51 protein-coding genes and 3 tRNA genes (2 of these 54 cut by a window edge) are annotated in these 57,043 nt (G+C 67.0%); 41 read left to right on the top strand and 13 right to left on the bottom strand.

Annotation, left to right across the window (positions count from 1 at the left end; all coding sequences use genetic code 11):
* Positions 1-780, top strand: partial view of an IS701 family transposase gene (locus AL072_RS13905; protein ID WP_045582059.1) — the 3' portion only. 567 nt of this gene lie to the left of the window's left edge; 780 of the gene's 1,347 nt are visible here — the last part of the coding sequence; its start codon lies off the left edge, out of view; it ends in the stop codon at positions 778-780.
* 573 nt (positions 781-1,353) lie between these two features.
* Here the strand turns inward: AL072_RS13905 and glnA are convergent.
* Both glnA and AL072_RS33425 read right to left on the bottom strand, forming a co-directional pair.
* The gene (gene glnA, locus AL072_RS13900; RefSeq protein ID WP_045582060.1) at positions 1,354-2,763 is read right to left on the bottom strand and encodes a type I glutamate--ammonia ligase; all 1,410 of its coding nucleotides are present in this window, start codon (positions 2,761-2,763) and stop codon (positions 1,354-1,356) included.
* Between the two features lie 278 nt (positions 2,764-3,041).
* On the bottom strand, positions 3,042-3,506 hold the full coding sequence (locus tag AL072_RS33425) for a P-II family nitrogen regulator (RefSeq protein ID WP_158511065.1): 465 nt from the start codon (positions 3,504-3,506) through the stop codon (positions 3,042-3,044).
* A gap of 243 nt (positions 3,507-3,749) precedes the next feature.
* Here AL072_RS33425 and AL072_RS13890 point away from each other — a divergent pair.
* The 17 genes from AL072_RS13890 (at position 3,750) to AL072_RS13810 (ending at position 21,243) form a co-directional block, all read left to right on the top strand.
* Positions 3,750-3,825 (top strand) — tRNA-His (locus tag AL072_RS13890).
* A 176-nt stretch (positions 3,826-4,001) separates the two neighbouring features.
* A complete protein-coding gene (locus tag AL072_RS13885) occupies positions 4,002-5,465 on the top strand; it encodes an NAD(P)H-hydrate dehydratase (RefSeq protein ID WP_045582061.1) in 1,464 nt (487 codons plus the stop codon).
* Positions 5,466-5,543: 78 nt separating this feature from the next.
* On the top strand, positions 5,544-7,106 hold the full coding sequence (locus AL072_RS13880) for a malonyl-CoA decarboxylase (RefSeq protein ID WP_045582062.1): 1,563 nt from the start codon (positions 5,544-5,546) through the stop codon (positions 7,104-7,106).
* 139 nt (positions 7,107-7,245) lie between these two features.
* A tRNA-Leu gene (locus tag AL072_RS13875) sits at positions 7,246-7,330 on the top strand.
* A gap of 91 nt (positions 7,331-7,421) precedes the next feature.
* Positions 7,422-8,765 (top strand): trigger factor, encoded by a 1,344-nt coding sequence (gene tig, locus AL072_RS13870; RefSeq protein WP_045582063.1) that lies wholly within the window; start codon positions 7,422-7,424, stop codon positions 8,763-8,765.
* Between the two features lie 112 nt (positions 8,766-8,877).
* Positions 8,878-9,504, top strand: coding sequence for an ATP-dependent Clp endopeptidase proteolytic subunit ClpP (gene clpP / locus AL072_RS13865; RefSeq protein ID WP_045582064.1), 627 nt, complete (start codon positions 8,878-8,880; stop codon positions 9,502-9,504).
* A 230-nt stretch (positions 9,505-9,734) separates the two neighbouring features.
* A complete protein-coding gene (gene clpX, locus AL072_RS13860) occupies positions 9,735-10,997 on the top strand; it encodes an ATP-dependent Clp protease ATP-binding subunit ClpX (protein WP_045582065.1) in 1,263 nt (420 codons plus the stop codon).
* Between the two features lie 284 nt (positions 10,998-11,281).
* Positions 11,282-13,354, top strand: a complete 2,073-nt coding sequence (locus tag AL072_RS13855) for a methyl-accepting chemotaxis protein (RefSeq protein ID WP_063840340.1) — start codon at positions 11,282-11,284, stop codon at positions 13,352-13,354.
* Positions 13,355-13,562: 208 nt separating this feature from the next.
* Positions 13,563-15,977 carry an endopeptidase La gene (lon, locus tag AL072_RS13850; RefSeq protein ID WP_045582066.1) on the top strand — a complete coding sequence of 805 codons (2,415 nt, stop codon included), beginning with the start codon at positions 13,563-13,565 and terminating at the stop codon, positions 15,975-15,977.
* 198 nt (positions 15,978-16,175) lie between these two features.
* On the top strand, positions 16,176-16,448 hold the full coding sequence (locus AL072_RS13845; RefSeq protein ID WP_012974523.1) for an HU family DNA-binding protein: 273 nt from the start codon (positions 16,176-16,178) through the stop codon (positions 16,446-16,448).
* An 88-nt stretch (positions 16,449-16,536) separates the two neighbouring features.
* A tRNA-Val gene (locus AL072_RS13840) sits at positions 16,537-16,611 on the top strand.
* Between the two features lie 430 nt (positions 16,612-17,041).
* Positions 17,042-17,386: a ribbon-helix-helix domain-containing protein gene (locus AL072_RS34930; RefSeq protein ID WP_052710001.1), complete on the top strand. Its 345-nt coding sequence runs from the start codon at positions 17,042-17,044 to the stop codon at positions 17,384-17,386.
* A 280-nt stretch (positions 17,387-17,666) separates the two neighbouring features.
* Positions 17,667-18,557, top strand: a complete 891-nt coding sequence (locus AL072_RS13830) for a DMT family transporter (protein WP_158511064.1) — start codon at positions 17,667-17,669, stop codon at positions 18,555-18,557.
* Between the two features lie 184 nt (positions 18,558-18,741).
* Positions 18,742-19,821 carry a helix-turn-helix transcriptional regulator gene (locus AL072_RS13825; protein WP_045582069.1) on the top strand — a complete coding sequence of 360 codons (1,080 nt, stop codon included), beginning with the start codon at positions 18,742-18,744 and terminating at the stop codon, positions 19,819-19,821.
* 28 nt (positions 19,822-19,849) lie between these two features.
* On the top strand, positions 19,850-20,284 hold the full coding sequence (locus AL072_RS13820; protein WP_052710002.1) for a glycine-rich domain-containing protein: 435 nt from the start codon (positions 19,850-19,852) through the stop codon (positions 20,282-20,284).
* A gap of 102 nt (positions 20,285-20,386) precedes the next feature.
* Positions 20,387-20,920, top strand: coding sequence for a hypothetical protein (locus tag AL072_RS13815; protein WP_144428215.1), 534 nt, complete (start codon positions 20,387-20,389; stop codon positions 20,918-20,920).
* The gene (locus AL072_RS13810; RefSeq protein WP_052710003.1) at positions 20,914-21,243 is read left to right on the top strand and encodes a LuxR C-terminal-related transcriptional regulator; all 330 of its coding nucleotides are present in this window, start codon (positions 20,914-20,916) and stop codon (positions 21,241-21,243) included. Before AL072_RS13815 ends, AL072_RS13810 begins: the two co-directional genes overlap by 7 nt.
* Before the next feature lie 114 nt (positions 21,244-21,357).
* On the opposite strand, the gene AL072_RS13805 is transcribed toward AL072_RS13810, so the two are convergent.
* Entirely contained in the window at positions 21,358-23,637 is a 2,280-nt protein-coding gene (locus tag AL072_RS13805; RefSeq protein WP_045582666.1) for a DNA topoisomerase, read from the bottom strand.
* Between the two features lie 93 nt (positions 23,638-23,730).
* On the opposite strand from AL072_RS13805, the gene AL072_RS13800 reads away from it, so the two are divergent.
* The 4 genes from AL072_RS13800 (at position 23,731) to AL072_RS13785 (ending at position 28,119) form a co-directional block, all read left to right on the top strand.
* Positions 23,731-24,462: a trypsin-like serine peptidase gene (locus tag AL072_RS13800; protein ID WP_045582071.1), complete on the top strand. Its 732-nt coding sequence runs from the start codon at positions 23,731-23,733 to the stop codon at positions 24,460-24,462.
* 95 nt (positions 24,463-24,557) lie between these two features.
* Entirely contained in the window at positions 24,558-24,905 is a 348-nt protein-coding gene (locus tag AL072_RS13795) for a RidA family protein (protein WP_045582072.1), read from the top strand.
* Positions 24,906-25,134: 229 nt separating this feature from the next.
* On the top strand, positions 25,135-27,276 hold the full coding sequence (gene fusA / locus AL072_RS13790) for an elongation factor G (RefSeq protein ID WP_045582073.1): 2,142 nt from the start codon (positions 25,135-25,137) through the stop codon (positions 27,274-27,276).
* A 285-nt stretch (positions 27,277-27,561) separates the two neighbouring features.
* Positions 27,562-28,119, top strand: a complete 558-nt coding sequence (locus AL072_RS13785) for a tetratricopeptide repeat protein (protein ID WP_045582074.1) — start codon at positions 27,562-27,564, stop codon at positions 28,117-28,119.
* Between the two features lie 25 nt (positions 28,120-28,144).
* On the opposite strand, the gene pyk is transcribed toward AL072_RS13785, so the two are convergent.
* Complete coding sequence (pyk, locus tag AL072_RS13780; RefSeq protein WP_245636698.1) at positions 28,145-29,608, bottom strand: pyruvate kinase; 1,464 nt, start codon at positions 29,606-29,608, stop codon at positions 28,145-28,147.
* Positions 29,609-30,000: 392 nt separating this feature from the next.
* Between pyk and rpsM the strand changes: the two genes are divergently transcribed.
* The 5 genes from rpsM (at position 30,001) to AL072_RS13755 (ending at position 33,249) form a co-directional block, all read left to right on the top strand.
* A complete protein-coding gene (gene rpsM, locus AL072_RS13775; protein ID WP_045582075.1) occupies positions 30,001-30,369 on the top strand; it encodes a 30S ribosomal protein S13 in 369 nt (122 codons plus the stop codon).
* A 15-nt stretch (positions 30,370-30,384) separates the two neighbouring features.
* Positions 30,385-30,783, top strand: coding sequence for a 30S ribosomal protein S11 (rpsK, locus tag AL072_RS13770; protein WP_012974490.1), 399 nt, complete (start codon positions 30,385-30,387; stop codon positions 30,781-30,783).
* Positions 30,784-30,918: 135 nt separating this feature from the next.
* The gene (locus AL072_RS13765) at positions 30,919-31,935 is read left to right on the top strand and encodes a DNA-directed RNA polymerase subunit alpha (RefSeq protein WP_045582076.1); all 1,017 of its coding nucleotides are present in this window, start codon (positions 30,919-30,921) and stop codon (positions 31,933-31,935) included.
* Positions 31,936-32,091: 156 nt separating this feature from the next.
* Entirely contained in the window at positions 32,092-32,514 is a 423-nt protein-coding gene (gene rplQ, locus AL072_RS13760; protein ID WP_045582077.1) for a 50S ribosomal protein L17, read from the top strand.
* A gap of 156 nt (positions 32,515-32,670) precedes the next feature.
* Entirely contained in the window at positions 32,671-33,249 is a 579-nt protein-coding gene (locus tag AL072_RS13755) for a YqaA family protein (RefSeq protein ID WP_045582078.1), read from the top strand.
* Positions 33,250-33,311: 62 nt separating this feature from the next.
* On the opposite strand, the gene AL072_RS13750 is transcribed toward AL072_RS13755, so the two are convergent.
* The gene (locus AL072_RS13750; protein WP_045582079.1) at positions 33,312-33,572 is read right to left on the bottom strand and encodes a hypothetical protein; all 261 of its coding nucleotides are present in this window, start codon (positions 33,570-33,572) and stop codon (positions 33,312-33,314) included.
* Positions 33,573-33,696: 124 nt separating this feature from the next.
* Here AL072_RS13750 and AL072_RS35305 point away from each other — a divergent pair, with 124 nt between their 5' ends.
* Both AL072_RS35305 and AL072_RS13740 read left to right on the top strand, forming a co-directional pair.
* Positions 33,697-34,068, top strand: coding sequence for a hypothetical protein (locus tag AL072_RS35305; protein WP_045582080.1), 372 nt, complete (start codon positions 33,697-33,699; stop codon positions 34,066-34,068).
* A 9-nt stretch (positions 34,069-34,077) separates the two neighbouring features.
* Positions 34,078-35,397 carry a replication-associated recombination protein A gene (locus AL072_RS13740; RefSeq protein WP_045582081.1) on the top strand — a complete coding sequence of 440 codons (1,320 nt, stop codon included), beginning with the start codon at positions 34,078-34,080 and terminating at the stop codon, positions 35,395-35,397.
* 59 nt (positions 35,398-35,456) lie between these two features.
* Here the strand turns inward: AL072_RS13740 and AL072_RS13735 are convergent, their stop codons facing one another.
* A complete protein-coding gene (locus tag AL072_RS13735) occupies positions 35,457-35,684 on the bottom strand; it encodes a hypothetical protein (protein WP_045582082.1) in 228 nt (75 codons plus the stop codon).
* A gap of 173 nt (positions 35,685-35,857) precedes the next feature.
* Entirely contained in the window at positions 35,858-36,715 is an 858-nt protein-coding gene (locus AL072_RS13730; RefSeq protein WP_144428214.1) for a cell envelope integrity EipB family protein, read from the bottom strand.
* Positions 36,716-36,823: 108 nt separating this feature from the next.
* On the opposite strand from AL072_RS13730, the gene AL072_RS13725 reads away from it, so the two are divergent.
* The 6 genes from AL072_RS13725 to AL072_RS35995 all read left to right on the top strand — a co-directional run bounded on the left by AL072_RS13725 (position 36,824) and on the right by AL072_RS35995 (position 45,273).
* On the top strand, positions 36,824-37,819 hold the full coding sequence (locus tag AL072_RS13725; protein WP_045582084.1) for a 2-hydroxyacid dehydrogenase: 996 nt from the start codon (positions 36,824-36,826) through the stop codon (positions 37,817-37,819).
* A gap of 221 nt (positions 37,820-38,040) precedes the next feature.
* Entirely contained in the window at positions 38,041-38,757 is a 717-nt protein-coding gene (locus tag AL072_RS13720) for a GGDEF domain-containing protein (protein WP_045582085.1), read from the top strand.
* Positions 38,758-39,051: 294 nt separating this feature from the next.
* A complete protein-coding gene (locus AL072_RS13715) occupies positions 39,052-39,459 on the top strand; it encodes a response regulator (RefSeq protein WP_082108935.1) in 408 nt (135 codons plus the stop codon).
* A 42-nt stretch (positions 39,460-39,501) separates the two neighbouring features.
* Complete coding sequence (locus tag AL072_RS13710) at positions 39,502-40,896, top strand: PleD family two-component system response regulator (protein WP_045582086.1); 1,395 nt, start codon at positions 39,502-39,504, stop codon at positions 40,894-40,896.
* 112 nt (positions 40,897-41,008) lie between these two features.
* On the top strand, positions 41,009-41,674 hold the full coding sequence (locus AL072_RS13705) for a phosphatase PAP2 family protein (protein ID WP_045582669.1): 666 nt from the start codon (positions 41,009-41,011) through the stop codon (positions 41,672-41,674).
* Between the two features lie 164 nt (positions 41,675-41,838).
* The gene (locus AL072_RS35995; RefSeq protein WP_045582087.1) at positions 41,839-45,273 is read left to right on the top strand and encodes a DEAD/DEAH box helicase; all 3,435 of its coding nucleotides are present in this window, start codon (positions 41,839-41,841) and stop codon (positions 45,271-45,273) included.
* 34 nt (positions 45,274-45,307) lie between these two features.
* Here the strand turns inward: AL072_RS35995 and AL072_RS13695 are convergent, their stop codons facing one another.
* A complete protein-coding gene (locus AL072_RS13695; protein ID WP_045582088.1) occupies positions 45,308-45,862 on the bottom strand; it encodes a DUF4405 domain-containing protein in 555 nt (184 codons plus the stop codon).
* A 191-nt stretch (positions 45,863-46,053) separates the two neighbouring features.
* Here AL072_RS13695 and AL072_RS13690 point away from each other — a divergent pair, with 191 nt between their 5' ends.
* The 6 genes from AL072_RS13690 to AL072_RS13665 all read left to right on the top strand — a co-directional run bounded on the left by AL072_RS13690 (position 46,054) and on the right by AL072_RS13665 (position 50,790).
* Positions 46,054-46,938: an AraC family transcriptional regulator gene (locus AL072_RS13690; protein ID WP_045582089.1), complete on the top strand. Its 885-nt coding sequence runs from the start codon at positions 46,054-46,056 to the stop codon at positions 46,936-46,938.
* Positions 46,939-46,948: 10 nt separating this feature from the next.
* Positions 46,949-47,689, top strand: coding sequence for an AzlC family ABC transporter permease (locus AL072_RS13685; protein ID WP_052710005.1), 741 nt, complete (start codon positions 46,949-46,951; stop codon positions 47,687-47,689).
* Complete coding sequence (locus AL072_RS13680; protein WP_045582090.1) at positions 47,682-47,990, top strand: AzlD family protein; 309 nt, start codon at positions 47,682-47,684, stop codon at positions 47,988-47,990. The genes AL072_RS13685 and AL072_RS13680 overlap by 8 nt, the downstream gene beginning before the upstream one ends.
* Before the next feature lie 57 nt (positions 47,991-48,047).
* On the top strand, positions 48,048-48,953 hold the full coding sequence (gene rsmA / locus AL072_RS13675; protein WP_045582091.1) for a 16S rRNA (adenine(1518)-N(6)/adenine(1519)-N(6))-dimethyltransferase RsmA: 906 nt from the start codon (positions 48,048-48,050) through the stop codon (positions 48,951-48,953).
* Positions 48,953-49,372, top strand: coding sequence for an alternative ribosome rescue aminoacyl-tRNA hydrolase ArfB (gene arfB, locus AL072_RS13670; RefSeq protein WP_082108936.1), 420 nt, complete (start codon positions 48,953-48,955; stop codon positions 49,370-49,372). The genes rsmA and arfB overlap by 1 nt, the downstream gene beginning before the upstream one ends.
* Before the next feature lie 173 nt (positions 49,373-49,545).
* Positions 49,546-50,790, top strand: coding sequence for an MFS transporter (locus tag AL072_RS13665; protein ID WP_045582093.1), 1,245 nt, complete (start codon positions 49,546-49,548; stop codon positions 50,788-50,790).
* 21 nt (positions 50,791-50,811) lie between these two features.
* Here AL072_RS13665 and AL072_RS13660 read toward each other — a convergent pair whose 3' ends face one another.
* From AL072_RS13660 to dprA, 5 genes are all read right to left on the bottom strand, one after another.
* Positions 50,812-52,107 (bottom strand): O-acetylhomoserine aminocarboxypropyltransferase, encoded by a 1,296-nt coding sequence (locus AL072_RS13660; RefSeq protein ID WP_045582094.1) that lies wholly within the window; start codon positions 52,105-52,107, stop codon positions 50,812-50,814.
* 21 nt (positions 52,108-52,128) lie between these two features.
* Positions 52,129-52,683 (bottom strand): CoA-binding protein, encoded by a 555-nt coding sequence (locus AL072_RS13655; protein ID WP_245636697.1) that lies wholly within the window; start codon positions 52,681-52,683, stop codon positions 52,129-52,131.
* Positions 52,680-53,486: an enoyl-CoA hydratase gene (locus tag AL072_RS13650; RefSeq protein ID WP_045582095.1), complete on the bottom strand. Its 807-nt coding sequence runs from the start codon at positions 53,484-53,486 to the stop codon at positions 52,680-52,682. Before AL072_RS13650 ends, AL072_RS13655 begins: the two co-directional genes overlap by 4 nt.
* Before the next feature lie 243 nt (positions 53,487-53,729).
* A complete protein-coding gene (topA, locus tag AL072_RS13645) occupies positions 53,730-56,519 on the bottom strand; it encodes a type I DNA topoisomerase (RefSeq protein WP_045582096.1) in 2,790 nt (929 codons plus the stop codon).
* Between the two features lie 46 nt (positions 56,520-56,565).
* A protein-coding gene (dprA, locus tag AL072_RS13640; protein ID WP_045582097.1) for a DNA-processing protein DprA crosses the window boundary here: on the bottom strand, positions 56,566-57,043 show its end. The gene runs 644 nt beyond the window's last position; only the last 478 of its 1,122 coding nucleotides appear in the window; the start codon falls outside the window, past its right edge; the stop codon is at positions 56,566-56,568.

Raw genomic sequence — 57,043 nt, 5'->3', positions numbered from 1 at the left:
GCGCCTGGTCGCCCGCTGATCGTCGTCGCCGACAGCAGCTACGCAGCCATCGAGTTGCTCAGTGATCTACGAGCCCACCTCACCGTCGTCACGCGCTTGCGCCTGGATGCCCGCTTGTTCGAACCGGCCCCGCCACGCATTCCGGGAACGAAGGGACGCCCTCGGGTGTCGGGCACCCGGTTGCCCTCGCTTGTCCAACGCCTGAAGGATACAGGCACATCCTGGTGCCGCGTTCGGGTGAACGGCTGGTATGGCGGTGGGGAACGCCAACTGGAGATCAGCACCGGCACGGCCATATGGTATCATCCCGGCAAACAGGTCCCGATCCGATGGGTGCTGGTGCGCGATGTGCAGGGCGCCTTCGAGCCGCAGGGCTTTCTGTGCACCGATCTCCAGGCCGATCCGCTCGATGTGCTACGCTGGTTCGTTCGGCGCTGGGCCGTCGAAGTGACTTTCGCCGAAGTTCGTCGACATCTGGGGGTTGAGACCCAACGGCAATGGTCGGACCAAGCTATCGCGCGCACCACTCCGGCCCTGCTCGGGCTGTTCTCGCTGGTCACGCTCTGGGCCAACGACATCTCCGCGGGGGCAGCGATCACACCGAGGGCCGCGCCGTGGTACCGTAAAGACGAGCCAACCTTCAGTGATGCCATCGCCGCCGTACGCCTCCAACTCTGGCGTGAAATGACTTTTCCAGTATCAGCCCATCACGCGGAGATCGCGAAACCCCCGGACCCTATCCTCAACCGACTGATCCAAGCCGTCTGCTTCCCGGCGTAAATGCGCAAAGTCCAGCTAAGGGTGGGTGAATTAATCGCTGCCAATGTTGCGATGACGAGAAGTTGTCAATTAGAAGTATGCAGGGAGCTTTTTGGCTACTAGATACGGTATGCTGGTCGCAAAATCGGACCTGACTAAGCCGACTTTGGGAAGCGGTGTCGGAGAGCGGCGCTTGGGCATCGGTCGGAGGGTAAGACGGCTGAGTAGGAAGGCACCAATATCAACCGCATCGACCTTTACCCCTCATTTGTGAAGCGGGATTTCCAGAGGGGCCGGGGGGCGTTGGTTCCATCTGGAGTCCCACGCATTCCCCGTGCTGATCCGTGCCCCACAGGCAGCGGCGGCAACGCCCGCTGAGTCGTTCGGGCTGGTGTTGGCTGCATCGGTAGCGGTCAGAGCAACCCGCAGCAGGGCGCCCATCTAAAGGCTTCCCAGGGGCACGGGGAGAGGCGCCAGTAACCGCAAAGAAAAAAGGCCCCCCGGTTTCCCAGGGAGCCTCTTGACTGGGTGCACCGGGCCGGTACACCCTCCGTTTCCGAAGTGATGAAAGGCCCAGTGTTTCCAAGGACCAAATCAAACCGAGTAGTACATCTTGTACTCGATCGGGTGCGGCATGGTCTCGAAGGCCATCATCTCTTCCGTGCGGAGGTCGATGTAGCCCTCGATCATGTCGGCCGAGAACACGTCGCCCTTCTTCAGGTACTCGTTGTCCTCGCGCAGCGCGGTGAGCGCCTCGCGCAGCGAGCCGCAAACCGTCGGAACCTTGGCCAGCTCGTCCGGCGGCAGGTCGTACAGGTTCTTGTCCATCGCGTCGCCGGGGTGGATCTTGTTCTGGATGCCGTCCAGGCCGGCCATCAGCATGGCGGCGAAGGCCAGGTACGGGTTGGCCGACGGATCCGGGAAGCGGACCTCGACGCGCTTGCCCTTCGGCGAGGCGACGTACGGGATGCGGCAGGACGCCGAACGGTTGCGGGCCGAGTAGGCCAGCAGGACCGGGGCCTCATAGCCCGGGACCAAGCGCTTGTAGCTGTTGGTCGACGGGTTGGTGAAGGCGTTCAGCGACTTGGCGTGCTTGATGATGCCGCCGATGTAGTACAGCGCCAGCTCCGACAGGTCGGCATACTGGTTGCCGGCGAACAGCGGCTGGCCGTCCTTCCAGATCGACTGGTGGCAGTGCATGCCCGAACCGTTGTCGCCGAACACCGGCTTCGGCATGAAGGTCGCCGACTTGCCGTAGGCGTGGGCGACGTTGTGCACCACGTACTTGTAGTACTGCATGTTGTCGCCGGTGCGGACCAGCGTGTCGAACTTGATGCCCAGCTCGTGCTGGGCGGCAGCCACCTCGTGGTGGTGCTTCTCGACCGGGACGCCCATCTCGGCCAGCACACTCAGCATCTCGGCGCGCAGGTCGTTGGCGCTGTCGATCGGCGCGACCGGGAAATAGCCGCCCTTGGTGCCCGGGCGGTGGCCCAGGTTGCCGTCCTCATAGTCCTTGCCCGACGAGTAGGAACCCTCGTCCGAGGCGAACTCGTAGGAAACCTTGTTCATGTCGACCGAGTACTTGACGTCGTCGAACACGAAGAACTCGGCTTCCGGGCCGAAGAAGACGGTGTCGCCGATGCCGGCCGACGCAGTGTACTTCTCGGCGGCCTTGGCGATGCCGCGCGGGCAGCGGGCGTAGGAGCCGCCGGTGCCCGGATCATAGACGTCGCAGAGGATGTTCAGCGTCGGCTGGGCGGCGAACGGATCCATCACGGCCGTCGTCGGATCCAGCTTCAGGATCATGTCCGACTCTTCGATGCCCTTCCAGCCGGCGATCGAGGAACCGTCGAACATGATGCCGTCCTCGAACACGTCCTCGTCGATGGTCGAGACGTGCTGGGCGGTGTGGTGCAGCTTGCCGCGCGGGTCGGTGAAGCGCAGGTCCACGTACTTGACGTCGTGTTCCTTGATCAGGTCGAAGACCTTGCTGATGTCGGACATGTCTCTTTTTCCACGCTTTAAGAGGGTTGGGTCCCGCTGCGTCAAACCGCGGACGGGGTCCGATGGAGACCCCGGTTGCGGAGGGCGGCGCTTGCGGCGGACGTTATCTCACGCCTTTCTTCCCCGCACAACGCGCCAACCCAAAAAGTCGCACGTCCGCCATAGGCGGCCATCGGCCGTTCGGCGGAGGGTGCGGCCGGGGCCGGCGGGAAGGGGAAGGGAAAACGGCGCATGTTGGCGGGTGCTGGTCGGTTGGAGGGGATCAGGGCCGCACGCGATCAGATCGCGTCGGCACCCTTCTCGCCGGTGCGGATGCGGACCACTTCCTCCACGGGCGTGACGAAGATCTTGCCGTCGCCGATGCGGCCGGTATGAGCGGCCTGCTGGATCGCCTCGATCGCCCGTTCCACCAGGGAATCTTCCATCACCACTTCGATCTTCACCTTCGGCAGGAAATCCACGACATATTCCGCGCCCCGGTAAAGCTCCGTGTGGCCCTTCTGGCGGCCGAAACCCTTGGCTTCGGTGACGGTGATCCCCTTGATCCCGACCTCGTGAAGGGCTTCCTTCACCTCGTCGAGTTTGAACGGCTTGATGATGGCTTCGATCTTCTTCATGGGTCTCTCGTGTACGAGGTGCCAACGCCGGCAGGCACCGTCCACGGCACTGCCGACAACGACGACGGTAAGCATGGAGCGTGCCACATTCGGCCGATCCGGTCCGGCGGCGCCGACGCTGGTCATAAGACGGTTGGATGCCGTCCGATGGGGCAGGGTACTGCCGAAGGATGCGGCGGAGTGAACAATATTTGTGCAAATGGCGCAAGCGATCCGCGCGTTCGCACCGCCGACGAGAGCCCAACGGGCACGGAATTGGGGGCGGAACGGCATCCTGGAACTTTTTTTGATGCCGTGAAAAAAGCCGCTTGACCGGGCGTCCGCTCTTGGAGCATAACGCGGCTCCCGACGGCGGCGACGCTGACGGCGGCGGTGGTAGCTCAGTTGGTAGAGCCCTCGGTTGTGGTCCGAGTGGTCGTGGGTTCGAGTCCCATCCATCGCCCCATTCCCTCTTCAAATCATGCGCAAAACCTGGTTTTTCGACGTCCGCACGGCTGGTCCGCCGTTTTGCGGGCGTTTATGCTTGTCCGCATCGTCCGATCCGGGTGAAGAGGTTGCCAACGGGTAGAGTGGGCGTGCATATGCTCGCCCTCGTGAAGGCCAGGGCCGGGGGAGTGGGGGATGGATGAGCTTCTGTCCGTCGCGGAGATGTATCGGGCCGACCAGCTGGCCATCGCCGCCGGAGTGCCCGGCCCGGCCCTGATGGAGGCCGCCGGCGCCGCGGTGGTCCGCGCGGTGTGCGAGCGCTGGGCGCCGCACCCGACCGCCGTGCTCTGCGGTCCCGGCAACAATGGCGGCGACGGTTTCGTCATCGCCCGCCTGCTGCTGGAGGCCGGCTGGCCGGTGCGGCTGGCGCTGCTCGGCACCCGGTCGGCGCTGAGCGGCGACGCCGCGGTCGCGGCCGAGCGCTGGCCCGGCCCGATCGAGGCCGCCGACCCCTACATCCTCAAGGGCAACCCGCTGGTCATCGACGCCCTGTTCGGCGCAGGGCTGTCGCGTCCGCTCGACGGCCTCGCCCGCGCCGTCGTCGAGGCGATGGAGGGGCGCACGGTGGTCGCGGTCGACGTGCCGAGCGGCCTGCACGGCGACAGCGGCCGCGTGCTCGGCGCCGCGCCCCAGGCGGCGCTGACCGTCACCTTCTTCCGCCGCAAGCCCGGCCATGTTCTGCTGCCCGGCCGCACCCTGTGCGGCGAGGTGGTGGTCGCCGACATCGGCATTCCGGACCGGGTGCTGGACGGCATCGCGCCGCAGACCGCGGTGAACGACCCGTCGCTGTGGCGCCACCGCTTTCCCTGGCCGGCGCTTGACGGCCACAAATATGCGCGCGGCCATGCGGTGGTGCTGGGCGGAGCGCGGATGACCGGTGCGGCGCGGCTGGCGTCGGTCGCGGCGCTGCGGGCCGGGGCCGGGCTGGTCACCGTCGCCTGTCCGGCCGATGCCTTTCCCATCTATGCGGCCGGCTGCCCAAGCGTGATCGTCGAGCCGCTGGAGGATGCCGGTGCCTTCGGCCGGCTGCTGCAGGATACGCGGAAGAATGCCGTGCTGCTCGGGCCGGGAGCCGGCCGCGGCGCCCACACCCGTGCCGCGGTTCTGGAGGCGCTGGAGGCCCACCGGGCCTGCGTGCTCGACGCCGACGCGCTGACCAGTTTCTCCGATTCGACGGAGGAATTGCTCGACCGGCTCGACAAGCGCTGCGTCCTCACCCCCCATGAAGGGGAGTTCGCCCGGCTGTTCGGCGATTCGGTCGGGATGGACGGCGACAAGCTGTCTCGGGTGCGTGCCGCCGCGGCGCGGTCGGGCGCCGTCGTCGTGCTGAAGGGGGCCGACAGCGTGGTCGCGGCACCCGACGGCCGCGCCGTGGTCAACGTCAACGCGCCGCCCGACCTGGCGACCGCCGGCACCGGCGATGTGCTGGCCGGCATCGTGCTGGGGCTGCTGGCGCAGGGGATGGACGGGTTCGAGGCTGCCTGCACCGCGGTCTGGCTGCATGGCGAGGCGGGGTGCATGCTCGGCCCCGGCATGATCTCCGACGATCTGGCCGGCGCTCTGCCGGGCGTGCTGAGGGCGTTGAAGGCGCAGGGGTAGGTCGGGGCGGGGTACTTCCGACGGCTGCGTTCGCGCGCCCACTTGCAGCGCAGCCGCGGCGGGGCCAGACTCAGGGGTATGAGCGACGCACCCGACACCACCGCCACTCATCCTTCTGCCGGCCCGAACCCCGCGCCGCCGGATGCCGTGCCGCCGGCCCAGCCCGGATTCCTCGACCGTGCGCTGGACAATCTGCGCACCCGCTGGCGCGAGGTCGCCGCCTCGGCCCGCGGCGCCGTCGGCGCCCCGCCGCGCACCCACCTGCCAAAGGAGGATGCCGAGCGGCTGAAGGAGCAGATCGAGGCCTGCCTCGAATCGCGCGGCGGCGAGGTCTCTGCCCGCGCCCGCGCCGCGCAGCTGGGTCGTACCTATCTGGCGCTCGATCCCCAGGGCCGGCGCAATTTCCTGCTGATGCTGGCGCGCGACTTCGACGTCGATCGCGACGCGGTGACGGAGGCGATGGCGACCTTCCAGGCGGCGGCCGACCCGGTGGCCCGCGGCCATGCCGAACGGGCGCTGCGCCGCGCGCTGGAGCCGCCGCGCCTCCGGCTGCTGACCCAGTTCAACGCTTTGCCGGAAGGGGTGAAGTTCCTGGTCGACCTGCGGGCCGAGCTGATGAGGATGGCGCGCGGCGAACCGCTGCTGCAGGCGCTGGAAGACGATCTGAAGAACCTGCTGCGCGCCTGGTTCGACGTCGGTTTCCTGGAGATGCACCGCATCACCTGGGACAGCCCGGCGTCGCTGCTGGAGAAGCTGATCAAGTACGAGGCGGTGCACGAGATCAGCGGCTGGCAGGATTTGAAGGACCGGCTCGATTCGGATCGTCGCTGCTTCGCCTTCTTCCATCCGCGCATGCCGCACGAGCCGCTGATCTTCGTCGAGGTGGCGCTGGTCCAGGGCATGTCGGACAACGTCCAGGCGCTGCTCGATCCGTCCGCCCCGGTCTGCGACCCGAAGAGCGCGGACAGCGCCATCTTCTATTCGATCTCCAACGCCCAGGTCGGGCTGGCCGGCATCAGCTTCGGCAATTTCCTGATCAAGCGCGTGGTCGATGGGCTGGCTGCCGAGTTTCCCAACATCAAGTGCCATGCCACCCTGTCGCCGATCCCGGGGTTCCGCCGGTGGTTCGATGCCGCGCTCGACCGTGACGGCGACGCGGTGCTGACCAACGCGGAGGCCGAGCGCATCGCCGAACGGCTGACCGAGTTGGAGCAGGTCGACGACGGTACGGAGGCGCCGGTGGAAGATGGGGATGAGGTCGGGATCGACGGGACGCCGCTGCTTGCGCGCGTGCTGGCCCGTCCGGGATGGGCCGGGGACGAGGAGTTGCAGAGGCACCTGCGCGGCCCGCTGATGCGGATGTGCGTCCATTACCTGACGGCGGTCCAGGAGGCGAGGGGCGGCGGCCGCGCCCGGGCGCTGGATCCGGTGGCGCATTTCCACCTGACCAACGGCGCCCGGATGGAGCGGCTCAACTGGCTGGCCGACCGGTCGCCCAAGGGGCTGGCCCAGTCGCTTGGCCTGATGATCAACTACCGGTACCGGCTGGGCGAGATCGACGCCAACCACGAGGCCTACACCGGCGAGGGGCGCATCATCGCCTCCTCCTCCGTGCGGTCGCTGGGCAAGGCCGGCGGCTGAGGGAATCGGCGGCGCGGGGCGATGAGGCAGGACAGGCCATTTTGCCTGTTTGCTTCCCGCGGGCTGTGCTATAGACCGGACTTCGCCGGCGGTCCGGCGGGTGTCACGGCACCCGTCGCGGCTGCCTTTTGCCATGAACGCGGGCGTGGCGGAATTGGTAGACGCGCTGGATTTAGGTTCCAGTGACTTCGGTCGTATGGGTTCAAGTCCCTTCGCCCGCACCATGGCAACACCTTGGACCGCATGAACAACACGGATTCGGGCCGCCCGGACGGGCGCCGCCGGGCCGGACCAACGAGATAGGCTTTCGTTCCGATGAACATCACCGAGACCAGCACCGACGGCCTCAAGCGCGAATTTCAGGTCGTCATTTCCGCCAAGGACATCGAAGAGAAGGTGAACGGCAAGCTGGAAGAGCTGCGCCGTACGGTGCAGCTGCCGGGCTTCCGTCCGGGCAAGGTGCCGGTCACCGTGATCAAGCAGCGCTATTTCGGCGGCGTGCTGTCCGAGGTGCTGGAGGACGCCATCTCCGACAGCTCGCGCCAGGTGCTGAGCGAGCGCGGCCTGCGCGTCGCGCTCCAGCCGAAGATCGAGGTCGAGAAGTACGAGGAGAACGGCGACCTCTCCTACAAGATGGCCGTCGAGCTGCTGCCGGACGTCGAGCCGGGCGACTTCTCGGGCATCGAGCTGGAGAAGCCGGTCGCCGAGGTCACCGACGAGTCGGTCGAGGAGGCGCTGGCCCGTCTGGCGTCGGCCCAGTCGACCCAGGCTCCGGTCACCGACGACCGCGCCGCCGAGATGGGCGACATCGCGGTCATCGACTTCGCGGGCACCGTCGACGGCGAGGCCCTGCCGGGCATGGACGGCAAGGACTACCCGCTGGAGCTGGGCGCCGGCCGCTTCGTGCCGGGCTTCGAGGAGCAGGTGGTCGGCGCCAAGGCCGGTGAGCACCGCACCGTCACCGTCACCTTCCCGGAAGACTACCCGCACGAGCGCCTGAAGGGTGCGGCGACCGTCTTCGAGGTCGACGTGAAGGAGCTGCGCAAGAACGTCCCGGCCGAGGTCAATGACGAACTCGCCAAGGAGTTCGGCATGGAGAGCCTGGAGAAGATGCGCGAAGCCATCCGCGACCGCATCAAGGGCGAGTATGCCGGCCTGTCGCGCCTGCGCGTGAAGCGCCAGCTGCTCGACAAGCTGGCCGAGGCCCACTCGTTCGAGGTGCCGGCCGGCATGGTCGACATCGAGTTCGAGGGCATCTGGGCCCGCCTGCAGGAAGAGCTGAAGAACGGCACCGCCGGCGAGGATGCCGACAAGTCCGAGGGCGAGCTGAAGGCCGAGTACCGCTCGATCGCCGAGCGCCGTGTCCGCCTGGGGCTGCTGCTGTCGGAAGTCGGCCGTCGCAACAACATCCAGGTCACCCAGGACGAGGTGAACCGCGCCCTGATCAACGAGGCCCGCCGCTTCCCCGGCCAGGAGCGTCAGGTGTTCGAGTTCTTCAAGCAGAACCAGCAGGCGCTGGAAAACCTGCGCGCCCCGATCTTCGAGGACAAGGTGGTCGATCATATCCTGGATCAGGCCAAGGTCACCGAGAAGACCGTCAGCGTCGAAGAGCTGAGCAAGGACGAGGACGAGACCGGCGGCGAGGCCGCCGCGGCCTAAACTCCCAAAAGGAGTGGGGGCGGGCTACCATCCGCCCCCATAGGTTCCTATATGTGGTTCCGTACCGGCAACGATCACCGGTTCAGCCAACTGCGGGGGCAGGGAAGAACACATGTACGACTTCGAGCCGAAGATGAATGCTCTGGTCCCGATGGTCATCGAACAGACCAACCGGGGCGAGCGCGCGTACGACATCTATTCGCGCCTGCTGAAGGAACGGATCATCTTCCTGATCGGCGGAGTGAACGACGCCGTCGCCAGCCTGATCTGCTCGCAGCTGCTGTTCCTTGAGTCGGAGAACCCGAACAAGGACATCGCTCTCTACATCAATTCGCCGGGCGGCTACGTGTCCGCCGGCCTCGCCATCTACGACACCATGCAATACATCCGTCCGCAGGTGTCGACGGTGTGCATGGGGCAGGCGGCGTCGATGGGATCGCTGCTGCTGACCGCCGGCGCGCCGGGCAAGCGCTTCTCGCTGCCGAACAGCCGCATCATGATCCACCAGCCGTCGGGCGGCGCCCAGGGCCAGGCCTCGGACATCGAGATCCAGGCGCAGGAGATCCTGAAGCTGCGCTCGCGCCTGAACGACATCTACGTCAAGCATACCGGGCAGGATCTCGACACCATCGAGACCGCCATGGAACGCGACAAGTTCATGTCGCCGGAAGAGGCGAAGGCCTTCGGTCTGATCGACGAAGTGGTCGAGAAGCGCCCGGGCGTGGACCACCATTCCTGAGCCCTTCCAACAAAGGGTTGATCGGGTCGTGACGCTGTTGTTGAATGGCAGTGACACGATCCGGTCATCAGGGCGAAAGCTGGTGTGCGGATCGTGATGCGTCGCAAAACCGGCGCATGACCTTGTCGCGGGCGTCGTCCGCGATAACCTGAGTAGGACCGGCGTCGGGGGGCGCCGCGAACGGGCATGGTCCTCAAGGATCACGCCTCCCGCGAGATGACGGAGTACCGATGAGCAAGTCCAGCAGCGGCGATTCGAAGAATACGCTCTACTGCTCCTTTTGCGGCAAGAGCCAGCACGAGGTCCGCAAGCTGATTGCCGGTCCGACGGTGTTCATCTGCGATGAATGCGTCGAGCTGTGCATGGATATCATTCGCGAGGAGAACAAGACGACCCTCGTGAAGTCCCGCGACGGGGTCCCGACTCCGCGCGACATTCATGCGGTACTCGACGATTACGTGATCGGACAGTCCTACGCCAAGCGCGTGCTGTCGGTGGCGGTCCACAATCATTACAAGCGCCTCGCCCATGGGACGAAGCACAACGACGTCGAGCTGGCGAAGTCGAACATCCTGCTGATCGGCCCGACCGGCTGCGGCAAGACGCTGCTGGCCCAGACGCTGGCCCGCATCATCGACGTTCCCTTCACCATGGCCGACGCGACGACGCTGACCGAGGCCGGTTATGTCGGTGAGGATGTCGAGAACATCATCCTCAAGCTGCTGCAGGCCGCCGACTACAATGTCGAGCGGGCTCAGCGCGGCATCGTCTACATCGACGAGGTCGACAAGATCAGCCGCAAGTCCGACAACCCGTCGATCACCCGCGACGTGTCGGGAGAGGGCGTGCAGCAGGCGCTGCTGAAGATCATGGAAGGCACCGTCGCCTCCGTGCCGCCGCAGGGCGGGCGTAAGCATCCGCAGCAAGAATTCCTCCAGGTCGACACCAGCAACATCCTGTTCATCTGCGGCGGCGCCTTCGCCGGGCTGGACAAGATAATCGCCCAGCGCGGCAAGGGCACCAGCATCGGCTTCGGCGCCGATGTGCGGTCGGCCGACGAGCGCGCCACCGGCGAGATCCTGCATGAGGTCGAGCCAGAGGATCTGCTGAAGTTCGGCCTGATCCCAGAATTCATCGGCCGTCTGCCGGTGCTGGCCACCCTGTCCGACCTGGACGAAGGCGCGCTGGTCGAGATCCTGAGCAAGCCGAAGAACGCCCTGGTCAAGCAGTACCAACGCCTGTTCGAAATGGAGGACGTCCATCTGGAGTTCTCCGAGGACGCGATGAGGGCCATCGCCCATAAGGCGATCGCCCGCAAGACCGGTGCGCGCGGCCTGCGTTCGATCATGGAAGCCATCCTGCTCGACCCGATGTTCGACCTGCCGGGCCTGACCGGCATCGAAACCATCCTGGTCAACAAGGAAGTGGTGGAAGGGCGGGCCAAGCCGCTCTACGTCCATGCCGAGCGGCGCAGCGAGGCGCCCGGGGCATAAACCGGCTTACAACGGTCCGGATACAACGGAAAGGGGCGCTTAAGCGCCCCTTTTTTTGTTCAGGAAAATAGAAGTGCTTGGAGAAATAATTCAAGAATCCGAAGGCCTTTGCGGCGCTCAACTGCGCCGAAGGTGTTTCACTAAGCGGCAAATTTAAGAAATCTAAAGATTGATGCTGATATGATCAGTGAGTGATTGGACTCGCTGGACCAGCCGCCTTGTTTCTTTGGCTCGTCTTCTGTCGCTTCCGACTATTCGCGTAAAAATGTTTCGGTGGGCGGGCAATGAAAATACGAAATTTCCTTTATGTCTGTCTGGCTTGCGTCGGCGTGGTCGCCGCGGTCCCCGCCACATGGCTGGCGGTCCAGGAAACCGCATCGGCCGGCCGGGCTTCCAGCGCACGGAGCATCGTGGATGCGCTGGGTGCGGCCACCGCACTGAACGAAGCCCTGGCGCTGGAACGCGGAGTCGTCAACCTGCCGCTGACGGCCGGCACGGTCATCGAGACCGCGGGCCGCGAATCCCTGGCGAAGGCGCGGGCGCAGTCGGACCGGGCGCTTGGCAGTTATGTCGCTGCGGCGCGGGCGCTCGGCGACCCGAAGGCCGACGGTGAGGTCGGCGGGCTGGCGGGCAGCCTGTCCGATGTCCGCAGCCAGGCCGACGGCTGGTTGGCCAAGGATCGGGCCGGCCGGCCGGCGGATGCATCGGCGCAGTTCTTCGCCGGCATGGTCAAGGTGACCGGGCAGGTCGGCGTGACGGTGAACCGTCTCGGTCACCGGCTAAACGAGCTCGACGCGGCGGTCGGCGACCGGGCCGACATCGCGATTCGTGCGGCCGGCCTGCGCGAGCAGGGCGGCCAGCAGTCCGTCCTGTATCTTCGCGCCCTGGGTACCGGAAAGCCGATGACCCCGGAGGCGGAGGCCGAGGCCATGACGCTGGAGGGGCGTATCATGGCGACTTGGACATCCGTCGAGGACGATATCGTCGGCGGCGGGATGGAGCCGGCGCTCCGCACCGCCCTGGAAGGCGCGCGCAAGGGCTATATCCAAGGCTTCGGCGCCTACAAGGCCCGTGTTCTGGCCGCCTCGCGTGCGGGCAAGCCCTATGACCTGGACGGCACGGAATGGCGGCGGTCGGCCTCTCCATTGCTGCAGGATCTGCTACTCGTCCGTGACGCCGGTATCGCGGTCGCGCGGGACCTGGCGGACGCCCATCACGCCGCGGCCCTGCGGCACCTGATGCTGGCGATCGGGGTGATCGCCGTCGGATTCGCCGCCCTGCTCGTTGTCGCGGTCGCCATCACCCGGCGGGCATCCCGGCCCGTGGTCGAACTGGCCGGGGTCGTCGGGGCGATTGCCGGCGGGCGGCGCGATGTCGCCGTGCCGCACCGGCAACGGGCCGACGAGATCGGCGAGATGGCCACGGCGATCGACGTGCTGCAGTCCCGGGCCCGCGAGGCCGACGCCGCCGAGTCCCGGCGCCGGTCCGACCAGGAGGAGCGGGACAGCCACCGCCGCGAGATGGAGCAGGCGACGCAGGACTTCGTGGCACAGCTGGAATCGGTGGTCGGTCACCTGTCCACCACCGCGGAATCGGTGCGCGGCAACTCCGAACGGCTGTCGGCGGCTGCGGAAAGCGCCTCATCGCTGTCGTCGTCGGTGGCCTCGGCGTCGGAACTGGCCAACGGCAACATCCAGACGGTGGCGGCGGCAGCCGAACAGCTGCAATCCTCCATCGGCGAGATCAGCCGGCGAATCGACGATGCTTCGCGCATCGCCCAGGACGCGGTGCGCGAAGCCGGCAGCACCGCTGGAATCGTCGCGACGCTGGCCGACCGGGCGGCCGGGATCGGTTCGGTGGTCGATATGATCAGCTCGATCGCGTCGCAGACCAACCTGCTGGCCCTCAACGCCACCATCGAGGCGGCACGGGCCGGCGAAGCCGGCAAGGGCTTTGCCGTGGTCGCCAACGAGGTGAAGAATCTCGCCGGCCAGACGGCGAAGGCGACCGACGACATCCAGCTCCGCGTCGGCGAAATCCGCGACGTCAGTGGCAGCGCGGTCACCGCCATCGGCGCGATCAGCCGCACCGTCACCGCGATCAGCGAGGCTGCGTCCGCCGTCGCCGCGGCGGTGGAGGAACAGAACGCCGCCACCCGTGAGATCGCCCGCAACATCCAGGCGGCCGCCCAGGGCACGGTCGAGGTGTCCGGCAGCATCGGGCAGGTCGCATCCACCGCGGAAAGCACGCGCGCCGCGTCGGGTGAACTGCTGACGGCATCCCGCGGCTTGACGCAGGAGGCCGGAACCCTGCGTACGACCGTCGATGGCTATGTAAGCCGCCTCAAAAGCGCCTGATCCGACGAAAACGGGGAGGGAAGCGGTGGTTTGCCGTCGCGTTGCGGCTTGGAAACCGCTCCTGGGGCGCCTCACCCCCCTTGAAGGGGGCTGGAGCGTGTGCCACGTTAGTCGGGTGCCGTAGGCAATTCCCGCGCTTATCCCGAGGCGGGTGGCCGTGTCAGGCCCATTCCGGGCTGGCGGCGATCCATTCATTGAGGCCCTGCCGATGATCGAACTCTCCCGTGGTGCCCTCTACCCGGTCCTGCCGCTGCGCGACATCGTGGTCTTCCCCCACATGATCGTGCCGCTGTTCGTCGGGCGCGAGAAGTCCGTGCGCGCGCTGGAAGACGTGATGAAGGATGACAAGCAGATCCTGCTGGTCACCCAGAAGAACGCCGCGCAGGACGATCCGACTCCGGCCGACATCTACAGCGTCGGCACCGTCGGCACCGTGTTGCAGTTGCTGAAGCTGCCGGACGGGACCGTCAAGGTGCTGGTGGAAGGCGGCCAGCGTGCTGCCATCACCAAGTTCGCCGACAATGAGGAGTTCTTCCAGGCCCAGGCCGAACTGGTCGAGGAGAAGACCGGCGAGAACCAGGAGCTGGAGGCGCTGAGCCGCGCCGTGGTCTCGCAGTTCGAACAGTACATCAAGCTGAACAAGAAGATTCCGCCCGAGGTTCTGGTCTCGATCAACCAGATCGAGGAATCGGGCAAGCTGGCCGACACCGTCGCCTCGCATCTGGCGCTGAAGATTCCGGAAAAGCAGCAGCTGCTGGAATGCGCCACCGTTTCGGAGCGGCTGGAACGCGTCTATGCCTTCATGGAAGGCGAGATCGGCGTGCTGCAGGTGGAAAAGCGCATCCGCAACCGCGTCAAGCGGCAGATGGAGAAGACTCAGCGCGAATACTATCTGAACGAGCAACTGAAGGCGATCCAGAAGGAGCTCGGCGAGACCGAGGACGGCCGCGACGAATCGGCTGAGCTGGAAGAAAAGATCAACAAGACCCGCTTTTCCAAGGAAGCCCGCGAGAAGGCGCTGGCCGAGCTGAAGAAGCTCCGGTCGATGAGCCCGATGTCGGCTGAAGCGACCGTGGTGCGTAACTACCTGGATTGGATGCTGTCCATTCCGTGGAAGAAGCGCACCAAGGTGAAGCGTGACCTGAAGCTGGCCCAGAAGGTCTTGGACGCCGACCATTACGGTCTGGAGAAGGTCAAGGAGCGTATCCTCGAGTATCTTGCCGTCCAGAACCGGATGAACAAGGTCAAGGGCCCGATCCTCTGTCTCGTCGGCCCGCCCGGCGTCGGCAAGACCTCGCTCGGCAAGTCGATCGCCAAGTCGACGGGACGCAACTTCGTCCGCATGTCGCTGGGCGGCGTCCGTGACGAGGCGGAGGTGCGCGGCCACCGCCGCACCTACATCGGCTCGATGCCCGGCAAGGTCATCCAGGGCATGAAGAAGGCCAAATCCTCCAACCCGCTCTTCCTGCTGGACGAAATCGACAAGCTCGGCGCCGATTGGCGCGGCGATCCGTCGTCCGCCCTGCTGGAGGTTCTGGATCCGGAGCAGAACGGCACCTTCAATGATCATTACCTCGAGGTCGACTATGACCTGTCCGACGTGATGTTCGTCTGCACCGCCAACACGATGCGCATGCCGCAGCCGTTGCTGGACCGCATGGAGATCATCCGCGTCGCCGGTTACACCGAGGACGAGAAGGTCGAGATCTCCAAGCGCCACCTGATCGAGAAGCAGATCGAGGCGAATGGCCTGAAGAAGGGCGAGTTCACCATTTCCGACGACGCGCTGCGCGATCTCGTCCGCTACTACACGCGGGAAGCCGGCGTCCGCTCGCTGGAACGCGAGATCGCGAACCTGTGCCGCAAGGCCGTCAAGGAAATCCTGCTGAAGAGCACCAGCGGTGCCAAGGTTGCGGTCACCCGCCGGAACCTCGACAAATATGCCGGCGTCCGCCGCTTCCATTATGGCGAGGCGGAACTGGAGGATCTGGTCGGCGTGACCACCGGTTTGGCCTGGACGGAAGTCGGCGGCGAACTGCTGTCGATCGAGGCGGTGGGCCTGCCCGGCAAGGGCCGCGTCACCACCACCGGCAAGCTGGGCGATGTGATGAAGGAATCGGTCCAGGCGGCCGAGAGCTACGTCAAGTCGCGCGCCGTCGCCTTCGGCATCAAGCCGACGCTGTTCGAAAAGAAGGACATCCACGTCCATGTTCCCGAAGGCGCCACGCCGAAGGACGGCCCGTCGGCCGGTGTCGCCATGGCCACTTCCATCGTCTCGGTGCTGACCGGCATTCCGGTTCGCAAGGACGTGGCGATGACCGGCGAGATCACGCTGCGCGGCCGGGTGCTGCCGATCGGCGGCCTGAAGGAGAAGCTGCTGGCCGCACTGCGCGGCGGCATCAAGCGGGTGCTGATCCCGAAGGACAACGAGAAGGACCTTGCCGACATCCCGGACAACGTGAAGCGCGGGCTGGACATCATGCCCGTCGCGACGGTGGACGAGGTGCTGCGCAACGCGCTTGTCCGTCCGCTGGAGCCAATCGAATGGACGGAGCAGGAGGTCGATCCGGCCGCTGCCAAGGTCCAGGAGAAGGCGGCCGACGGTGAGGGCCTGCGTCACTGATCCGGGGGCGGTCGGTCCCGGCCGGGCCGGGGCCGCTGCCGGACATGCGGCTCTCTGGATGAAACGAGCTTTGCCGCCCGTCGGGAATTGACGGGCGGCATACGCCGTGCTTATCCTTTGCTTTCAAAAAGTCGTGGACAAAAAGTCCTGGGGCGACTTTTGTCTTTCAGTATTTGCTGAATTCGGAAGGGGGATTGCGTGAACAAGAACGATCTCGTGGCGCATGTTGCCGAAGCGTCCGGTTTGTCCAAGACCGACGCCACGAAGGCCGTCGATGCGGTGTTCGACAGCATCGCCGAATCGCTGAAGAATGGCGATGAGGTCCGTCTGGTGGGCTTCGGCACCTTTGCGGTGGCCGAGCGTCCTGCGACCGAGGGTCGCAACCCGCGTACCGGCGAGAAGATCGACATTCCGGCTTCCAAGCAGCCGAAGTTCAAGGCGGGCAAGACTCTCAAGGACGCCCTGAACTGAGCTTGAAGTCTATCGCCCCTTCGGGGCATAGTGCCGCCGGCCGGGGACCAACCCGGCCGGCTGTCGTTTGACGGCGACGCAATCTTCCGGGCGATTAGCTCAGCGGTAGAGCGCCTCGTTTACACCGAGGATGTCGGGGGTTCGATCCCCTCATCGCCCACCAATCTTTTCAATGACTTAGCGGTAGCGTCACAGCCCGCGAGAGTGCGTTGAACCGAGTTTCAGCTTCGTGCGCTTAGTATGGAACGCATGAAGCATTAGGCTTTTGCTTGGCGATCGGATTCACGCTTCCAGTCGTTTCCGAGTTTACGCGATCTGATGTTGTATGTGGCATGGCCATATACACATGCGTTTCATTGCGGCCCTCATATGGGACGATTCGTCAGAGCGCGCCAATGCGTCAGGCTGACCTGACAAGTGACAACCTCGGCGCGCACCAAAGTTTCCACCATATTGACGGACGCTATCGGTCAATCCGCCATTTGTGGCGGATGCGACAGCCTGTCGCGCCCTCCCCCGTTCAAGGGAGTGAACAACTTCACAGACCCATCCCGATGGCCTGCATACGACCATATGTGTCAAGTGCAGGAGAAATGTCGATGATCTGCCGGAACCTGAAGGTCAATGGACGTCGCACCAGCGTGCGGATGGAACAGAGCTATTGGGATGCGCTGGAGGATGTCGCGCGGAGGCGCGGGGTTTCGGTCGTTGCGTTGGTGGCGGAGGTCGACCTGGCGCGCGGGGGCGGCTCCCTGACCGATGGGTTGCGCTTGACTGCGCTGAGCTATTTTCGCGGTCTGGTCAACCAGCTTGACCAGTACGGCCTGCTACGCGCAGTGGTCGAGGAGAGCAAGCCGCGTCTGAAATTCCGCGGCTCGAAGCGACGGAGCAGCGATCAAGCTCCGCGTGTCATGCCGGAACATGCGACCTTGCAGTAGCCGGTCAGAAGCCGAATTTGCAGCTTCGTCTGGCGATCGGATTCACGCTTCAAATCGGTGCCGATTTTACGCGATCCGATCCAACTGCCGTCGGTTCCTCGCAAACTTCGTGTCTTCCCCTTAAAGCGGCCACGAGAGTGGCCATTGCTGCCGGGCAGGCCGGGACTCCGCAATCGCGGGGCGTTCCCAACTCTGCCCCAGATCCTGGATGAATGGCGGCCTTCGTCGACCGATGCGGCCCGCTGATCGACCGGACAACAAGATCGTAAGGAATACGACCGTGGGAACCGCGACCAAGGGCGCCTTATGGACGTTGGCATCCGCCTTCAACTTCATGGCGGCCAACCTCCTCATCAAGCATCTCTCCACGAAATTGCCCGCCCTGGAGATGGCCCTGTTCCGGTCGGCCGGCGGGATCATCCTGGCTGTGGTGGCATGGCGGGCCTTCCTGCATCTGCGCCAACTCCAGGATCCCAGGGGACATCTGGTCCGGGCCGCGGTGGGTGCGGTGTCGCTGATGGCCCTGGTCCATGCCTACAGTTCGCCAGCCCTCCCGGTCGCCCTGGTGACGGCCTTCATGTACACGCGCGTCCTGCTGGTCATCCCGATGCAGCGCGTGTTCCTGGGCGAGGGTGCGGACAGCCGGGTGTGGGTGGCCGCCGGCATCGGCATCGCCGGCGCCCTGGTGGCGCTCTGGCCCCGCCTGATGTCGATCGGCACCCCGCATTGGGATTGGTCTGTCGCCTCTCTGGTGATCGCGGCCTTCGCCGGGGCCGGCAGTCAGATCGCCATGCGCCGCCTCGCCAGGACGAACCCCGCCTCCGTCGTGGTAGCGGTTTCCGCGATCCTGGTCAGCGCCATCGTCGCGGTGCCGGCCTCCACCGTGATCGTGGAGCCGCCGGTTGGCGATCTGCCCTGGCTGGTTGGGATCGGCCTGCTGTCGGCCTGTGCGCAATGGTCGACTGTCCGCGGCTACAAGCACGCCAGCCCGGCCGTGCTCATGCCCGTCACCCTGATCGATGTGCCGGTGGCGCTGGCGGCCGGCTATCTGTTGTTCGGCGAGGTGCCGGGCCTCAACGCGGCGGTTGGTGCGGCCATCATCATCGCGGCAGCAGTCTATGTCACTTCGACGACGGACAGGCGCCCGAGTCGCGTCCGAGTCGCCGCTTAAAAAAGTTACGCTTCTAAGCGACTGCGCGCGGCTTAGTGTATTGAGCAAGATTGTTATCGGCTGCGACCGCACTGATATACCCGAGTATGACTTCCGCATGGAACGTGTATCGATTGTAGGTCCTGACCCATTTGGGTGATGATAGGGCGAAAATAGATGGATATGATGGCGAAATAGCTCTCATATGGGCGCCATCATGCTCGCAATGGATTTGTCATCTGACACGCCACCCTCTTTGGCAGAAATGGCTGCACTGGCAGTCCGCATAGGCTCTAGCGCGGCCGTGTTCGATGACAGCGATAGATTGAGCTTTGCAAGCGACCATATGCGGCGCGTGTATAGCTTCGTCGATTTCAGCCGGCAACAGACATTCGACGACCTGCTTCTCACCTCGTTGAAGCACGAGGTGGCGGCTGGCGCCATTCTGCAAGAGTCTCCGTCTGATAAGCTCGCACGGACAAAGATGCGGCGTCGGGTTGAACGAATGGAATTCATCCGGACTTTTCCAATTCCGCAGATGTGCTTGCATTGGATGCACCACAGTGGGTGGAGCATTCAGATCAGGGCAGAGCCAAAGCACATTGGACTTAGCAGCTTCTTCGATGATGAGATCCCTGCATTCGGCCTGCTCGAAGCTCTTCGTCGACGGGAGGAAATGGCCCAGCGTGCTGCGGTACTCGACAGCATCGACTTGGCGATTGCGGTCCTAGGACCTGAGGGGCGCGTCCGATATAAGAACGCAGCATTCTCAGTGCTGTTGTCTCATGGCGACGGTTTCGTGATCGACGACGGCGGGCGTCTGCGAGCAGACGATTGTGTCGATGCACAGCACTTGAGCAAGGCCGTTGCCTCGGCCGCACTCGGTTGGCCAGGCCGCCGAAGCGTCACAATGTGCGTCCGTCGCGGGCGCGGCGACCCGCACATTCTGTCGATATCCCAAGGAGTGGGCGCGCTGGCTGGTGCCGCCGTCCTCGTGGTGGCTCCCGTCGCGTTGGAGCCCGAAGCCCTGGCCGATGTGCTGTATAGGGACTTCGGGCTGACCGAGGCCCAGTCCGAGGCCGCCGCCCTGGTGGCGTCCGGCCTTTCGCCGGAAGATGCCGCAAAAAAGCTCGATAAATCGAAAGAGACGATTCGAACCCAACTCAAGGGCGGCATGGGTCGCCTCGACAGTATCATTGGCGGGAGCACCCAGACGCGGCTTTCACGTTTTGCCGCGTTGCTTTCGTCCATTGCCGGGGCCGCCCGGAATTGCGGCAAACGATAGGAGGTGAGTTTTGAGCATTGCGGAAAAGATGGCAGCGACGACCGTGCTGGACCTCGAAGTGCTGGTGTCCGATCTGATTGAGCGAGGCGTGGACGAAGAGCGCGCCCGACGCTCGGTCGCCCAGTATCGGGAGTTCTTCGCAGCCTGCGCGGCCTATCCGGAGAAGCCCCTGGTGCCCACGCATCTGTGCGATCTGGCATGGCACGCGCACATGCTGCGTCCGGCCAAATATGCGCGCGACTGCATCGCCGTCGCCGGGCACATCATGGACCATGACCCCGGAGTCTACCGTACGGGACCGTTTCAGGATGCCTACGACCTGACGCGCGCGCTTGTGCCATACGGGCATCAGATGCCTGTCGACGCCTATGCCGCCAACGACGAGATGGCGGGGGCCGAGTGCTACCGCGCTCCCAGCCAACCTTGGGACCCGGAGGATCCGCTAACGGCCAAAGCCGCGTAAGCCTGCGCACGGCATGCGCCCGCCTGTTGGCCCAGGCGGGCGCCGCCGTCCGATCGGGCAACCTCTGACCGAATCGAACCGATCACGCATCGCCTTGGAGCCATGATGATCAACCACCAGCATACCGCTGTAGTCGGCGGGAGCAAGGGCAAGCGTATGCCCGACGCACAATTACCGTATATCGATCATTTGTCCGTCGATCAGCTTCGGCAGCGGGCGGCTGATGATCGTACCGACGCGCTGGAAATGATCGACCGCGCCTCGGCCGGCCGCATCTCCATGCTGTTGGAGGACGCCGAGCGGTGCGAGACGCGAGCGACCCTGCTTGAACAACGCTGCGGCGACTCCATCGCCGCCGGCCACGACGGCCTGACCATCGAAAACGCCATCGAGCAGCTGGTGCGGGCGGCGCGCGGGCGGGTGGTCGGCGAGCAGCCCGGCCGTCCGGCGTCGCCCATCACAGGCATTCAGGCCGACATCCTGCACGATGCCGACCACGGCGCCGCCTTTGCCTTCGTGGCCCACTGCGCCGACTCCACGCGGTGCCGCCTGCAGTCCGCACCCCAGCCGACGCTGGAGGCCGCCTATGTCGCCGCCGTCCGGTCCCTGACGTCCATGGCGGTGAGGCGATGCTGATGTCCTGCATCGAGCCGACCTTGCCGCCGGCCAGCCCGGTCGGTATGGCGCTGAAGGCGGAGGTCGGTTCGTCCCATTGCCGCGGACGGGACATGGTGGCGCGCCTCACGCAGTTGACGGCGCGCGAGGTCGACGTGCTGGTGCGCCTGGTCGCCGGCAAGAGTTCCAAGACCATCGGCCTCGATCTTGGCATCAGCTTCAAGACCGTGGAATGCCATCGTGCCCACATCATGCAGAAGCTGGGATGTTCCGGCCTCTTCGAACTCGGCCGCGCGTGGGAGGCCGCCGTCTGGAGCAGCCGAGAGAAGAAGGCGATGCGATAGCGGTCGGTCACCGAACTGCAAGCCCACCATGGTCCGAATTCGGCCTGGAAATTTCGTCGGCGCTTCCGCGTCCTGCGAGCGGAGTCCCGGCAGGGAAGGGACCGGCAGACCGTATCAGCGGGCATGCCGGTCAAGGAAGCCGCGGCACTCGTCGAAATCGCTCAGGCAAGCGGCGGGCAGGGCAACGCCCTTGCGTTCCGCCAGACTGCGGGCGAAGGACACCATCCGCTCGGTCGGCTCGCGGCGCCGGCGCGCGTCTTGCGCCGACGGCGTGTCATGCATGGGCATGACAGGCGGCTCGGCGACGGGCGGTGCCTTCGTCTTGCGGGCACGACGGGGCTTTGGTGCCGTTTCCGCCGCCATCGCGTCCGCAGGAGCGGCCGCCTTGCGTGTGCGCCGGCGTGGGGCCGGCTTTTCCCCCGGGCTTGCCGCGGTAGCGGAGCGGGCGGGCGCGCCACGCCGGGCAAAGCGCGCCTTCGGGGCGGGCAGGCCCAAATCGAGGGCGGCGCCGCGCTGACCGACCAGTGCGCCGATCAGCCGGCCGGCCTCGGTTGCGATGGCATCGATCACCGCGCGGAAATCGGCACGGCCGGTCACCACCTCGTCCAGCTTCATCTCCCACAGCGCCGTGGTGCCGGGATCGACCAGGGTCGGGGCGGCGGCGCGCAGGGTTTCGAACAGATGCAGCCCGGCGGGGGTCGGCATCAGCCATTTGCCGTCGGCATCCAGCAGGCTCTGTTTGCGCAGGCCCTTGATGACCTCGGCGCGGGTGGCGGGGGTGCCGATTCCCTTCGCCTCCTTCAGCCGGTCGCGCAGAACCGGATCCTCGACGAACCGCCAGGCGTTCTGCATGGCGTCGACCAGCGTGCCCTCATTGTAGCGCGGCGGGGCCTGGGTGCGCTTGGCCTCCACCTTCGGGTCGGTCAAGGTCGCCGGTTCGCCGTCGGTCAAGGGCGGCAGGGTTTGTTCGGCCTCCTCCTCCGGCTTGCCGCCGGCCCGGTCGTCGCTCTCCGCCGAACCGAAGGCGGCCTTCCAGCCCAACTTCAGCGGGATGCGGCCGACGGCGCGGAAGGCGACCGGCTTTGCCCCACTTGGTGATGGCCCGGGCGATGGCACCGGCGATGGCACCGGCACCGCCATGGTGACGCCCGTCTGCCGATATTCGTAATCCGGCATCACCGCGGCGAGGTAGGAGCGGCAGACCAGCGCGAACAGCCGCTTCTCGTCGTCGGTCAGCCGGGCCAGGCGGGGTTCGAGGTCGTCCAGCACGTTGACGTTGGGAATCACCGCGTGGTGCGACACCCCCTCCAGCGCCTTGTCGCAGAAATGGCCGGACTTGCCCTTGCGGATCACCGGCCGCCGGACATCCATGTGGTCGTGGAGATGGGCGAAGCCGCGCAGCCGGGTCAGCGCCCCGACGATGGCCGGCGCGTCGGCGATCTGGTTCTCCGACAGATAACGGGCCTCGGCGCGCGGATAGGTGATCAGCTTCTTCCCGTCGCCGTCATACAGCTCCTGCGCCACCGACAGGGTGCGGTCGGCGGTCCAGCCCCAGCGCTGGCCGCAGGTCTTCTGCAGCGACGGCAGGTCGTAGAGCTTGGGCGGTGCCTGCCGCTTCTCCTCCACCGTCACGGTCAGCGGGCCGCGGTGGTGGTCGGCGGCGCGGGCGATGGCCTCGGCCGCGGCGCGGTCCTTGATGCGGTCCTTGGGCGCCGGGGCGTGGCGCATCCGGAAGCTGCCGCCGGCGGCGGTGGCGGTCGCCACCACCTCGAAATAATCCTCCGGCTTGAAGTTGCGGATCTCCAGCTCGCGCAGGCAGACGATGGCGAGCGTCGGGGTCTTCACCCGGCCGATGCCGATCACGCCGCGCGTGCCGGGCGCCAGCAGCGTCTTGGTCGCGGTGCGGGTCAGCGAGAGGTTGTAGATCTGGTCGGCCTGCTGGCGCGCCACCGCCGCCTCGTACAACGGCCGCATCTGGTCGTTGGGCCTCAGCGCGGCGAAGGCGTCGCGCAGGGTCTTGGGGTCCTGGGCCGTGAAAAGCGCGCGGCGCACCTTGCCGCGAAAGCCGGTATGCTCCAGGATCTCCTGGCCGATCAACTGCCCTTCACGGTCGCAGTCGGTGGCGAGGATCACCTCGTCGCAGGCGCGCAGCGCCGCGGTGATCGCCTGCAGCTTCGCCGCCTTGTTGCCGCACTGGTCCGGCCGGGTCGGATAGAGCCCGTCCGGTTTCAGCAGGGTCGGCGACCAGCGCTTCCAGGCCGGATCGACCTCGTCCGGTTCGGCAAGCCGCAGCAGATGGCCCTCGGCCGGCAGGATGCGGCCGTAACGGTCGCCCAGCGCGGAACGCAGGTCTTTTGCCTGACTGGATTTCTCGGTGATGATCAGCGTCGTCATGCTCTGGAGGATATGGGATTGAGGGAAACGGAGCAAGAACATGCGCGACCCGGATATCGGCTTCGGCGTGGCCTTGGGGCGTCGCTCGCGCTTGTGCTGCTGTCGGCGTTCCCGGCGGCGACAACCACTGCCGCCGGGGCGGAGCGGCCGCTGCTGCCGGGCGTCGGGCCGGGCGACCGGCGCGCTCCGGTGGACGCCGCGACGGAGCCCTGGAACGGCGTGGTGCGGGTGCAGACCAATCTGGCGGGACGCTGCACCGGTGCGCTGGTGGGGCCGCGCACCGTCGTGACCGCCGGCCATTGCCTGTTCAATCCGCGCACCCGGCGCTTCCTGGCGGCCTCGTCGCTGCATGTGCTGTTCGGCTATGACCGCGGCGCGTTCAGCCGCCATGTGACGGTGGCGCGCGTGGCGACCGATCCCGCCTACGATCCGGCCGCCGCGCGCCCGGACGCCTCGACCGACTGGGCGGTGCTGACCCTGGACGGGCCGGCTCCGGACTCGGCTCCGGCCCTGCCGGTGGCGGCGGCACCCCTGCCGGCCGGGACGGCGGTGATGCTGGGCGGCTACAGCCAGGACCGGGCGCAGATCCTGATGGCCGACCGCGACTGCCATGTGCTGGGAACGGCATCCGGCCTGCTGGTGCATGACTGCGACGCGACGCGCGGAACCAGCGGCGGACCGTTGCTGGTGCGGAGCGGGGTTGGCTGGGCGGTCGCCGGAGTCGGGGTCGCCGCCGGGACCACGCCTGCCGTGCGCAATTTCGCGGTGCCGGCCGCGCGCTTTGCCGCAATTTTGGCGAGGGAAAGTGCCGTAGGGCAGCCTTGAACGGGGGATGCGCATTTTTCGCTTCGCGCGCGGCCCCGAATGGCATAGAGGTACGCGCGTCTTTTTTCAGCCCCGGAACCCGGAGTCTTTCCGTCATGTCGATCCAGCGCTTCCACACCGGACCGCGCATGAGCCAGATGGTCGTCCATAAGGACACGGTCTATCTCGCCGGTCAGGTCGCCGACGAGCCGACGCCCGACGTCGAACGTCAGACCGCCCAAATCCTGGCCCAGATCGACGCCTTGCTGGCGGAAGCGGGCAGCGACAAGAGCAAGCTCCTGTCGGCCACCATCTATCTGGTGGACATGGCCGGCTTCGGCGCGATGAACAAGGCGTGGGAGGCCTGGGTCGACCCGGCCAATCCGCCGGCCCGCGCCACCGTCGAAGCCAAGCTGGCCGCTCCCCAGTATCTCGTTGAAATTCAGGTCACCGCCGCCAAATAAGGCGGTGGAAACGGGGCGACCCGGCAGCCTCGGTTGGGGTGTGCCGGCGTGGCCCGAACGCTGTGAGGGCCGCGCGCTTCAATAACCCGACAAATTCGCTTGTCGGTTTACGGAATGTTAATGACGCCTTAACAGATCGCCCGTAAAACCCCGACCAACCTCTGCCGCCGAAGCGGACGACCATGACGGTCGCGCTTCGGTTGCCGCGTTACTGCAATGGAACCGCAACATGCCGCGCCAAACGCCACTGTCTGATATTCGGAACATCGGCATCATCGCCCACGTCGACGCGGGCAAGACGACGACCACCGAGCGCATCCTGTATTACACCGGTCGCAAGCACACGATCATCGACGTGCACGAGACGAAGGATCTCAAGACGTCGACGACGACCGACTACATGGAGCAGGAGCAGAAGCGCGGCATCACCATTCAGTCGGCCGCCGTTTCGACCTTCTGGCGCGAGAAGAAGATCAACGTCATCGACACCCCGGGCCACGTGGACTTCACCATCGAAGTGAACCGTTCGCTCCGCGTGCTCGACGGCGCGGTCGTGGTGTTCGACGGCGTCGCCGGCGTGGAGCCGCAGTCGGAGACAAACTGGCGTCTGGCCGACAACTACAACGTGCCGCGCATCTGCTACGTCAACAAGATGGACCGTTCGGGCGCGAACTTCCAGCGTTGCGTCAGCATGATCAAGGCCCGCCTGAACGCGCGTCCGGTCTGCATCCAGGTTCCGCTCGGCTCGGAAGACAACTTCCGCGGCATGGTCGACCTCGTCGAGATGAAGGCGTATGTCTGGTTCTCCGACGACAAGGACGCCAAGTGGGAAATCTGGGAGATCACCGACGATCTCGCGGCCAAGCTCAACCTGACCGTCAAGGAAGACCTGGACAACATCGCCAGCATCCCGGCGCTGCGCGCCGAGCTGGTCGACACCGCGCTCGAGCAGGACGACGCGGCGATGGAAGCCTATCTGGAGTCGGGTGAGGATCCGTCGGCCGACGTGCTGCGCGCCTGCCTGCGCAAGGGCACCATCACCAGCGCCTTCACGCCCGTGCTCTGCGGATCGTCCTACAAGAACAAGGGCGTCTGCCAGGTTCTGGACGCGGTCGTCGACCTGCTGCCGGCCCCGACCGATGTCGAGGCGATCAAGACGGTGGACGAGGACGGCAACCCGAACGGCGAGCGTCTCAGCTCCGACGACGCGCCCTTCTCGGCGCTGGCCTTCAAGGTGCTGAACGACACCTACGGCTCGATGACCTTCGTCCGCGTCTATTCGGGCGTGCTGACCAAGGGCATGTCGATCCTGAACTCGACCCGCGGCAAGCGCGAGAAGATCGGCCGCATGGTCGAGATGTACGCGAAGGACGCCAACCCGATCGAGGAAGCCCGCGCCGGCGACATCATCGCGCTCGTCTCCCTGCAGGAGACCGAGACCGGCGACACGCTGTGCGACGCCTCCGCCCCGGTGATCCTGGAGCGCATGCGTTTCCCGGACCCCGTCATCAGCGTCTCGGTCGAGCCGAAGACCAAGGGCGAGCAGGAGAAGTTCTCGATCGCGCTCGGCAAGATGGTCCGCGCCGATCCGTCGCTCCGTCTGGAGACCGACCGTGAAACCGGCCAGACCATCCTGCGCGGCATGGGCGAGCTGCACCTGGAAGTGACGCTCGACCGCATGCGCACGGAGTTCGGCGTGGAAGGCAACATGGGCAAGCCCCAGGTCGCCTACCGCGAGACGATCACCAAGCCGGTCGAATACACCTACACCCACAAGAAGCAGACCGGCGGTTCGGGTCAGTTCGCCGAGGTGAAGATCGTCTTCGCGCCGCGCGAGCGTGGCGAGGGCTTCGAGTTCCTCGACGAGACGGTCGGCGGCACGGTTCCGCGCGAATATGTCCCGTCGGTCAAGAAGGGCTTGGAGATGCAGAAGGAAGACGGCGTGCTCGCCGGCTATCCGACCGTCGACTTCAGCGCCCGCCTGGTGGACGGCAAGTACCACGACGTCGACTCGAACGCCCTGACCTTCGAAATCGCCGCCAAGGCCTGCTTCCGCGAGGCTCTGCCCAAGGCCGGCCCGATCCTGCTGGAGCCGGTGATGAAGGTCGAGGTCGTCACCCCCGACGATTATCTCGGCGACGTGATCGGCGACGTGAACCGCCGCCGCGGCACGGTGCTGGGCCAGCTGGAGCGTGGGTCGAACATCGCCGTCGAGGCCAATGTCCCGCTGAACGAAATGTTCGGCTACATCGGCCAGCTGCGGGGCATGACCTCGGGCCGTGCGTCCTACACGATGGAGTTCAGCCACTACGAGCCGGTGCCGCGCAACGTCACCGACGAAATCGTGGCCGGCCGCAACAAGGCCGCCTGATCGCTTGCCCCGCTCGACTCGGTTGATCGATCGGGGCTTGCAGTCAGGACCAATCCGGTAAAGTCGAAGGCCGGCGGAGCGATCCGCCGGCCTTCGGTCTTTTTGGGACCGGCTTGAGGCGGCTTCAAGTCCGCCCCGTCGAAAGGATGGAGTCTGAACCGACGGCATAACGGTCATAGGCCGGCGGCGTTAAGGCCTCCCGACACGGGCCGCTGTCGAACTTTGTAACGATTTGCAACCAAAAAACAGTTGGCAGCGGGTCGATTGCGTGCCCAAATTTGGTGCATGCTGATTCGCCGCTTCTTTTCCTTGACTGTGCTTTTGCTGATGACCGTCGGCGTACCGGCCGGGGCAGGTCAGGGGAATCTGCGTCTGGACGGTCTTTTCCATGCCCTGCGCAGCGCAACCGATGCGGCCTATGCCGAATCGGTGGAGGAGCATATCTGGGACTTCTGGCTCGAACATCCCGATCCGGCGATGGTTCGCGACATGCGAGCGGGTGTGCTCAGCCTGAACGGCGACGATTATCAGTCGGCGTTGCGTGCCTTCGATTCGGCGGTCGCCCGCGATCCGTCCTATGCCGAAGGGTGGAACAAGCGTGCCGCCACCCACTACATGATCGGCGACTATACCGCGGCGATGATCGACCTGCGCCACGCCCTGTTGCTGGAGCCCCGGCATTTCGGGGCGCTGGTCGAGCTGGGGTTGGTCTATCTGGCACTGGGCGACGAGAAACCCGCGCTACGGGCCTTCGACGCGGCGCTGGCGATCAATCCGCATCTCGACCATGTCCGCGCCCAGGCTGAGTCGATCCGGCGCCGGCCGGCCGGCATCGCGCTTTAGGCAGCGGTCGTCCTCCCGGCCGCCGTCACTCCGCCCCGACCCAGGCGATCCGCAGGATGTTGGTGTTGCCGGGGGTGCCGAAGGGCACGCCGGCGGTGATGACCAGCCGCTGGCCTTCGGCGGCGATGCCGTCCGCATGCGCGGCGCGTGCAGCCGTCTGCACCATCTCGGAAAAATTGGCGACATCTTCGGTGTGGACGGCATGGACGCCGAACACGAGTTGAAGCCTCCGCGCCGTGTCCAGCGCCGAGGTCAGGCAGAGGATCGGCACCTCCGGTCGTTCGCGTGCGGCCCTCAGCGTGGTCGAGCCGCTGGTGGTGTAGGTGACGATGGCCGCCGCCTGGATGGTGTGGGCGACCTGGCGGGCCGCGGCGGTGATGGCGTCGGCCGAGGTCTTCTGCGGGTCGGGATGCTGGGCGTCCATGATGGTGCGGTAGAGCGGGTCATGCTCCACCCGCCGGGCAATGCGGTCCATGATCGACACGGCCTCCACCGGATAGGCGCCGGCAGCCGTCTCCGCCGACAGCATCACCGCATCGGCGCCGTCATAGACCGCGGTGGCGACATCCGACGCCTCGGCACGGGTCGGGGCAGGGGCGGAGACCATCGATTCCAGCATCTGGGTGGCGACGATTACCGGCTTTCCGGCCCGCCGCGATTCGCGGATGATGCGCTTCTGCAGGGTCGGCACATCCTCCGCCGGCAATTCGACGCCCAGGTCGCCGCGCGCCACCATGATGGCATCCGACATCTCGATGATATCGGCCAGATGGGCGATGGCCTGCGGCTTCTCCAGCTTCGACAGCAGGGCGGCACGGCCGCCGATCAGCCGGCGCGCCTCGGCCACGTCCTCCGGCCGCTGGACGAAGCTGAGCGCCACCCAGTCGACGCCCTGGTCGAGCGCGAAGGCCAGATCCTCGCGGTCCTTCGGCGTGAGGGGGGAGAGCGGCAGCACGACTCCGGGAACGTTGACACCCTTGCGGTCGGACAGCCGCGTTCCGGAGACGACGACCGTCTCGGCGAAATCGGCACCGCAGGCGGCCACCCGCAGCCGCACCCGGCCATCGTCGAGCAGCAGGTCGGTCTCCGGCGTCAATGCTGCGAAGATCTCCGGATGGGGCAGGCCGACGCGGGTCGTGTCCCCCGGCTCCATCGACAGGTCGAGGCGGAACCGCTGTCCGGGCGCCAGGGCGACCGGCCCGGCGGCGAAGGTGGCGATCCGCAGCTTCGGCCCCTGGAGGTCGGCCATCACCGCGATGGGACGGCCGGTGCGGGCCTCCAGATCGCGCAGCACCGCCAGCCGGGCGCCGTGGTCGGCATGGCTGCCGTGGCTGAAGTTCAGGCGGAAGACGTCGACTCCGGTCTCGAACAGCCGGGCGATCACCTCGGGCGAGGCGGAGGACGGGCCGAGCGTGGCGACGATCTTGGTCAGGCGGGACCGCCGGATTCGGATGCCGCCGGATGGGCCGGAAGTGCCAGTCATGGTCATGGACGCGAACCTTTCCCATCGGAGGGGTGGCGGTTGAACGAAGACTGGTGCGCCGGCGTCGCCCGTTCAGCCGGGCAGTCGTGGTGCGGCGGTTGTTGCCCATCCCGCTGCGTCGATCAAGCCCTTGCGTTGCCGCATCCGGTGGTGGGTCGTGCTTGCGTTCCGCGACAGGGTGGCTTACCGCTCTTGTCCGTGACGGGGAACCCGGCCGGGCCGGTATTCGGCCTTGACAAGTTCCGGGGTTTTCCTATAGTCGCACCCTCTCGCCGCCCCACACAGGTGGCGGGAAGCATTGTGCGTCCCTCATTCCGGCGTGGTGCCGGACGGGATTTGCTCGGTGTGTAGGCGGCCCGACGGGCTGCCGTTGAGATATCGAGATCGAGGAGAGCAGCGTGGCGCGTATCGCTGGCGTCAACATCCCCGCGCAGAAGCGTGTGGAGATCGGGTTGACCTACATCCATGGCATCGGCCCCTTCAAGGCCAAGGAAATCTGCACGAAGCTGGCTATCCCGGCCGAGCGTCGCGTGAACGAGCTGACGGACGACGAAGTCCTGAAGATCCGCGAAACCATCGACGCCGATTACCGCGTCGAGGGCGATCTTCGCCGCGAAGTCGCGATGAACATCAAGCGTCTGATGGATCTGGGCTGCTACCGTGGCCTGCGTCACCGCAAGGGCCTGCCGGTCCGCGGCCAGCGCACCCACACGAACGCCCGCACCCGCAAGGGCCCGGCCAAGCCGATCGCCGGCAAGAAGAAGTAAGAGGACGAACGCATCATGGCAAAGCCCTCCGCCGCTTCTCAGCGCCTGCGTCGTCGCGAGCGCAAGAACATCACCGCCGGCGTCGCTCATGTGAACGCCTCGTTCAACAACACGATGATCACCATCACCGACGCGCAGGGCAACACCATTGCCTGGTCGTCGTCGGGCACCATGGGCTTCAAGGGTTCGCGCAAGTCGACCCCCTACGCCGCCCAGGTGGCTGCCGAGGACGCCGGCCGCAAGGCCCAGGAACACGGCATGAAGACGCTGGAAGTCGAAGTGAAGGGTCCGGGTTCGGGGCGTGAGTCCGCCCTGCGCGCCCTGCAGTCGATCGGCTTCCAGATCACCTCGATCCGCGACGTCACGCCGATCCCGCACAACGGCGTTCGCCCGCCGAAGAAGCGTCGCGTCTGATCCAGCATTGTTTCCGCACCCGCGGGGACCGACCGTTCCGGGGCAGGGGGCCGCAGCCATCGCGGCCCCCTCAGTATGGGAACGATTCGGGCCCCGCGGGTTCGTGTTCACCCGATGGCATCTTGAGGTCGATCCGTGCTTCAGAAGAACTGGCAGGAACTGATTAAGCCGAGCAAGCTGGACATCCAGCCCGGCGACGATGCCGACCGCTTCGCGACCGTGGTCGCCGAGCCGCTGGAACGCGGCTTCGGTCTGACCCTCGGCAACGCCCTGCGCCGCATCCTGCTCTCCTCGCTGCAGGGCGCCGCGGTCACGGCGATCCACGTCGACGGCGTGCTGCACGAGTTCTCGTCCATCCCCGGCGTCCGCGAGGACGTGACCGACATCGTCCTGAACATCAAGACGATGGGTCTGCGCATGGGCGGCGACGGCCCGAAGCGCATGCGCCTGCGCGCCGAAGGCCCGGGCGAGGTCAAGGCCGGCATGATCGAGACCGGTCCCGACATCCAGGTCATGGATCCGGAACTGGTCATCTGCACGCTGGACAACGGCGCGCGGCTGAACATGGAACTGACGGTCGAGACCGGCAAGGGCTATGTCCCGGCCAGCCAGAACCGCCCGGAAGACGCGCCGATCGGCCTGATTCCGATCGACGCCCTGTTCTCGCCGGTGCGCAAGGTGTCCTACAAGGTCGACAATGCCCGCGTCGGGCAGGTCACCGACTATGACCGCCTGTCGATGACGGTGGAGACCAACGGCTCGGTCAAGCCGGACGACGCGGTGGCGCTCGCCGCCCGCATCCTGCAGGACCAGCTGCAGCTGTTCATCAACTTCGAGGAGCCGACGCACGCCGTCTCCGAGGAGAAGCACGAGGAGGTTCCGTTCAACAAGAACCTGCTCCGCAAGGTGGACGAGCTGGAACTGTCGGTCCGGTCGGCCAACTGCCTCAAGAACGACAACATCGTCTATATCGGCGATCTGGTGCAGAAGACGGAGGCGGAAATGCTCCGCACCCCGAACTTCGGCCGCAAGTCGCTGAACGAGATCAAGGAAGTGCTGTCCCAGATGGGGCTGCACCTCGGTATGGAAATCCCGAACTGGCCGCCCGAGAACATCGAGGAACTGGCCAAGCGTCTGGAAGAGCCGTACTAAGCATCTCGCCTTTTGCGCCCTTTCCGCCGACTTGCGGAAAGGGCGCTGTTTCCAGGGCCGAACCGGCCCGACCCGCAGCCGTACCAGCGTTTTGACTGGGCGGCGGGGTTCACGATCGGCTCCCCGAGGGGGGCCAAGCCATGAAGGAGGACCGCCATGCGTCACGGCGTTTCGGGACGTAAGTTCAGCAAGACCAGCAGCCACCGCAAGGCCATGTTCTCGAACATGGCGAACGCGGTGATCAAGCACGAGCAGATCACCACCACCCTGCCGAAGGCGAAGGACCTGCGTCCGATCGTCGAGAAGCTGATCACGCTCGGCAAGAAGGGTGGCCTGGCCAACCGTCGTCTGGCGTTCGCCCAGCTGCGCGACAACGACACGGTGACCAAGCTGTTCACCGTGCTGGCCGACCGCTACAAGGACCGCCAGGGTGGCTACAGCCGCGTCCTGAAGGCCGGCTTCCGCTATGGCGACGCCGCCGACATGGCGGTGTTCGAGCTGGTCGACCGCGACGTCGCCGCCAAGGGTCAGGATTCGGGCCCGTCGCAGGACGTCGCCGATGCCGAGACCGCCGAGTGACATGACCGGCAGTCGCGCCGGTCTTCCCGACTGTGCGGCATCGGGTCTCAGGATCCCTTGCCGGGCAGGACGGAACCGCCGATATCGGTGATATGTTAGACCCTTCCTTCGGGGCCATCCCCCGGAGGAGGGGTTTTCTCTTATGTGGCCGATCGAATGTTGCGTTCTCTTTACACGCGCCTCCAGCGCCTGTCCGCCCGCGACGATGCCGTCTGGTGGATGTCGGCGATCTCCTTTGCCGAAAGCTCCTTCTTTCCATTGCCGCCAGACGTGATGCTGGTGCCGATGTGCCTGGCGAAGCCCAAGCGGCTGTGGTTCTACACCAACATCTGCGCCTTCGCGTCGCTGGTGGGTGGGCTGCTGGGATATGCGCTGGGATTCTATCTGTTCGAGAGCGTCGGGCGGATGATCATCGACTTCTACAATGCCCAGGAGTCGTTCCAGCATTTCCAGGAGATGTTCTCGGAATTCGGCCCCTGGTTCCTGATCCTGAAGGGGATCACGCCGATCCCCTACAAGCTGTTGACCATCACCGCCGGATTCGCCCATCTCGACCTGACGGTCTTCATCCTCTGTTCGATCGTCGCACGCTTCTCGCGATTCTACATGATCGCCATCCTGCTGCACTTCTATGGGCCGCAGGTGCAGCACATCATCGAGAAGCGCCTGATGCTGGTGGCCACCGTCCTGCTGGTGGTGGTGGTCGGCGGCCTGCTCAGCTTCAAGTTCGTCTAGGACCGGTGTCCAGGCCCAGCGTTCAAGCCCGCCGGGGTCCAGGCCTGGGGTTCAGTCCGGCTTCAGTCCGGCATGCCCTGGTCCTGGCCGTCGCGCTTTGACGGGGGCAGGGCGCTGCGGTCGGCACGGTCGCGGCGCACGATGACGACGATGGCGACCGCCACCAGCAGCCCGCCGATCAGCGGCAGGATCATCTCGGCCATGCCGATGTTGGGCAGCGCCAGCGCACGCGAGGCCAGCATCACCAATCCCAGGACGAGCAGCCCGAGCAACAGCGGCCAGGACCTGCGGCGCGGGTGGCCGCCGCCCGATTTCGGTGTCATTTCAGTCATTCCCTTCTTACTGCTGATATCGGCATAGTGGGGGCCGAACGGGGGATGGTCCAGAGGGGTGTGGCATTCCGCCATGCCCATGCCCGTCTCCACAACAAGAAGAATAGGAGCCGTCGTGGCTAAGTTCCGTCCGGTCCGTCTCATCGCCCCGCTTCTGGCCGTGGCTCTGCTCGGCCTGTCGGCCTGCGCCGACCATCCTGCCGGGCGTCCCGCCGCATCGGGCCCGGCGCCCACTGTCACCGTGGTTCCAGGGCCGTCGACCCCGCGTGCCGGCGCCGATGACCAGTCGCTGCGGCTCGATGGCGACGTCGGTCCCGGCGGGTCCTGCCAGGCCCAGTGCGAGCGCAGCCACAATTCCTGCATGGATTCGGTCGCGGCGCGCAACCAGGGCGGCATCGACCGCACCGACTCGACGCCCTTCAGCCCGACCGACAATTGCAGCTATCAGCTGCGGCAGTGCTACCAGCGCTGCACCTCGGTGCGCTGAGGAAACGTCATGGCGAAACGCGGCGAGTCGAGCGGGGATGCCGGGCTGTTCTCGGCGGCGGCCCCCCGTCCGCTCGCCGACCGGCTGCGCCCGCGTACGCTGGACGAGGTGGTCGGGCAGGACCATCTGCTGAAGCCCGACGGGCCGCTGGGCCGCATGGTGGCGGCGCGGCGGCTGGCCTCCATGGTGCTGTGGGGGCCGCCGGGCTGCGGCAAGACCACCATCGCCCGCCTGCTGGCCCACAGCACCGACCTGCATTTCGAGCCGTTGTCGGCGGTGTTCTCCGGGGTCGCCGACCTGCGGAAAATCTTCGATGCCGCCCGCGCCCGCCGGGTGGCAGGGCAGGGCACCCTGCTGTTCATCGACGAGATCCATCGCTTCAACCGCTCCCAGCAGGACGGTTTCCTGCCTTACGTCGAGGACGGCACCGTCACGCTGGTGGGCGCCACCACCGAGAATCCGTCCTTCGAACTGAACGCCGCCTTGCTGTCGCGGGCGCAGGTGTTCGTGCTGAACCGTCTGGACGACGCGGCGCTCGAAAGGCTGCTGGCGCGGGCCGAGGCGGAGATGGGGCGGCCGCTGCCGCTCGATGCCGACGCACGGGCGGCGGTGAAGGCGATGGCGGACGGCGATGGCCGCTTCTGCCTGAATTTGTGCGAGGAACTGTTCGCGCTGCCCGCCGACACGCTGCTGGACACCAATGCGCTCGCCGCGACCATCCAGCGCCGCGCCCCGCTGTACGACAAGGCGCAGGAGGGGCACTACAACCTGATCAGCGCGCTGCACAAGTCGCTGCGCGGGTCGGACACCGATGCAGCGCTCTACTGGTACAGCCGGATGCTGGATGGCGGCGAGGATCCGCGCTACATCGCGCGCCGCCTGACCCGCTTCGCGGTGGAGGACATCGGGCTTGCCGACCCCAACGCCCTGACCCAGGCCATCGCCGCGTGGGAGGCCTATGAGCGGCTCGGCAGCCCGGAGGGCGAACTGGCCCTGGCGCAGTTGGTCATCTATCTGGGGACCGCGCCCAAGTCGAATGCCGGCTACACCGCCTACAAGTCGGCCGTGCGCGCGGCGAAGGAGACCGGCTCGCTGATGCCGCCCAAGCATATCCTGAACGCGCCGACCAAGCTGATGAAGAACATCGGCTACGGCAAGGGCTACGAGTACGACCACGACACTGAGGACGGCTTTTCCGGCCAGAATTATTTTCCGGACGGGATGGCGCGGCGCGAGTTCTACAAGCCGGTGGAGCGGGGATTCGAGCGGGATCTGCGCAAGCGCCTGGATTACTGGGCGAAGCTGCGCGAACGGCGCGGGGAGGAGTAGGCGGAAGGGCCTTTACTGGCCCGCTCCGCGCGCGCGGGGGAATGGCGAAGCCGTAAGCGTCAGGCCGCGATCCCGCCCGCCGGATCGGAGGCGATCAGGCGGTAATGGCTGGTGTCGGCCAGGACCGAACAGCTCAGCGTCTTGGAAACCCCCTCATCCTCGGTGCTGACGACGCGGGCATGCGGAATGCCCAGCAGGTTGACCGTCGCCGTCACCCGCCAACCACGGGCGGCTCCGCCGCCGACCGGTTGGAAAACCTGCCCGATCTGGACATGCTTCTTGCTCATGACGGACACCCTCGGACCGGCGGGCATCCCCAGGGGGAAGCCTAGCCTGTTGCACAAAACCTCAACCCGCAGTTAAGCGCAGCAACGACTCGCGATCAACAGGGAAACCGCTGCTCATCCGCTTGGGAGCCATGATGGCTCCGTCACGGGAAGCGGCGGCCCCGATGGCGGCCTCAGCAGCCTGACTTGGGCAGCGCTTCGATCTTGTCCAGCACGGCCTTGACGGTGAAGTCGCCATAGTCGATCTGCATGGACTCGGCGATGCCGTTTTCCAGCAGGCGCAGGCTCATCTCGTATTCCGGCTGGGCGGCTTCGCTCTGGAGCGGGAAGAAGGCCATGCGGACGGGCCAGGACTTGGCCACCTTCAACAGCGGATCCTTGGCCGATTCCCTGGGTGCGCCCGGCTTGCCGACGACGGTCGACACCTCGGTCGGGCCTTCCGCATCCGATCCGTCGAAGATGGTGCGGGTGAAGAAGGGATCGTTGCGCTGGGCATGGTCGATGATCGCCAGCGTGTGGGCGGTCGGGAACATGGTGCCGGCCGGCAGATCCATCTCCTGCGGTTCCGGCTTGGTGAACTGGGCGGTGCCGGCGCCGTCCGGCTTCAGGTTCGCCTCGCCGCGCACCTCCTCGTCCAGCTCGCCGTTCACCAGCTTGCGGACGTTGAAGCGGTAGCGCAGCCCGTCCTTCGCCTCCCAGGTCGTGTAGTTGGTGTTCATCGCCATGTCGTCGCCTTCGCTGTAGACGAAGCGCAGCTGGAAGCGCTGCTCCGTCGTCCAGCCGTCGCAGGCGTCGGCCCATTCGAACATCATGCGTCCGCGGACGTCGCTGACCTTCGAGCCGTTGCGCGCCGATCCCAGCGACATGGTGTAGATCGCCCGGTGCGGCTGGATCTTGGCACCGACCGCCGCCATCGACGTGGCGGCCGGCTGGGCCAGGGCGGGGGAGGCCACGAGGAGCGCACCGGCGGAGATGGCTGCGACGAGGGCCGCGCCGACGGTCGCCGGCAGGGCAGAGGGACGGTCGAGCAAGACGGGATCCACAGGTGATTGACGGCACTGGGTGAAGTATGGGTGTTTTTGCCGCGGTTCGAAAGAGCCGCCGCCAGAAAGTCCTATCAATGGAAGGGAACTGCCGGAATGACAAGCCCTGCCGAGCTTCCTCCCGCCGGCCGTAAGGTCGTGCTGCTGACCCGCCGTCTGCCCGATGCGGTGGAGGCGCGGGCGGCACGCGACCACCGGATGGTGCCCAACCTGGAGGACCGGGCGCTCAGCGGGCTGGAGATCGCCGCCCGCGCCGCGGAAACGGGTGCCGACGCCGTTCTGTGCTGTGCCGGCGACCGGCTGGACGCCGCGGCCATCGCGGCATTGCCCGACCGGGTGCGGGTGCTGGCGACCTTCTCGGTCGGAACCGACCACATCGACCTGGAGGCGGCGCGTGCCCGCGGCCTGATCGTCACCAACACGCCGGACGTGCTGACCGACGCTACCGCCGACATCGCACTGCTGCTTCTGCTGGGGGCGGCGCGCCGCGCCTCGGAAGGGGAGCGGATGATCCGCGCCGGCGCCTGGACCGGCTGGTCGCCGACCCAGCTGATGGGAACCCATGTCGGGGGCAAGCGGCTGGGCATCGTCGGCATGGGGCGCATCGGCCAGGCGGTCGCCTCCCGCGCGCGGGCCTTCGGCATGGCGATCCATTACAGCAACCGCCGTCGCTTGGCGCCGGAACTGGAGCAGGGCGCCACCTACCATCCCGACCCGGAGGCGATGCTGCCGGTGTGCGATGTCCTGTCGCTTCATTTTCCGGCCACGGCGGAAACCCGGCATTGGCTGAACGCCGAACGGATCGATCGCTTGCCGCTGGCCGCCATCCTGATCAACACCGCGCGCGGCAGCGTGGTCGACGACGCGGCGGTGATCGACGCGCTGACGCGCGGCCGGCTGGCCGCCGCCGGGCTCGACGTGTTCGAGAACGAGCCGGATCTGCACCCCGGCTACCGCGACCTTCCCAACGCCTTTCTGTTGCCGCATCTGGGCAGCGCCACGGTGGAGACGCGCAACGCAATGGGGTTCAAGGCCCTGGACAACATCGATGCGGTGATGGCCGGGCGGCCCGCACCCGACCGGGTGGTGTAGACCGCAGGTCTCCCAACCCGGCCTATCGGCAGGCTTTTCCTGCCCCGTTCGATAGGGTGGGCAGAAGATGCCGGACGGAATGGGCAAGAGGAGCCCGTCCCGTCCGGTGATCCGGCAACGCAATCGATAAAATGCTTTATATCTGCGGGTCGCGGTGTTTGGCACACGGGTTGCTTAGGTAACGGCGAAGTGTTCCGACCTTCATCAGAGGAGCCGACCCCATGAATGCCATCGTCGCCGCCCTGGACCTGAAGCACCATGCTTCCGACCGTTTCGACGCGCCGGGCAACTGGTCGCCGGTCGCGCTGGCTTCGCGTGTCGGGCTTTTGCGGGGAACCGAACGCCAGGCGCTGGACGAGACGATCTCGCTGCTCGCCGAGGCCAAGGATACGATCGCCGAGTTGCAGGAGCGCATCGCCTACCTCGAAAGCCTGACGATGACGGATGAGCTGACCGGCCTGCTGAACCGGCGCGGTTTCTACAGCCATTTCCGGCGCGAACTGGCCTCGGCCCGCCGTCACGGCACGGCGGGCGGCCTGCTGGTCATGATCGACCTGGACGGCTTCAAGGCCATCAACGACACCCATGGCCACATCGCCGGCGACGCCTATCTGCGGCAGGTGGCCCGCATGATCGTGGCCAATGTCCGGCAGGAGGATGTGGTTGCCCGCCTCGGCGGCGACGAGTTCGCGGTGCTGCTGACCAACACCGACACCGCGAACGGTCTCGTCCGCGCCCGCCAGTTGGCCGCCATCGCCGATGCCTCCCACGTGGAATGGGCCGGGCATGCCCTGCCGGTCCGCTTCTCGGTCGGGACGCAGTCCTATGGCGCCGACGACGGCGAGGATGAGGTGATGCGCCGCGCCGACGCCATGATGTATGGCGCCAAGGGCGCCCGCCGGCGCGATGCCAAGCGCAGGACGAAGCGGGTGGCCTGAACAGCCTTCCGGACATCGTTCAGGCTGCGCTGTTCCGGCGATTGCCCGAGTGGATAATTGTGCAAGTGTCAGAGCCGCCCGCGCTGGTCGTGGGCGGTTTTCGCGTGTGCGCAGGAAGCGGATAAAGGCGGTTCGGAGCCAGGGGTAACGACTATTTAACCGTCGCGACCTATTCAGAAAGGGGGTATACCGGAGTCTCGGTTGCGCGCGCGTTGCCGCGATTGGGCTGCCGAGGCGGTCGCATCGGACGGAATGGGCGCTGTGAACGTGGGGACCAGGCCCAGAGGGGGATGCATGTCAGCGGAGCCGGGCGGTCCGATGGTGACCGGTGCGAAGCCGATGAAGACCGTCCTCATCGTCGAGGACAACGAGCTGAACATGAAGCTCTTCCATGACCTGCTCGAAGCGCATGGCTACGACACGTTGCAGACCCGCGACGGCATGGAGGCGATCAAGTTGGCCCGCCAGCACCGCCCCGACCTGATCCTGATGGACATCCAGCTTCCCGAAGTGTCGGGGCTGGAGGTCACACGCTGGATCAAGGACGATCCGGAGTTGCGGAGCATCCCGGTCGTCGCGGTGACAGCGTTCGCCATGAAGGGCGACGAGGAAAAAATTCGCCGGGGTGGCTGTGAGGACTATGTTGCGAAGCCCATATCAGTCGTGAAGTTCCTTGAGACGGTAAAGAAGTTTCTCAACTGAGCCGGTTCGCTTTGTAGAAATTCTGCAGGATTCTGCCCTCCTATGTCTGCGCGTGTCCTTGTCGTCGATGATGTCCTGCCCAATGTGAAGCTGCTCGCGGCAAAGCTGACGCGCGAGTACTTCAATGTGCTGACGGCGTTCAACGGACCCGATGCCTTGGAGATGGTGCGCAAGGAATCGCCCGACATCGTCCTGCTGGATGTCATGATGCCGGGCATGGACGGGTTCGAGGTGTGCGAGAAGATCCGCTCCGATCCCGCGACCATGCACATCCCGATCGTGATGGTCACCGCCCTGTCCGACGTGGCCGACCGTGTCCGCGGGCTGGAGGCCGGGGCCGACGATTTCCTGACCAAGCCGGTGAACGACATTGCGCTGTTCGCGCGCGTGCGCTCGCTGGTACGGCTGAAGATGATGATGGACGAATGGCGCCTGCGCGAAAGCACCTCGGGCCAGTTCGGCGTCATCGAGCGCAGCGGCACCATGCTGAGCGAATCCTTCGAGCGCGCCAATGTGCTGGTGCTGGAGGATTCCGCGCTCGACCTGGAGAAGGTGACGGAGACGCTGCAGCGCGACCACAACGCGGTCGTGGCCGCCGGGACCTGCGCCAAGGCGCTGGAACGCGCGCTGGGCAGCGAACTGGATCTGGTGGTGGTCAGCCTGACCCTGCTGAACGAGGACGGGCTGCGGCTGTGTTCGCAGTTGCGCTCGCACGAGCGCACGCGGCAGGTGCCGATCCTGCTGATGGTGGACGAGGGCGACCTCGGGCAGGTCGCCAAGGGGCTGGAGCTCGGCGCCAACGACTATGTCGTCAAGCCGGTCGACCGCAACGAGCTGCTGGCCCGTGCCCGCACCCAGATCCGGCGCAAGCGCTATCAGGAACGGCTGCGCTCGAACTACGAGCAGAGCCTGTCGATGGCGCTGACCGACAGCCTGACCGGCGTCTTCAACCGCCGCTATGTCAACGCCCATCTGCCCCGCCTGCTGGAGCGTGCCTTCGACAGCCACAAGCCGGTGTCGGTGCTGATGTTCGACATCGACCATTTCAAGGTGGTCAACGACACCTACGGCCACGCCATCGGCGACGAGGTGCTGCGCGAGGTGTCGGCCCGTTCCAGCCGCAACCTGCGCACCTTCGACCTCGTCGCCCGGCTGGGCGGCGAGGAGTTCATCGTCATCCTGCCCGATACCGACGGCGAGGCGGCGCTTATCGTCGCCGAGCGGCTGCGGTCGCGCATCGCCGACACCCCCTTCGCGGTGTCGTCCGGCGGCGGCGAGATCAACGTCACCGTCTCCATCGGCATATCGGTCGGCGGTCGGCTGGGTGATACCGCCGAAGGGCTGATCCGCCGCGCCGACGAGGCGCTGTACGAGGCCAAGCGGTCGGGACGCAACTGCGTCATGGCTGACGCCCGCGCCGACCATCTGGAGGGCTGACGGGCAGGCGGGTGGAGGCGCGGGGCGGAAGCGTCCGGCCCTTGTCTTCTTGTTGCGCCGCACCATCTGCCAAAGCCGTTCCTTCCATTCCACCGGCATCCATGGGGGCCAGATGTTCGCCACCGCCAGCGGCGCCATCACCCATCTCGGCAGCAGCAGCCTTCTCGTCCCGCTCTCCGCCCTCTACGCCACCGCCCTGTGGCGGCATCATTCCGCACCGCTGGCCTTGCGCTGGCTTCTGGCGCTGGTGCTTTGCCTGGGCGTCATGGTGGTGCTGAAGCTGGTCGGCCATGGCTGCGGACTGCCGGAGTTCCCCCTGTTCCCGTCGCTGTTCGCCGGCGACCGTTTCCTGAGCCCGAGCGGCCATGCCGCCTTCTCGGCCGTCTTCTACGGCTCGGTGGCGGCGCTGGCCGCGCGCAACGCCTCCTCCCGCTGGCTGCGGGTCGGGCTGCCGGTGGCGGCGGCGGCGCTGGTGCTCGCCATCGGCGCCTCGCGCGTCGCCGTGTCGGCCCATTCGGGAGCCGAGGTGGCGGCCGGGCTGCTGGTCGGCGGGCTGTCGGTCCTGCTGTTCCTGTGGAGCAGCAGGAAGGACGGGGCGCCGCGGCTGCGCACCTCGCCGTGGGTGTTGGCGGCGATGGCGCTGGGGTTGGCCCTGCTGGTCCATGCCGGGGATCCGTCCTTCATCGAGGCGACGATCCGCCGGGTGGCCCATCATCTCGGCAGCGGAGCCGGGCTGTGCGACCTCGCCGGACAGGCTTTTACGGGCCGGTCCGGATAAAGGCGCATCCGGGGTGAAGCCGGCGGCATCCTGTGCTATGACGGACGGCCGTTCATCGTCCGTCGGGCATGGCCGCGTTTGAGCCGATGCTTGCATCGCATGGCGCAAGAGCCTATACCGACGCCCCGTTTTCGTTTCGTTCTGTCCTGGTCCGTCCACACCGCATGTCGCTTTTCGATGCCCTGCCGCGTGGCCCTTCGGGGGGCGCCGCCGTCCCCTTCGGTCAGGAGGACCTGACGCGCGTCTTCGATGCCAAGACGCTGCAGCGCGGCCGCACGCTGATGATGACCGGCGCGGTGACGCTTGGTCCGCCCGGCGGCGACCGCATCGAGGCCGAGGTCAGCGATCTGGGCCGCCGCCTGGCGGTGACGGTGATCCCCGTGCAGGGCAAGCGCAGCGTCGTGTTGGAGCGCAGCTGCGGCTGTGGCCGCAACGCCTGCGCCCACATGGCCGCCGCGGCGATGCTGGCGCTGGAAAGCCGTCCGGAATGGCGCCGCGCCTCGCTGTTCGACGTCGCGGACGTCAAGGCTCCCATCGCCCCGCCGCCGGCCGCTCCGCCCGCTGCCGTACCGCCTATTGTCGTCCCGCCTGCTGGCCCGGTGGCCAAATCGCCGCCGCTGTCGCTGGTCCGCCCGCCTGCTGCTCCTCCTCCGCCGCCTAAAGCCGATCCGGTGCGCAGCCTGCGCTGGACGCTGGAGCCGGGACAGGGCGACATCGCCTGCTACATCCTGGTCGATTTCGTGACCGAGGGGTCGGCCGACGCCAGCCCGGCCAGCCCGCGCGACGTGCTGGCCAAGGCGCCGCGCAGCGTGGACGGCGACGCCGACCGCGCCATCGCCCGGCTGCTGGGCGGCGGCGGGACCGAACGGACGCCCGTCGCCAAGAGCCGGGGGGAAGCGGTGGACCGGCTGCTGCGCCGCCTGCTCGGCACCGGGCGGCTGCGCTGGCGCGACGGCACCCCGCTGGCCGAAGGGCCGGGCCGCACCGTGCGCACCTTCCGCGACCCGGCGACCCGCAAGCTGCGCCCCACCGGCCTGCCCGAGCGCAGCGTGCTGATGAAGGGCCAGTCCTATTGGTGCGTCGACAGTGCGTCCGGCACCGTCTTCCCGGTCGATCTCCAGGTGGTCGAGGTGCCGAAGGCGAAGCCGGTTCCCTCTCCCGCCCCGGTGCCGCCGGTGCCGTCGAAGGTGACGCCGTCGCGCCTGTTCGGCCCGTCGCGCGGCGCTGGCGCTGCAGCGATTGCGCGCACCGCTCCGCCGCCGCCCTCCAGCTTCCGCGACAACGCCATTCCCGGCGTGCGCGGCGGGGCGGGCGATGCGGCGGCCATCGTCGAGCGGTCGCCGCGCATCGTCGCCCGGCTCGGCCGGGTGGTGACGCCGGCCGACGGGCTGGTCGACGTGCTGCGCCTGTCCTTCGACTATGGCGAGCCCGGCCGCCCGATGGAGATCGAACCGGACGACCAGCGCCAGTTCGCCCGCGCCGAGGACGAGTTCGGCGACGTCACCTTCGTCCGCCGCGACAAGGCCGACGAGCAGGCGGCGCTCGACCGTCTCTCCGGTCTCGGCTTCGCCCAGGCGAGGATCGAGCCGCCGAGGGGCGTACTGAACGCCCGTGGCACGCGTGTCCATTGGCTGACCGGCCGCGATGTGGAGGAGCGTTGGCAGCATTTCCTCGCCAACGAGGTGCCGTCCCTGACCAAGGCCGGCTGGACGGTCGAGGTCGGCGCCGATTTCGGCACCCGGGTGATCGAGCCGGGGGCCGAGGTGGAGGTCGCCGTCCGCGATGCCGGCGACGGCTGGTTCGACCTGGATGTCGGCGTCGAGATCGATGGCGAGCGCCGGCCGCTGCTGCCGATCCTGGCTCGGCTGGTCGAGAAGGGCGGGCTGTCGTCCACCCGCGTCATCGACGGTCGTGCCCATATCGTGCTGGACGACGGCAATGTCCTGGCCCTGCCGGCCGCGCGGATCGAGCGGCTGCTCAGCGTGCTGGAAGCAATGCTGGACAGTGGCCGCAGCAGCGGCGACCGGTTGAAGGTGCCGCTGGCCGAGGCCGATTCGCTGCTGGACATCGACGATCTGATCGCCCGGCGCGGCGACGAGACGGCACAGATCGACGGCTATCTCCAGCGCCTGCGTGCCGACGAGATGCCGGGCGACATGACCCCGCCGCCGGGCTTCCGGGGCGAGTTGCGCGACTACCAGCGCGCCGGGCTGGCCTGGATGCAGAGCCTGCGCGCCAACAGCGTCGCCGGCATCCTCGCCGACGACATGGGGCTGGGCAAGACCGCCCAGACGCTGGCCCACATCGCGATGGAAGAACATGAGGGCCGGCTGACCGACCCCTGCATGGTGGTGGTGCCGACCAGCCTTGTGCCCAACTGGGTCGCCGAGGCGGGGCGCTTCACCCCCCATCTGCGGGTGGTGGTGCTGCACGGCATCGACCGCCACGGCAGGCTGTCCGAGATCGACCGCGCCCATATCGTGGTGACGACCTACGGCGTGGTGGCGCGCGACATCGACCTGCTGAAGCGGCTGAACTGGCACATGATCGTGCTGGACGAGGCGCAGGCGATCAAGAATCCCGATGGCAAGGCGACCCGCGCCGTCGCGGCGCTGCCGGCGCGGCACCGGCTCTGCCTGTCAGGCACGCCGGTCGAGAACAATCTGGGCGAGCTGTGGAGCCAGTTCGCCTTCCTGATGCCGGGCCTGCTGGGCGACCGCAAGGATTTCGGCAAGCGCTACCGCGTGCCGATCGAGAAGCGTGGCGACAACACCCGCGCCAACCTGCTGATGCGCCGCATCCGACCCTTCCTGCTCCGCCGCACCAAGGAGGCGGTGGCCAAGGAACTGCCGCCCAAGACCGAGGTGGTGGTGCGCATCGACCTCGACCGCGACCAGCGCGATCTCTACGAGACGATCCGCCTGTCGGTGAACGAGACGGTGCGGGCGGCGCTGGCCGCCAGCGGCAAGGGGCTGGGCCAGAACGCCATCGCGGTGATCGACGCGCTGCTGAAGCTGCGTCAGGTCTGCTGCGACCCGCGCCTGCTGAAATCCATCGCTGCGCTGGGCGGCAAGGCGCGGTCGAGCGCCAAGCTGGACGCCCTGACCGAGATGGTGAAGGAGATGGTGCCGGAAGGCCGGCGCATCCTGATCTTCTCGCAGTTCACCACCATGCTCGACCTGATCAAGCTGGAGCTGGAGAAGGCCGCGGTTCCCTATGTCGAGCTGACCGGCCGCACGCTGGACCGCGCCGAACCGGTGAACCGCTTCCAGAACCGCGAGGTTCCGGTCTTCCTGATCAGCCTGAAGGCCGGCGGGCGCGGCCTGAACCTGACCGCCGCCGACACGGTGATCCATTACGACCCGTGGTGGAACCCGGCGGCGGAGGACCAGGCGACCGACCGCGCCTATCGCATCGGCCAGGACAAGCCGGTCTTCGTCTACAAGCTGATCGCGGCGAATACGGTGGAGGAACGCATCCTCGACCTGCAACGCCGCAAGGGCAGCCTGTCGGACGCCACCATCGAGGGCAAGGGGCTGGTCAGCGCGCTCGACGGCGGCGACATCGACTATCTGCTGGGCGACGACGAGGAGGAATAGGCCGGGACGGGGCCGGGTGGTTCGGATCGGCCTGTCAGCGGGGCCGCTTGCTCGCCAGCAGGCTGGCGACCGCGGCGCCGTTCCTGCCGGCGCGGCTGCCGATCGCGGTCAGGGTCTCGCCCGGCGCCGCCTCGATGCCGGCAGCCTTCAGCACATCGACCGCCTTGTCGGGCGTCAGTCCCAGCGCCGGGGCGGCGGCCTCCAGGCTGGCGGCGGACAGCGCACCGAACACGGCACCCGGATTGGCGCCACTGCCGCCGGTGGTGCCGGTCATGCCGGTGAAGACGATGGAAACGATCAGGCTGGTGGCGAAGGCGGCCTGCGCGGCGTGGCGCTTCAGATAGCCCGTGAAGGCGCGCCAGTTCTTCACCAGGTGCCAGATCGCGATGGCGGAGAACACGACGCTCAGCCATTCGTGCGAGAAGCGCACCAGCCCGGCATTCCAGTGCAGCAGCAGCATGATGCCGGTGACGGTGGACACGACGAAGGTCACGATGGTGACGGGCGTGACCACGTCGCGGGTCATCAGTCTGGAAAAGGAGAATGCGGCCTTGCCGGCGGCGGGGGGAGGGGTGTCGATGACGGTCATGGCGGGTGTCTTTCCGGTTTGATGTCTCGTTTTTTCCGGAAGGATCGCACCCGATTGTAACTGCCTGATAACCGGCAGTAGGGCTGTTTGTATCCGTTTGTAACCGTTGGTATGCAAACGCAATGCCGATCAGGATGTTACCCCGCAATCCTGTCCAAGACGGATGCTCCACCCGCCTGTTAGACTGTGGCATGGACCAGCAATCAGCACTTCTCGAGAGACCGGCCGGCGGCGGCGATTTCGCGCGGCTGTGGCGCGAAGCGCGGTTCGACGGCATGGAGTGCCTGAACGCACGCTTCCAACGCCACAGCTATGCCCCGCACATGCACGACACCTACGTCGTCGGCGTCATCACTGCCGGGACGGAGCTGTTCCGGTGCGCCGGGGTCGATCTGGCGGCCCATGCCGGGCAGGTCGTCGCCCTCAATCCCGGGATCCTGCATGATGGCCGGCCGGCGGACGACGGCTTCGCCTATCGCATGTTCTATCCGTCGGCCAGCCTGTTCGAAGGGGCGCTGGAGGAGGCAACCGGCCGGCGGGTGGCGCCGCACTTCGGTGTGACGGTCTTCGACGATCCGGCTCTTTTCGCGGCGATCGGTTCCTTGCATCGCGGGCTGGAGGGACGGGTGTCCGACCCGCTGCGCGCCGACACCGATGCGCTGCGCGCCTTCACCCTGTTGGCGCTGCGCCACGGCGACCTGACCGGGCGGCTGCCGGCGGCCGGGCGGGAGCCGGCAGCGGTGCGCCGTGCGCGGGAGTATCTGGACGCCCATCTCGACAGCCCGGTCGAACTGGCCGATCTGGCCGGGGCGATCGGGCTCAGCCGCTTCCACCTGCTGCGGGTGTTCCGCGCCGCGGTGGGGACGACGCCGCACGGCTACCTGACCGACCGCCGGGTTGCCCATGCCAAGCGGTTGCTCGCCGGGCCGCTGACCCTGGCCGAGGTGGCGCTGTCCTGCGGCTTCTGCGATCAGGCCCATTTCAACCGGGTGTTCAAAGGGCGGGTCGGCGTCGCCCCCGGCCAATACCGCCGGGGCAGCAATCCGGTCCAAGACACCGGGTCCGCCGCCGCCTAGTGTCCCCGCCATGAGCACCGATACCCTCACCATACCGGCGTCCCCGCGGCAGGAGTTCGCGTTGGGCGCCATTCATTGCCTGCCGGTGATGGCGGGCGCGGTCCCCTTCGGCTTCCTGCTGGGCAGTCTCGCCGCCAAGGCCGGGCTGTCGCCGCTCGACATGGGGCTGATGAGCGCGCTGGTTTTCGCCGGCAGCTCGCAGTTCGTCGCGGTCGAGCTGTTGGACAAGGGCACCGCCGGGCTGGCGGTGGTCGGCGCCATCCTGCTGGTCAATCTTCGTCATCTGCTGTTGGGGGCGACGCTGGAGCCGCGCTTCCGTGGCGTCGCTCCGGCGCGGGCCGGGCTGGCGCTGTTCTTCATGACCGACGAGCAATGGGCGCTGGCGCTGCGCCGCGGCGAGGGACTGACGCTGGCCTATTGGTACGGCGTCGGGGTGACGCTCTATCTGGCGTGGCTCGCCAGCACCGTGGCGGGGACGTTGGCCGGCGCGCTGATCGCCGATCCCGCCGCCTGGGGGTTGGACTTCACCTTCATCGCCGTCTTCCTCTGCTTGCTGGCCGGCTTCTGGCGCGGGGTGGGATCGCTGCCGCCCTGGCTGGCGAGTGCCGCCGCGGCGCTCGGCGCCCATGCGCTGTCGCCCGGCGGGCCGTGGCACATCCTGGCCGGTGCGCTGGCCGGCGGGGCGGTGGCAGCATGGCGGGGACGTGGACAGGGGAAGGGCCAGGGGAAGGGGAGCGCGGGCGATGCTTGAGGCGCTGCATCTGGATTGGAGCATCTTCGCGATCGTTCTCGGCGGGGCGCTGGTCACCTGGCTGACGCGGGTCGGCGGGCCATGGCTGATCGCGCGGGTCCGGCTCGGCCCGTCGGCGAGCGCGGCGCTGGAGGCGACGCCCGGCGCGGTGCTGGTGGCGCTGGTGGCGCCGGCCGCCCTGTCGCGCCCGTCGGATGCGCTGGCCGCCGCCTTCGTCTGCCTGATCGCCCGGCGCGTGCCGATGGTGGTCGCGGTGGCGGCGGGCGTGGTGGCGGTCGTGCTGCTGCGGAGCCTGCTGTAGCGATTCCGGGCAAACTGCCGTCTGGTGAAGAGGGCGGAGGATGCCTATAAGTCGGGTATGACCGACCTGTCCCCCGTCCCGCCCGCGCCCGCATCCGCCCCGGCTGCCTTCGACCCGCAAGCCTTGCCGCCGCTGCGCGACGTGATCGCGCGTTTCGGCCTGGAGGCGCGCAAGTCGCTGGGGCAGAACTTCCTGCTCGACCTCAACCTGACCGGACGGATCGCGCGCTCGGCCGGCCTGCCGGCCGGCACCACCGCCATCGAGGTCGGCCCCGGCCCCGGCGGGCTGACCCGCGCGCTGCTGGCGACCGATGCGGTCAAGGTCGTCGCCATCGAACGCGACCGCCGCTTCATCGAGGCGCTGCAGGACGTCGTCGAGGCCGCCCATGGTCGCCTGACCATCGTCGAGGCCGATGCGCTGACCGTCGACCCGGAGGAACTGGCCCCGGCCCCTCGCGCCATCGTGGCGAACCTGCCCTACAATGTGGCAACCCCGCTGCTGCTGGGCTGGCTGGCGCGGATCGAATCCTATGTCAGCCTGACGCTGATGTTCCAGAAGGAGGTTGCCGACCGGCTGGTGGCGAAGCCGGGCAGCAAGGCCTATGGCCGGCTGTCGGTCATCACCCAATGGCGGTCCGACGCCCGCGTGCTGTTCAACCTGCCGCCGCGTGCCTTCACCCCGCCGCCCAAGGTCGAATCGACGGTGGTCCACCTGACCCCGCGGGCGAATCCGGAACCGGCGGACTGGCGCGCGCTGGAACAGGTCACCGCCGCCGCCTTCGGCCAGCGCCGCAAGATGCTGCGCCAGAGCCTGAAGTCGCTGGGCAGCGCCGAAGCGCTGCTGGAGGAGACCGGCATCACCCCGACCGCGCGGGCGGAGGAGATCGACGTCGCCGGCTTTGCGGCGCTGGCCCGCGCCTTCCGCGCCCGGACTCCGCTGGGGCCGCCCCCGGAGAGGCCATGATGATCCGGGTCACGCCCCGCATCAGCCTGGACGAAAGCGAACTCCAGGAGGAGTTCGTGCGCGCCAGCGGGCCGGGCGGCCAGCACGTCAACAAGACCGAAACGGCGGTCCAGCTGCGCTTCGACGTGGCGGCATCGCCGAACATCCCGGATGACGTGAAGGCGCGGCTCGCCCGTCTGGCCGGTTCAAGGATGACGGCCGCCGGTGTCCTGATCCTGTCCGGCGACAGCTACCGCAGCCAGATGCGGAACCGCGAGGATGTGCGGGAGCGGCTGATCGACCTGATCCGCGACGCCTCGGTTCCGCCCAAGATCCGCCGGAAGACCAAGCCGACCTACGGCTCCCAGCAGCGCCGGCTGGAAGGAAAGGCCAAGCGGTCGGAGGTCAAGCAGGGCCGGCGCGGCCCGGCTGGAGACTGACGGCCTCGGAGGCGGCCGGAGCTGTCCGCCGCCCGATGCCCTGCCAATCCGCCCGGCATGCCCGCCATGAGGCCGGCGCATTGGACGGTTCAACCGTCCCGTGCGAGCCTTCCTCCTTCGCTTGCCTGCAGAACATTTCCCCGTGAGGACAATTCCGGGGCCGGAGACGTTCCATGAGCCACCCATCCGCCGGTACGGTCTTGCCGTCGCCGACCTCGGCCCGGCTGTCGGTCGGTTTCGCCTGGGTCGGGCATTCGCTGATGCACATCGTCTCGGCGCTGTTCCTGACCATCGTGCTGGCGCTGGAGACGGAATGGAAGCTCTCCTATGACGAACTGATCCGGCTGTGGACCTTTGGCTCGCTGATGATCGGGCTGGGGGCGCCGCTGGCCGGCTGGCTGGGCGACCGCTGGAGCTCGGCCGGGATGATTGCGGTGTTCTACCTGATGACCGGCGGCGGCGCGGTGCTGGCCGGCCTGTCGGACGGGCCGGACATGCTGATGTGGTCGCTGGCCCTGCTCGGGCTGGGGGCGTCGATCTACCACCCGGTCGGCATGGCCTGGATGATGGCGAACGCCGAGAATCGCGGCAAGGCGATGGGCTGGCTCGGCCTGTTCGGCACCTTCGGCGTCGCCACCGCCGCGGTGGTCGCCGGCAGCCTGACGCAGTGGCTGGACTGGCGCATGGCCTTCATCATCCCCGGCGTCCTCTGCGTCGTGCTGGGCGTGGCGCTTGCCCTGCTGATCGCCACCGGCATCGTCCAGGACCGGCATGCCGACGTGAAGCCGCAGCCCAAGCCGTCGCGCGGCGACGTGGTGCGCGCCTTCTTCGTGCTGTCGCTGACCATGGTCTGCGCCGGGCTGATCTTCAATGCCATGCAGGTCGTGCTGCCCAAGCTGTTCGAGGCGCGGCTGGGCGGCCTGCTCGGCAGCGGCACGCTGGGGGTCGGCGGGCTGGTGACGGCGGTCTATCTGGTCGCGGCGCTGCCGCAGATGATCGGCGGCGTGCTGGCCGACCGCCATTCGCTGAAGCGCGTCTATATCCTCTGCCTGCTGGTGCAGATCCCGATGATGGCCGCTGTCGCCGTGCTGTCCGACTTGCCGCTGGTGGCCGCCGCCGCCTTCGTGGTCATCGCCTCGCAGACGCAGATCCCGGCGGAGAACATGCTGCTGGCCCGCTACACGCCGGACAAGCATCGGGGGCTGGCCTTCGGCGCCAAATACATCCTGTCCTTCGGCGCCGGTCCGCTGGCGGTGCTGCTGGTCGCCTGGGTCTATGAGCACACCGGCGAGTTCACCATGCTCTACCTGACCCTGTCGGCACTGGCTGCCATGGCCTTTGCTGCCGCCCTGCTGCTGCCCGACGACCGCAGGAAGAAGGCCGAACCGGTGGCCGAGCCGCTGCCGGCGGCGGAGTGATCCGCCGCCGGTTTCACGAGCTTACTCCAACGTCCCGTTCAGTGCCCGGTCGAGGTCGGCGATGATGTCCTCGGCCGTCTCCAGTCCGATCGACAGGCGGATCACGTCGGGGCCGGCGCCGGCCGAGGCCTGGGCCTCCGCCGACAGCTGGCGATGGGTGGTCGAGGACGGGTGGATGATCAGCGAGCGCGCGTCGCCGATGTTGGCGAGGTGGCTGAACAGCTCGACGCTCTCCACCACCTTCACCCCGGCCTCGAAGCCGCCCTTGACGCCGAAGGTCAGCACCGCACCGGCGCCGCGCGGCAGGTACTTCTGCGCCAGGGCATGGTACTTGGACGATTCGAGCCCGGCATAGCTGACCCAGCTTACCGCCGGATGGCTTTCCAGGAACTTGGCCACCTTCAGCGCGCTTTCGGCGTGGCGCTGCATGCGCAGCGGCAGCGTCTCGATCCCGTTCAGCGTCAGGAAGGCGTTCATCGGCGCCTGGCTCGGCCCCAGGTCGCGCAAGCCGACGGCATGGCCATGGATGGTGAATGCCAGATGGCCGAAGGTCTCGTGGAAGCGCAGGCCATGATAGCCCGCGTCCGGCTCGCTCAGCGCCGGGAACTTGCCCGACTTGCTCCAGTCGAACTTGCCGCTGTCCACCACCACGCCGCCGACCGAGGTGCCGTTGCCGGACAGGAACTTGGTGGTGGAGTGGACGACCAGCGTGGCGCCCCACTGGATCGGGTTGATCAGGTAGGGGGTGGCCAGCGTGTTGTCGACGATCAGCGGGATGCCGGCCTCGTCGGCGATCTTCGCGATGGCCTCGATGTCCGTCACCACGCCGCCGGGGTTGGCGAGGCTCTCGACGAAGATCGCCTTGGTCTTCTCGGTCAGCGCCGCCTTGACGGCGTCGGGCGTGTCGGTGTCGACGAAGCTGGGCTGCCAGCCGAAGGCGCGCGGGAAGCTGATGCCGAGCTGGTTCAGCGAGCCGCCATAGAGCTTGGTCGACGCGACGATGTGGTCGCCGGGCGCCATCAGCGGGAACAGCGCCAGCAGCTGCGCCGCATGGCCCGACGAGGTCGCGGTGGCGCCGGCGCCGCCTTCCAGGTTGGCCAGCCGCTCCTCCAGCACCGCGACCGTGGGATTGGTCAGGCGGGAATAGATGAAGCCGACCTTCTGCAGGTTGAACAGCGAGGCGGCGTCGTCGACATTCTCGAAGACGAAGCTGGTGGTCTGGTAGATCGGCGTCTGCCGGGCGCCCGTTGCCGGGTCGGGTGCGGCGCCGGCATGGATGGCGCGGGTCTCAAAGCCGAAGCTCTTCGGTTCAGTCATCTGCGTGGTTCCCCCGTTTTCTCAGATCAGTTTCTTGAAGGTTTTCGTCGGTGCCCGGCGGTGCGTGACCAGGACGTTGGAATTGACGCCGATCCGGCCGATCTCGCCGTACAGCCGCTGGATTTCCATCTTCGGGCAGCGGTCCATCACCACGGTCAGGCCGGCGGCCTGGGCCCGCGCCGCCGCCTCGTCGTTGCGGACGCCGAGCTGCATCCACACCACCCTGGCCCCGGCGGCGATCGCCTCGTCCGTCACCCCGCCGGCGGCGGCGGAGTTGCGGAAGACGTCGACCATGTCCGGCGGCTCCGGCAGATCTTTTAAGCTGGCATAAACCGGTAGGCCGAGGATGGTCTGTCCGGCCAGCTTCGGGTTGATCGGGACGATGCGATAGCCCTTGTCGCGCAGATACTTCATCACGAAGAAGCTGGCCTTCACCGGGTCGGCGCTGGCACCCACCACGGCGATGCTGTGGACGCCGTCCAGCACGCCGCGCAGGAAGGCGTCGGTGTAGCGGGCCGGATCGGTGATCGTCTCATCGGTGATCGTCCCATCGGGGGGCATTGCCGGATCGCTCATCGCCCGCACCATACCGGCGTGCGCTTGCCGAGGAAGGCGTCGATGCCCTCGGCGGCGTCCTGCGCCATCATGTTCTCGGTCATCACCTGCGCGGCGTAGGCATAGGCGCCCTCGGCATCCAGCTCGATCTGGCGATAGAACGCCTCCTTGCCGGTCGCCAGCGTCAGCGGCGATTTCGACGCGATCTTGGCGGCGACGGAGTCCACCACCTCGTCCAGCTGGTCGGCCGGCACCGCGCGGTTGACCAGGCCGATGCGTTCCGCTTCATCCGCATCGATCAGGTCGCCGAGCAGCAGCATCTCCATCGCCGCCTTGCGCCCGACCGCGCGGGTCAGCGCCACCATCGGCGTCGAGCAGAACAGCCCGATGTTCACGCCCGGAGTCGCGAACCGCGCCTCCTCCTCGCAATAGGCGAGGTCGCAGGTCGCCACCAGCTGGCAGCCGGCCGCGGTCGCGACGCCGCGCACCTTGGCGATCACCGGCTGGCGGATGCGGTTGATCGTCAGCATCAGGCGCGAGCATTGGACGAACAGCGCCTCGTACATCTCGCGCGACGGTGCGGCGCGCATCTCCTTCAGGTCGTGCCCGGCGCAGAAGACGCCGCCGGCCCCGGCCAGCACCACGGCGCGCACCGTCCGGTCATCGTGGATGGTGTCCAGCGCGTCCTGCAATGCCGCCATCAGCCCGACCGACAGCGCGTTGCGCGCCTTCGGCCGGTTCAGCGTCAGCGTGGCGATCCCGTCGCGGTCCTCGCGCAGGACCAGCGGGGCATGGGGATCGTGTATCGAAGCCGCGGCGCTCATGGTCGTCATCCTCCCGTTTTTCTTTCGGTTGTTCACCGACGGCAGCTTAACGCGCCGGACCTGCGGGCGAATACGGCAACCTGCGGGATGGGAGGTATGAGACGACAGGAGGCGGATGAATTCAATGGAAAAATCTGTGAGATGATGCCATTTATCTATTATTTTAATAGGAAAATATGATTTTCAAAGCCCGTTCCCCCCTCTCCCAAGGGGGGAGAGGGGGCTGCAAAAAGGGTCAGGCGGTTACGACGCCTTCGCGATCTTCTTCTTCGGTGCGGCCGCTTCGGCGGGGGCATCCTTGGCAGGCTTGGCCTTGGTCGCCTTCTTGGCGGCCGGCTTCTTCGCCGGGGCCTTCGCCTTGACGGGCTTCTCCGTCTCGGCGCCCTCGGCCTTTTCGGCGTCGGCCTCCTTCGGGGCCTTGCCCTTCTTGGCAGCGTCCTTGGCGACCTTGGCGTCGATCAGTTCCAACGCCTGTTCCAGCGTCACGCTGTCCGGCTCGGTTCCCTTGGGGATCGAGGCATAGACGCTGGCATGCTTCACATAGGGACCGAAGCGGCCGGACCCCATGGTGATCGGCTTGCCGGTCTTCGGATGATCGCCCAACGCCTTGGCCGGAGCCGATGCCTTCTTGGCGGCGCCGGCCAGCAGATCGACGGCGCGGTTGATGCCGATGGTCAGCACGTCGTCGTCGGGCGTCAGCGACTTGTAGACGCTGCCATGCTTCAGGTAGGGGCCGAAGCGGCCGATGCCGGCGCTGATCTCTTCGGCCGTTTCCGGATGGTTGCCGATGACGCGGGGAAGGGCCAGCAGCTTCAGCGCGGTGTCGAGGTCGACGTCGGCCGCGCCCATGCCCTTGGGCAGGGACACCCGCTTGGGCTTCGGCGCCTCGTCCTTCTTCTTCTTCTTGGCCTTCGGCTTCTTGCCGTCGGCCGCCGGCTCCTCGACAGGCGGTGCCTCCGGCGGAGCGGCGGCGGCAGCCGGCGCCGGGCCGAGCTGGATGTAGGCGCCGAACGGGCCGCGGCGGACCGTGACCGGCAACCCGGTCTCCGGATCGTTACCCAGTTCGCGCGGACCTTCCTGCACCTCGCCGTTCTCGTCGTTGGCGACGGCCAGCGGCCGGGTGTAGCGGCATTCCGGATAGCGCGAGCAGCCGATGAAGGCGCCCATCTTGCCCAGCTTCAGCCCCAGGCGGCCTTCCCGACAGACCGGACAGACGCGCGGGTCGTGGCCGTCCGCCGTCACCGCGGGGAAGAAATGCGCCCCCAGCTCGTTGTCCAGCGTTGTCAGAACCTGGGTGATCGTCAGTTCCTTGGTGCCGTTCACCGCGACGTCGAAGGCGGTCCAGAAGTCGCGCAGCACGGTCTTCCAGTCGACCTTCCCGTCGGAGACCTCGTCGAGCTGGTTTTCCAGCTCCGCCGTGAAATTGTACTCCACATAGCGGTGGAAGAAATTCTCCAGGAAGGCGGTCACCAGCCGGCCGCGGTCTTCCGGAATGAAGCGCCGCTTGTCGAGCCGGACATAGTTGCGGTCCTGCAGCACCTGCAGGATCGAGGCGTAGGTCGACGGCCGGCCGATTCCCAGTTCCTCCAGCTTCTTGACGAGGCTGGCTTCGGAATAGCGCGGCGGCGGCTGGGTGAAATGCTGCTGCGGGTCGATGTCGCCGCGGTTCAGGGCGTCGCCCTGGTCCATCGCCGGCAGGCGGCGTTCCTGCTGGTCGTCCTCGGCCGCGTCGTCGCGATCCTCCTGATAGACCTTCAGGAAGCCGTCGAACATGACGATGGAGCCGGTGGCGCGCAGCACCACGTCCTTGGCCGGGCCGGCGATGTCAACCGCCACCTGATCGAGGATGGCGCTTTCCATCTGGCTGGCCAGCGTGCGCTTCCAGACCAGTTCGTACAGCCGCAGCTCGTCCTGTTCCAGGTAGGAGGCCACCGATTCGGGACGGCGGTGCAGGTCGGTCGGGCGGATGGCCTCGTGAGCCTCCTGGGCGTTCTTGGCGGCGGTCTTGTAGACGCGCGGCTGGGCCGGGACATAGCGCTCGCCATACTGCGTGCCGATCAGGCCGCGGGCGCTGTCGATCGCCTCCTGCGACAGGCTGACGCCGTCGGTTCGCATATAGGTGATCAGGCCGACCGTCTCGCCGCCGATGTCGACGCCCTCATACAGCTTTTGCGCCGTGCGCATGGTGCGGGTGGCGCCGAAGCCCAGCTTGCGCGAGGCCTCCTGCTGCAGGGTGGAGGTGGTGAAGGGTGGCGACGGGTTGCGGCGGCTCTGCTTGCGCTCCACCGACGAGACGGCGAAGTCCTGCGGGCGGATCTTCGCCACCGCGGCCTCGGCGGCCTCGCGGTTGGGCAGGCCGAACTTGTCCAGCCGCTTGCCGTCCAGTTGGGTCAGCGACGCGGTGAAGGAGGCACCGGCCGGCGTGGTGAAGCCCACCGCGATCGACCAGTATTCCTGCGGCTTGAAGACCTCGATCTCCGACTCGCGTTCGCAGACCAGGCGCAGAGCCACCGACTGGACGCGGCCGGCCGACTTGGAGCCGGGCAGCTTGCGCCACAGCACCGGCGACAGGGTGAAGCCCACCAGGTAATCCAGCGCCCGGCGCGCCAGATAGGCGTCGACTAGTTCGCGGGAGACGTCGCGCGGGTTGGCGATGGCGGCCTGCACCGCGCTCTTGGTGATCTCGTTGAAGGTGATGCGCTGGACCTCGCGGTTCTCGGTCAGCTTCTTTTCGCGCAGCAGCTCGGACAGGTGCCAGGCAATGGCCTCTCCCTCGCGATCCGGGTCGGTTGCGAGATAGATGCGGCTGGCCGACTTCACCGCCTTGGCGATCTCGTCGATGTGGCGCTTGGAGCGGTCGCCCAACTCCCATTCCATCGCGAAGTCTTCATCCGGACGCACCGACCCGTCCCGCGCCGGAAGGTCGCGGACATGGCCGAAGCTGGCGATGACGGTGTAGTCGTCGCCCAGATATTTGTTGATGGTCTTCGCCTTGGCCGGCGATTCGACGATGACGACGTTGCTGCCCGGCAAGAACCCAGCCCTTCGCGTGTGCCCACTCAAACCACGGCGGTGCCGATCAGGTAAGAGAGACCTGATGACCGGGAAGACGCTGGACTCGGCCGGCAAGCTCAAGTTCCAGAACCACGGTCAGCACCACCGGAGCGGACAATTGGCACCCGCGGACGAGTTCGTCAATGGTGACGGGCGAGGGCCCCAGGTTTTCCAGCACGATGGCGCGGGCCCTGGACAGCTCCGATTCGTCGGGTTCGACCGGGCCGGCCGGCCGGAACAGGTCGCGCTCGCGTTCCGAAACCGCGGGCGGGCGCAGGCCTTCGATGGAGCGCAGCACATCGTCCGCCCGCTCGACCAGCGTCGCCCCCTGGCGCAGCAGGTCGTTGGTGCCGTGGCAGCGCGGATCGAGCGGTGAGCCCGGCACGGCCATCACCTCGCGCCCCTGTTCCAGCGCCATCCGCGCGGTGATGAGGGAGCCGGAGCGCAACGCCGCCTCGACCACCAGCACGCCGAGCGACAGGCCGGAGATCAGGCGGTTGCGG

The organism is Azospirillum thiophilum (assembly GCF_001305595.1).
In the GTDB taxonomy this organism is placed as follows: Bacteria; Pseudomonadota; Alphaproteobacteria; order Azospirillales; family Azospirillaceae; genus Azospirillum; species Azospirillum thiophilum.
The sequence above is the reverse complement of the archived record's forward strand: the minus strand, read 5'-3'. Positions and strand labels throughout refer to the sequence as shown.

Bases quoted from the DNA above. Each gene is read 5' to 3' on its own strand.
- glnA (WP_045582060.1), bottom strand. From the start codon at position 2,763: ATGTCCGACATCAGCAAGGTCTTCGACCTGATCAAGGAACACGACGTC.
- AL072_RS33425 (WP_158511065.1), bottom strand. From the start codon at position 3,506: ATGACCAGCGTCGGCGCCGCCGGACCGGATCGGCCGAATGTGGCACGC.
- AL072_RS13885 (WP_045582061.1), top strand. From the start codon at position 4,002: ATGGATGAGCTTCTGTCCGTCGCGGAGATGTATCGGGCCGACCAGCTG.
- AL072_RS13880 (WP_045582062.1), top strand. From the start codon at position 5,544: ATGAGCGACGCACCCGACACCACCGCCACTCATCCTTCTGCCGGCCCG.
- tig (WP_045582063.1), top strand. From the start codon at position 7,422: ATGAACATCACCGAGACCAGCACCGACGGCCTCAAGCGCGAATTTCAG.
- clpP (WP_045582064.1), top strand. From the start codon at position 8,878: ATGTACGACTTCGAGCCGAAGATGAATGCTCTGGTCCCGATGGTCATC.
- clpX (WP_045582065.1), top strand. From the start codon at position 9,735: ATGAGCAAGTCCAGCAGCGGCGATTCGAAGAATACGCTCTACTGCTCC.
- AL072_RS13855 (WP_063840340.1), top strand. From the start codon at position 11,282: ATGAAAATACGAAATTTCCTTTATGTCTGTCTGGCTTGCGTCGGCGTG.
- lon (WP_045582066.1), top strand. From the start codon at position 13,563: ATGATCGAACTCTCCCGTGGTGCCCTCTACCCGGTCCTGCCGCTGCGC.
- AL072_RS34930 (WP_052710001.1), top strand. From the start codon at position 17,042: ATGTCGATGATCTGCCGGAACCTGAAGGTCAATGGACGTCGCACCAGC.
- AL072_RS13825 (WP_045582069.1), top strand. From the start codon at position 18,742: ATGGGCGCCATCATGCTCGCAATGGATTTGTCATCTGACACGCCACCC.
- AL072_RS13820 (WP_052710002.1), top strand. From the start codon at position 19,850: ATGGCAGCGACGACCGTGCTGGACCTCGAAGTGCTGGTGTCCGATCTG.
- AL072_RS13815 (WP_144428215.1), top strand. From the start codon at position 20,387: ATGATGATCAACCACCAGCATACCGCTGTAGTCGGCGGGAGCAAGGGC.
- AL072_RS13810 (WP_052710003.1), top strand. From the start codon at position 20,914: ATGCTGATGTCCTGCATCGAGCCGACCTTGCCGCCGGCCAGCCCGGTC.
- AL072_RS13805 (WP_045582666.1), bottom strand. From the start codon at position 23,637: ATGACGACGCTGATCATCACCGAGAAATCCAGTCAGGCAAAAGACCTG.
- AL072_RS13795 (WP_045582072.1), top strand. From the start codon at position 24,558: ATGTCGATCCAGCGCTTCCACACCGGACCGCGCATGAGCCAGATGGTC.
- fusA (WP_045582073.1), top strand. From the start codon at position 25,135: ATGCCGCGCCAAACGCCACTGTCTGATATTCGGAACATCGGCATCATC.
- AL072_RS13785 (WP_045582074.1), top strand. From the start codon at position 27,562: ATGCTGATTCGCCGCTTCTTTTCCTTGACTGTGCTTTTGCTGATGACC.
- pyk (WP_245636698.1), bottom strand. From the start codon at position 29,608: ATGACCATGACTGGCACTTCCGGCCCATCCGGCGGCATCCGAATCCGG.
- rpsK (WP_012974490.1), top strand. From the start codon at position 30,385: ATGGCAAAGCCCTCCGCCGCTTCTCAGCGCCTGCGTCGTCGCGAGCGC.
- rplQ (WP_045582077.1), top strand. From the start codon at position 32,092: ATGCGTCACGGCGTTTCGGGACGTAAGTTCAGCAAGACCAGCAGCCAC.
- AL072_RS13755 (WP_045582078.1), top strand. From the start codon at position 32,671: ATGTTGCGTTCTCTTTACACGCGCCTCCAGCGCCTGTCCGCCCGCGAC.
- AL072_RS13750 (WP_045582079.1), bottom strand. From the start codon at position 33,572: ATGACACCGAAATCGGGCGGCGGCCACCCGCGCCGCAGGTCCTGGCCG.
- AL072_RS13740 (WP_045582081.1), top strand. From the start codon at position 34,078: ATGGCGAAACGCGGCGAGTCGAGCGGGGATGCCGGGCTGTTCTCGGCG.
- AL072_RS13735 (WP_045582082.1), bottom strand. From the start codon at position 35,684: ATGAGCAAGAAGCATGTCCAGATCGGGCAGGTTTTCCAACCGGTCGGC.
- AL072_RS13725 (WP_045582084.1), top strand. From the start codon at position 36,824: ATGACAAGCCCTGCCGAGCTTCCTCCCGCCGGCCGTAAGGTCGTGCTG.
- AL072_RS13720 (WP_045582085.1), top strand. From the start codon at position 38,041: ATGAATGCCATCGTCGCCGCCCTGGACCTGAAGCACCATGCTTCCGAC.
- AL072_RS13715 (WP_082108935.1), top strand. From the start codon at position 39,052: ATGTCAGCGGAGCCGGGCGGTCCGATGGTGACCGGTGCGAAGCCGATG.
- AL072_RS13710 (WP_045582086.1), top strand. From the start codon at position 39,502: ATGTCTGCGCGTGTCCTTGTCGTCGATGATGTCCTGCCCAATGTGAAG.
- AL072_RS13705 (WP_045582669.1), top strand. From the start codon at position 41,009: ATGTTCGCCACCGCCAGCGGCGCCATCACCCATCTCGGCAGCAGCAGC.
- AL072_RS35995 (WP_045582087.1), top strand. From the start codon at position 41,839: ATGTCGCTTTTCGATGCCCTGCCGCGTGGCCCTTCGGGGGGCGCCGCC.
- AL072_RS13695 (WP_045582088.1), bottom strand. From the start codon at position 45,862: ATGACCGTCATCGACACCCCTCCCCCCGCCGCCGGCAAGGCCGCATTC.
- AL072_RS13690 (WP_045582089.1), top strand. From the start codon at position 46,054: ATGGACCAGCAATCAGCACTTCTCGAGAGACCGGCCGGCGGCGGCGAT.
- AL072_RS13685 (WP_052710005.1), top strand. From the start codon at position 46,949: ATGAGCACCGATACCCTCACCATACCGGCGTCCCCGCGGCAGGAGTTC.
- AL072_RS13680 (WP_045582090.1), top strand. From the start codon at position 47,682: ATGCTTGAGGCGCTGCATCTGGATTGGAGCATCTTCGCGATCGTTCTC.
- rsmA (WP_045582091.1), top strand. From the start codon at position 48,048: ATGACCGACCTGTCCCCCGTCCCGCCCGCGCCCGCATCCGCCCCGGCT.
- arfB (WP_082108936.1), top strand. From the start codon at position 48,953: ATGATCCGGGTCACGCCCCGCATCAGCCTGGACGAAAGCGAACTCCAG.
- AL072_RS13665 (WP_045582093.1), top strand. From the start codon at position 49,546: ATGAGCCACCCATCCGCCGGTACGGTCTTGCCGTCGCCGACCTCGGCC.
- AL072_RS13660 (WP_045582094.1), bottom strand. From the start codon at position 52,107: ATGACTGAACCGAAGAGCTTCGGCTTTGAGACCCGCGCCATCCATGCC.
- AL072_RS13655 (WP_245636697.1), bottom strand. From the start codon at position 52,683: ATGAGCGATCCGGCAATGCCCCCCGATGGGACGATCACCGATGAGACG.
- AL072_RS13650 (WP_045582095.1), bottom strand. From the start codon at position 53,486: ATGAGCGCCGCGGCTTCGATACACGATCCCCATGCCCCGCTGGTCCTG.